Below are 57270 nucleotides of genomic sequence, written 5' to 3'. Positions count from 1 at the left end.
AAGCAGGTCCGTTCGATCCGGACGAAACGATCGAGAGCGAGACGGTCGATCTCGACCCGCCGCTCGAAGACGACGCGACGCTCGAGGTCGCTGTCGTGCCCGCCGTCGATCCCGAGGCGGACCCCCTCGCGACCGAGACGATCGAGTACACCGTCGCCGAGGAGTTCGCCGTCGAGTACCTCGACTGTTCGAACGCCGAGGTGACCGGGACGTTCGAGGAGGGCGACGAGATTATCGTCACAACTGGCTTCTACGAGTCGGGCGCGGACGGCAATTCGGTCGGCGAGTACGCGATTACCGTCGGCGAGGACGTGTCGGCCCCGTTCGACGGGACGCTCACCTACGAGACCGGCGAGGAGTTCGCCGTCGCCGAGACGGAAGACGGGGCGACCGTCGAGGTTCCGTCGGGCGACTTCGGTGCCGCGATCACCGGCTTCGCCTCGCCGGACGCGACCCCCGACGAGATCGATTACCCGAACCCGGACGCCGAGCAGTGCATCCTCGAGGTCCGGCCGGAACTGCCCGCGATCGCCGTCGTGGAGACGACGCCGACCGACGACGGGATCGACGTGACCTTCGGCTACGAGAACCCGAACGACGCGCCCCTGATCGTCGACAGCGAGTTCGTCGAGGGGACGACGGTCCAGGAACCGATCGAGGAACTCCAGCCCGGAGAGAACACGTTCACCGTCGAGTGGACGCCCGCGTCCGACGGCGAACGACTCGTCTGGGAGATCGACATGACCGGGTACGATTACGAGGACGTGCTCAGGGCCGAGAGCGCAACTGCAGGAGAGATAGCGCCGTCAGACGCCGGGACTGGAGAAACAGGGCCGGCCGACGAACCGGGAGAAGACGCACCGCCCGGACCGAACGATGAGTCTAATGGGGAGACCGGTCCCAGCGACGGGGCCGACGGACCGGGTGCGGGTGACGGGCCGCCCGACGAACCTCCCGGCGGAGGTCCGGACGAATCTCCGGATGAGGGACCGGATGATGATCCGTTCGGCGACCCCTTCGACGGAGTTTCCGGCGTCGGGGCGACGTAACCGTCCCATTCCGGCTACCGGTCTCGAATCGTCGATCGATCGAAAACGAGTGTTGCGCGTGGTTGCCGTTCGATCTCGTCTCGCCCGCTCAGTGCTGGTGGCCGGTCGCTTCGCCGAAGGTGACGCCGAACCGTTCCTCGAACAGATCCATCACGCGCTCCTCCTGGGCCTCGAGTTCCGGGTCTGTCTCCTCGCCGTGGTGGACGAGGTGGTGAGCGCGGCTGGCGAACGACAGCAGCGTCACGTCACCGATCGTCTCGGCGGTACTCTGGTCGCCCTCTGCGACGAGGTCGACGAGTCCACTCGGGACCGTCACGTCGTCGGTCGAGCCGTCGTCGGAACTGATCGAGATCGTCGTCGTGTCTACTTCGTTCGTCATACCACTACGGTAGTGAAGCGTGCCTAAAGGTGCTGTGGCTTGGGGCCGCCGTCGCCGGGACGGTCCCGCCGGGTGGTCGACCCGCGGGACGATCCCCGGTGTGTTTTTGCGCCTTGGCGTCGAACGACCGCACATGCCTTCCGTCGAACTCGAGGAAGAGACGATCGAACGGTTGGACGCACTGCGCGTCGATGACGAGTCCTACGACGAACTCGTGACCGAACTCATCAACATCTACGAGGCCAGCGAGTACACGATGTTCCACGCCGGCGATTGAGCCGGGATCGGCCGTCGACGGTTTTCGGAGCGCTACTGTTTTCCGCCGTCGGTTGCGGTGCGTCGGACCGATTCCCACCGCCCGTTGGCCTCGAGGTGTGACTGCAGTTCGTCGGCGTACTCCTGGGTGAGTTGTTCGGCGGCCCGACGCTGGTCCTCGTGTGACCCACCGTCGTCACCGCCACCGAGTCCGAGCGCCCCTTTGATCGAGTCGAGGACCCCACCGGACGAGCGCGAGCGCGATCCGGCACCGCCGGGCTGGCCGCCCATCACGCCCATTCCCGACTGGATGTTGTCGAGTTCGGGGATGACCTGTTCGACCTTCTCCGTGTTGGCGACGATCCGTGCCCGATCGGGATCGTCCGGGTGTTCGATCTCGAACTCGGTCGCGGTCATGATCAGGCTCCACTGCTGGCTCGAAAACTGTGAGCCCTGGATCCGCGAGGTGAACTCCTGATCGACGGTCATCCGTGCACCGACGATCCGGTCGGTCCACTGCGTGTCGCTCATGGCCGTCGATTGGTGCGGTGCAGGTATCAGCGTTTCCCTCGTCGACGGGGCTGGCGGGCCACTGTTGGCCGATCGAGCGTCAGTCCAGTCGCTCCGACGTCTCTTCGTGCCGGGTCGACAGCGCCACGTATCGCTCGGCCGTCGTCTCGAGCCGCGGATCGTCGACCTCGGCCTTCGGTTCGGCCGGCGTGCCTGCGACGAGCGTCGACGGGTGGATCTCGGTCCCCTCCGTGACGACGCTCCCGGCGGCGACGACCGCTTTCTCGCCCACGTGAGCGCCGTCGAGCACGACGGCGTTCATCCCGACCAGCGCACGCTCGGCGACGGTCGCGTCGTGGACGATCGCGCTGTGCCCGACCGTGGCGTAGGGCTCCAGTTCGGCCCCCTCGTGCATCACGGCGTTGTCCTGTACGTTCGCCCCTTCGCCGACGACGATCGTCCCGTGATCGCCCCGGAGCGTGGTGTTCGGCCAGACGCTGGCGTCGGCTTCGATCACGACGTCGCCGATGACGACCGCGGCCTCGTCGACGTACGCGGAATCGGCGACCTGCGGTTCCATCCCGTCGAAGGATCGTAACATAAGTGGTGCTGTCTCGGGTATCGTCTTGAACCCACTGGGTTCCGCCGTTACGGGGCCGTGAGCGCTGCAATCGGTGCCACTCGAATCGACGAGAGCGAGGGCACTCGAGTCGACGTGGATCGACTGGCTCGCCGGTACTGACGGTCCGGACTACCAATGTGTGTTGGCGTCATCGATAATCCCGGCAGTGTGAAATCGTCGACGTGCAGCGGGGTCGGCGCCACTGCGCGATCGGGACGACCCCGTTGCCGTGTCATCGCAGGTACCCCACCCACTGGAGGTCGGCTTCCCTTCCGCTCCACTTTATCGTCCCGCTGTCCGCCGGTGGCCAGCCGTCTGACTGGCGTTCATTCGGGATTGACCGACGGGTCGGTCAGGAGTCGTCGTCGGACGGGCGTTCGGAGAGCCGATCGAACCGTTCCCGGATTCGCTCCCGGCGGTCGCGTTCCTCGTCGGGACGGTAGGCCACGTCTCGGAGCGAACCGTCCACGAGTTCGACGTCGAAGACGGCACCGTCGTGCCGTCCGTCCGGCGGGAGTCGCTCGACGTCGACGGCGCGTTCGTCGACGACCGTGCCCTCGTCCTCGAACAGGAGCACGGCCGTGGTCTCGTCGACGATCCGGTCGAGGGTTGCAGTGTAGCGTTCGCTCATGGTACTGTCAGCGCAGTCGTGGGCCGATCGATCGACGGCCGGCGGGCCGTCGGCTGGTCGATCGATTCGGTCTCGGTCGACGAAGAGTCGTTCCCCTCGGGCCCGTTCCGGGGGGCGTGTTTCGTCTCGACGTAATCTTTCGGATCCGTCGACGCGTTTCGCTCGCTCGTCACCGAAACGGTCTCGCCGTCGGTTTCGAGCACGACGTCGCCGTGAACACCGGTCCAGTAGGTTCGGACGTCCCGATCGGCGAGTGACTCGAGCACCTCGTCGTGGGGGTGGCCGTACCGGGACTCGGCGGCGCTGGACACGATCGCGATCTCGGGCCCGACGGCATCGAGGAACGGCTCCGTCGACGCACTCGAGGAGCCGTGGTGCCCGACCTGGTAGGCGTCGGCTTCGACGTCGGCTCCCCGCTGTTCGGCGAGCCGTCGTTCCGCGCGCTGTCCCGCATCACCGGTCGTCAGGTAGGTGAATTCCCCGAATTCGATCGTGAGGACGAGACTGCTGTCGTCGAGGTCGTCCGCCCGGTCGGACGCGCCCGCCGGTGGATTCAACACCGACGCCTCGACGGTGTCGCTCTCGAGCGAGAGGTTGTAGCCTTCGCCGATTTCGAACAGGGTCACGTTGTACGCCGCGACCGCGTCGAGGTACTCGTCGTAGGTCTGGCTCGTGTGGACGACCCCGGAGTCGTAGACCGCCCCGACGCCATCGCCGTGCTCCTCGAAGTGTTCGATGACGGCTGCGTGACCGCCGATGTGATCGGCGTGGCCGTGGGTCGCGATCAGGTGGTCGATCCGATCGACGTCCTGCGCGTCGAGATAGTCGATGACGGGGTCGCCCGCGTCCCGCCAGTCGCCCGAATCGATCAGGATCGTCTCTCCGCGTGGCGTGACGACCAGCGTCGCGTCTCCCTGTCCGACGTCGATGTGGTGAATCTCGAGATTGCCGTCGGGTTCGCCCCTCTCGTCGGGGTGCTCGTCGCTCGCGCCGAACCCGATGGCGTAACCAGCGGAGGCGACCAGTGCGGCGACTAGCAGGACCACCAGTCCGCGGCGCATACCCTGTCGTGGGCGTCGATGAATATGGTGGTTGTGGCTAGTTCACATTGGTTGACATCTCAGACCGCTCCCGTACCCCCCGAATATCGGGGGTACCACTGCGATTGGTCGACACTGGGAGAACGAGCGGCGACTACATAACAGTCTATTGAACTTTGCACCCGAGTACGAGACCCTCGTCGCGAGGGCGCTAGAACGCGTCGCCTTCGATCGTCGTCTCCGCGTGCAGGCTCTCCTTCAGTGCGTCGTGGACCTTGCAGAGTTCGAAGGCCCGATCGAGGATCTTCTCGGCCGTCTCGTCGTCGACCTCGGCCTCGACCCTGATGTCGAACGAGATCGACTCGAGTTTGTCGTCGTCGTTGAGTTCGCCCGTCGACTCGATCGCTACGCGACCGAGGTCGCCGACGCCGCGCTGTTCGCCGCCCACTCGCAGCGCGGGCACGTAACAGGACGCGTAGGCGGCCAGCAGCGATTCGAGCGTGTCCGGTGCGTCCTCACCGGTCGCGTCGATCGTCGACTCGAAGTCACGGATTTCGTTCGTCATGCTGAACCCCTCTTCGGAGACGGTGGTGACCTGTTTCGCCATGGCAGTCGAGATGACTACAGCCGGCGCTGTAAACGTTGTTCTCGACGCCGGGACGGTTCGGACGAGTGACAGCGAAAACGCGTCGATCGACACGTCGCCCGGGCGTCGTGGCCGATCCGACCCCGGAACGGACACCGTCGCGATCGATTCGGCCGAACCGATTCAGCCGAGATCGAACGATTCGTCGCCCTCGAGTGCGACGACCTCGGCATCGCTGCCGGCCGCGGTGACCTCGCGATCGAAGTCCGCGGGATCCTGTTCGATCGGCGGGAACGTGTCGTAGTGCATCGGGAACGCGTAGTCGACGTCGAGCCAGTCGACGGCGATCGCGGCCTGCCAGGGCCCCATCGTGAAGTGGTCGCCGATCGGGACGGCCGCCGCGTCGGGTTCGAGGAACGGCGCGATGACGTCACGCATCTCGGGCATGAGGCTGGTGTCGCCGGCGTGGTAGAACGTCGTCGACTCCGCGTCGGCCGCCTGCGTGGGCTTCGTGTCCGAGACGACGAAGCCGGCAGGCATGCCGGCACTCGCGTCGTACTCGGTCATGATGCCGTTGGTGTGGTCGGCACGGTGCATAGTGACGAACGCGTCGCCACACTCGACGGTCCCGCCGAGGTTCATTCCCATCCCGCCGACGGCGTCCTCGAAGCCGAACTCCGCCTCGCAGTAGGAGGCGAGTTCGGGCGTCGCCACCAGCGTCGCGTCTGAGAACTCGCCGGCGTGGGCGATGTGATCGGCGTGGCCGTGTGTCAGCAACACGTAGTCCGGTGTCTCGACGTCCGACGGCTCCAGTCCGGTCTTCGGATTGTCGAAGAACGGATCGATCAGCAACTCGGTGTCGCCAACGGTGACGTGCCACGTCGAGTGGCCGTGCCAGGTGACTTGCATAGCATTCGAACCTTGGGTCGAAGCAAACTTAAAACTGGGCGAGCGCGAGGGCGTGCCGCAGACGGTGAATACGCCGCCCGTTGGCGCTGCTACCGCCGTCAGCCGCTGCGGAATCGATCGCCTGGCACCCCGCGTACGGTTGTGTACGATCACCAATATTTATACGATAGGTCTCGCAATGATAACAGGCCGCACGCGAACTGACACACCACGCATGCGGTCCGGTCGCGCACCGCGCGATCGTGCTAACGACGCGTCGAGCGTAGTGAGTCGGGCGAGTTCACCACCGGAAACGACCCTCCTCGATGCTCGACGAGTACGGCGACAGAGGGAGCCGGTCCCTCGCCGGTCGGCACTCCCGCCGACGATGCCGTACCGTTTTTTGTACGGCGTTCCTACGACGACCATGCTCGCACTGACCCTCGAGGAGTTCATGGTAGAGCTGAACGACGGATCGATCAAGAACGTCGGCCCGAAGAACAAGTCGGCGACGGTCAAACTGTTCGACGTCGAGTCCGCCGAGGCACGGGCGTTCGGCGACAAGCGCGTCAAACTCGTCTTCGAGGACGAGGACGGCAACGAAATTCAGGTATCGCTGTTCCCCGAGGACGTCCGCAAAATCGCCGACGACATCGAGACGCTCGAGGACGAATCCCCGGTATTCGAGTGACTATTCTGTCACGTGTTTCCGCGATCGATCGGTGTGTTCGTCCCGAACGCATTCCGACAACCGTTTTAGGGCGAAACTGCTTGGTCCGGGTAGATGGGTAACTGTATCATCTGCGGCACACCCGTCGACGGCGAGATCTGCGAGAGCCACGAAGAGGATGCCGTCTTCGAATTCCACGGCAATTCTCCCTCGCAGCTAACCCCCGGTCGCTACTACCGGGGCACTGTCGATGGTTACGCCGACTTCGGGGTCTTCGTCGACATCGGAGACCACGTCACTGGCCTGTTGCACAGAAGCGAACTAGACAAACGACTCGAGAGTCTCGACTGGGAGCCCGGGGACGACGTCTTCGTCCAGGTGCTCGAGGTCCGGGACAACGGTAACGTGGACCTCGGCTGGTCGATCCGGCAACGCGAACGCGAGTTCCGCGGGAAGCTGATCGACACGGGTACCGACGAGGTCCGTCCCGAAGCGTTCGAGACCGAGGACGACGACCACTCCCAGGAGACGGCGGACGGCGGCGATCGGTCCGAGGCAGCCGTCTCCGACGTCGACGCGGACGACGTCGAGGCCGGCGACCTCCAGGCGACCGCCGACGACGGCGGGCCGACCGATACGGAGAGTCCCGCCCCGGACGCGAGCGAAACCGTCGCCAGCGGTAGCGGGTCCGTCGCGACCGAAAGCGCCGCCGCGTCGACGCCGGCGACCGACGACGCGGCCGACGCCGAACCCGCGCTCAACCGGACGACGATCGACGCGATCGACTCGCAGGTCGGCAGCGTCGTTCGCCTCGAGGGCGAGATCACCGGCGTCCGCCAGACCAGCGGCCCGACCGTCTTCGAACTCCGCGACGAGACCGCGACCGTCGAGTGTGCGGCGTTCGAGGAGGCCGGCGTTCGCGCGTACCCCGACGTCGAGATCGACGACGTCGTCGCCCTCGAGGGCGAAGTCGAACGCCACCACGGAGAGTTGCAGATCGAGACCGAATCCCTGAATATTCTCCAGGACGAGGACCGCCAGGCCGTTCGCGACCGACTCGAGAACGCGATCGAGAGCGAGGCTCGGCCGGCCGACGTCGGCCTGCTGGCCGACAACGACGCCGTCACGGCCGTCGAGGACGGCATCGTCGACGCCGCGACGGCGATCCGACGGGCCGTCATGGAGGCCCGGCCGATCGTCGTCCGCCACGGCGCGACCGCCGACGGCTACGTCGCCGGGGCGGCCATCGAACGCGCCGTCCTGCCGCTGATCCGCGAGAAACACACCCGCGAGGACGCGGAGTACCACTACTTCGAGCGCCGGCCTCTCGACGGCCGCGTCTACGACATGGACGCCGCGACCGACGACGTCACGTCGATGCTCGAGGCCCGCGATCGCCACGGCGAGCAACTCCCGCTCGTCGTGCTCGTCGACGCCGGGTCGACCGTCGAGTCCGTCGACGGCTACGACCTCCTCTCGATGTACGACGCCGAGGCGCTGGTGGTCGACGACAGCCGTGCCGACGAGGAGATCGGCGACGCCGTCACCGTCGCCGTCGCTCCCTCGCTCGCTGGTGCCGACGTGTCGGACGTCACCTCGACGGCGCTCGCGGCCAACGTCGCCGCCCACGTCAACGACGGCGTGCGGGCTGACCTCCAGCACCTCCCCGCAGTCAGCTACTGGGAGAACGCACCCGCGGACTACGTCGACCTCGCGGCCGACGCCGGCTACGACGAGACGGCCATCTCGAACCGTCGTGAAGCCGTCGCGCTCGAGGCCTACTACCAGTCCTACAAGGACAAGCGGGAACTCGTCATCGACCTGCTGTTCGAGGACAGCGACGCCTCGTCGCCTCGAAACGATGGGCTCGCCGCCCACGTCTCCGAACAGTTCCGCGCGAAACTCGAGACCGAACTCGAGACGGCTCAGGAGAACGCGACGGATCGCGCCGTCGACGGCGTGACCGTCACGCTGCTGGACACGGACGCGTTCACGCACCGGTACGACTTCCCGACCACCGTCCTGCTGCTGGACGAACTGCACCGCCGCGAACGCGATCGGGCCGACACCCCGTTCGTGACGCTCGGCGTCGGGTCGGACGAACTCCACGTCCGCACGACCGCCTCGCTGAACGTCCGCGATCTCGGCGACGCGATCGCCGAGCGAGCACCCAACGCAGGCGTCAGCGTCGTGGGCGGTGCGGACGGTCACGTCGAGTTCCTGCCGGGCGAGCGCGATGCGGTCCGTGAGGCTGCGCTCGACGCACTCGCCGAGACGCTCGCGTAAGACGCGCCCTTCTCCGCTGTCAGCGACTCCCGAGCAGCGGCAGGCACGTTCGGTTCGTTCGGTCGTTCGGTTCGCGTCGCTCTCGCAGAACTGCCGATCTCCGGCCGCCGTCGCGACGTATCGAGAGCCGTCTCAGGAGGACACCGGTCGGGCGTCGGCGCGGATCGAATCGAACACGCTGGCCGCCCATTCGCGTGCGATCCTCGCGTCGGTGTCGACGAACACGCGCATCGTGCCGGTTTCCTCGTCGTAGCCGCCGACGCCGACCCGATCGTCGAACAACGCGAGGCCGTACGGAAGGGCGTCTCTCGTGCGGACGGTGACGTTTCCCTCGTCGATGGCCGTCGCGAGGGCGGTGTCCGACTCGTCTCGAAGCGTCTCGACGGTGTCGGGGACGTAGACGAGTTCGACGGTCCGATCTTCGAGCAGGTCGTCGGACGTCTCGAGCCCTGGCGGAATCATGTGCGTCGTATTGAACCCGCGGAACGTGTCGCTCTCGCGCAGGAGCGACAGGAAGCGCGCGATCGGTGCGTAGGGGTCCGACGGGGTGGCGACGGTGACCGTCGCGTCGGCGAAGGGTTCGATGACGAACTCCTCGTGGTCTTCGCAGATGTACTCGAACAGCGGGTCCAGTCGCCGCGCGGTCCGGAGGTAGCCCTCGAACTTGCAGACGCCGTCGGCGACGACCGTCCCGAGCCCCGTCAGTTGGTAGCGATTGTCGACGCGCTCGCCGTACCCGTGTTCCTCGAGCCAGCGAACGAACCGGTGGCTCGTCGCCCGTGAGACCTCGAGCGCCTCCTCGATCTCGCGCCGATCGAGGGGGTCGGCGAGCAACGCCTGCAGCAGGTCACCGTGTCGGATGACGTCGACCATCTCCTCGGTGTCCGGAAACGGTTCTCGTTCGCGTCGCTGCTGGTCCCGGTGGATGTCGCGGTCGTATCGGATGAGTTCGTCGAGAAGGCTGCGTGTCACGGCTGGGTCACTCCTTGGTATCCATTAACACGCAGTACTCCGCTCACCTGCTTAACCCTGTCTCACGTGATGCTCGCGGGCGCGATCGGTGCGACGGTCGTCGCCGGTGTTCGTCGCCGCGGGCGCGCGACCGATCGACGACGCCGGCGAGTCACCCGCACGCGGGGCGCGTAACCGCCTCACTCGTCTTCCGATCCCTTCTCGGCGCGTTCTCGCCGTTCTCTCGCGACTACCGTGGCATCCGGCCAGGTTACGCTCCCGAGGAATGGAATGCCGATCCGCTCGGCGGCGCGAGCGATCATGTGCGCACCCGTCGGCACGGTCAGGAAGAGGAAGGCGATCCCGATGATCGCGGTCAGCCCCTCCTCGCCGGGCCCGAAGTGGACGAAGCCGGCCATGAAGATCGCGGCGGTCCCGAGCGTCGTCGGCTTGCTCGTGGCGTGCATCCGGTTGTAGACGTTCGGCAACCGGAGCAGTCCGATCGTCCCGACCGTCAGGAAGAACGCGCCGACCGCGATCAGGACGATCACGACGCCGGTCCGGATCATTCGATCACCTCTCCCTGGGTGACGAACTTGGCGACGGCGACCGTCGCGATGAAACCGATGATCGCGAGCACGAGACTCACGGTGACGAACAGCCCGCGATCGGTCTGGATAGCGAAGAGGACGGCGATGGCGACGACGTTCGTCGCGATCGCGTCCAGCGCGACCACGCGGTCGGGGTTCGTCGGTCCCCGGATCACGCGGTAGCTACAGAGCACGCACAACCCGCTGACGAGTATCAACGCTGCACCCACTGCCGCATCGAGCACGGCTGGATCGATCACCTCACTCATCGTCGACACCTCGACGTTCGCGCCCGGACGTGCTGTCTCTTTCCCCGCCCGAGACGACGATCGCCGGCGGCCGGTCGTCCGGCGACGCCTCCTCGTCGAACATCTCGAGGGCGTAGTCCTCCCACTCCCGGATCGGCGCGGCGATCGCCTCCGGATCGCGGCCGTCGACCGCGTGGACGTACAGCGCGTTCGTCTCCTCGTCGTAGTCCAGAGTGACCGTTCCGGGCGTGATCGTGATGCTGTTGGCGATGGTCGTGATCGCGAGATCGGTCTCGACCCGGAGCGGAACCAGGATCACCTCGGGTTCGATCGGCATCCCGGGTGAGAGCACCCGGTAGGCGACGTCCAGGTTCGCGCGAACGACCTCCCACGAGAAGGTCGCGAGGTAGCGGGCGGCGGCCGGGAGCGCACGCGCTCCCCGGCCGAGGTCGATCCGCTTGACGTACAGCCGCCGGAAGACGAACGCGACCGGGAGCCCGACGACGAGTCCCAGGAGGAACTGTCCGATCACCGCCGAGGGAGTGAGTTCGACGCCGCGGACGAAGATCCACAGCAGGGCGAAGACGACGCCGGCGACGGGCCAGGTTCGGACTCTCATTCGTGACCCCCTCCGGCCTGATCGCCGGTCGGCGCGTACTCCCCGACGGCCTCTCTGTACCCCTCGCTGTCCAGCGCGGCCGACGCGGCGGCGTCGGCGAACTCGTAGACGGGTTCGAACCCGACCCCGACCGCGACGATGGCCGCTGCCAGCACGACGACGACGCCGACCTGGACCGCGTCGGCGGTGGCGCCCTCGACGGCGTCCGTCCGGGCACCCCAGAAGCTCAGGTTCCACGTCCGCGTCACGTACGCGATGGTCAGCAGCGAACCGACGAGCAGGAGGACGAGTACCGACGCCGCCTCCGCTCGAGCCGCGACGTCGAAGACGAGGAACTTGCCGAAGAAGCCCGACAGCGGCGGGATTCCGACGAGCGCGAGCGAACCGACGAAGAACGCGATCGCCAGCGGCGGCGAGCGACCCGCCAACCCGCCGAGGTCGGCCAGTCGGCTCGTCCCGGTGGCCGACCGGATCGCACCGACCGAGAGGAAGAGGAGCCCTTTCGCCAGCGTGTGATTGAGCGCGTACACCAGCGCGGCGACGATCCCGACGTGGCGCAGCGTCGGGTTCGCCGTCGTCGCGGCGATCGCGACGGGGACCGCGATGAACCCGACCTGGCCGATGCTCGAGTACGCGAGGACGCCCTCGAGGGAGTCCCGGCCGACGGCTCCGATCCCGCCGACGAGGATGCTGGCGGCGGCCATGACGGACAGGGCGGCCCCGACGAACGCGAGCGGGGAGTCTCCGGCGACGGCACCGACTCCCGGTACCTCGAGGCTCACCGCGATCTGCGCGTCGCCGAAGACGGTAAAGGAGAGGCGGATGATCGCGTAGATGCCGACCTTCTTCGTCGCTCCCGCGAGCAGTGCGGCGACCTGTGGCGGCGCGGACCGGTAGGCCGTCGGGATCCAGAACTGGAAGGGGACGAGTCCGGCCTTGATCGCGAACACCGACAGCAACATCGCGAGGAGGCCGACGATCGGCCCGGGATCGATCCCGTACGCGACCGGGTCGGCGATCCGCCGGGCGAGTTCGGCCATGTTGAGCGTGCCGGTCGTGGCGTAGATGCCGCCGACGCCCAGCAGGAAGATCGCGCTCGCGAGCAGGTTCAGGGCGACGTACCAGAACGCGGCGCGGGTGTGCTGGGGGCCGCCGTAGTAGGCCACGAAGATGTAACTTGCCATCAACATCACCTCGAACCAGACGAACAGGTTGAACAGGTCGCCGGTGAGGAAGGCGCCGGTGACCCCCAGCGCCAGGAAGTGAAACAGCGGGAAGTAGTAGCTTCGCCGATCGAGTTCGGGCAACACGCGGGTCGAAAAGACCAGCGACGCGATGCCGAGGATCGCAACCATGGTCAGCATGAACGCCGAGAGGCCGTCGACGACGAGCGTGATGCCGAACGGGGCCGGCCAGTCGCCGACCTGGTAGGTCGCGATCCCCGGCGCGTCCGGCGCGAGGACGATGTACCAGTCGATCGCCGCGACGGCGATCGCGAAAGCCGCACCGCCGGCGAGGCTCACGCCGATCCGGCCTCGCGGCCGCCGGCCGAGCAACAGGCTGCCGACGGCCGCGACGAGGACGATCAGCATCGGCGCGATCACGAGCTGGGACTCCGTTCCGATCGGCATCGCGGTCAGTGGCGCGGTCGTCATCGTCGAGGGGGCCGTCACCGTCGTCATTCGCGATCACCTGCGCGAGTCGCCGTCGTCAGTGTCGTCGTCATTCGCGATCACCCAGTTCGGAGACGTCTAACGTGTCGTGTTCCTCGTAGACCCGGTAGGAGAGGACGAGTGCGAACGCGGTCATGCCGAACCCGATGACGATCGCGGTCAGGACGAGCGCCTGCACCAGCGGGTCGGCCGTCTCCGGCACGTGCTCGCCGTGGCCGGCCAGCACGGGCACCGAATCGGCGGTTCCCGCCGCGATGCCGCCCATCGCAAGCAGGTAGACGTTCGCCGCCTGGCTGATGATCGCCAGCCCCCAGACGACCCGGATCAGGTCCCGCCGGAGGATCAGGAACGTGCCCAGCGCGAACAGCGCGCCGATCACGGCCGCGAGGACGATCGTGGTCATTCCGCCCCCACCACCGAGAGGATCGTGAGCAGGCCGCCGACGACCACGCAGTAGACCCCGAAGTCGAACGCGAGCGCGCTCGCGATCTCGACGTGGTGGTAGATCGGCACGCCCTCGAGTTCGACGAACGTCTGCGTCAGGAAGGGGCGGCCGAACAGCAGCGGGACCAGTCCGCTGCCGATGGCGATCGCCAGCCCGTACTCGAACACGCGCCGGTAGGCCACGACGACCCGATCGCGCGAGGGCTCCTTCCCGGGGTCGACGTCGCGGCCGAGGACCCCGCGCTCCAAGAAGTCCAGTCCGAACGCGAGGTAGATGATCGCGAAGGCCGTCGTCGTGAGCACGCCGCCGATGAATCCGCCGCCGGGGAGGTTGTGCCCCTCTACGAACAGCGAGACGGCGACGACCAGAATGATCGGGACGATCACCCGGGCGGTCGTCCGCATGATCACCGTCGTCGTCATCGGTGTGCACCTCCGGTGTCGTCGGTCCTCATTCGTCGTCACCTCGGGAGCGCATGACGATGAGCGTCAGGATCGAGATCGCGGCCAGCGTGACGACGACGAGTTCGCCGAGCGTGTCGAAGCCGCGGAAGTCGACGAGGATCACGTTGACGATGTTCGTCCCGCCACCCTCGGGAACGGCGCTCTCGGCGTAGTAGCGGGCGACGTCCGTACTGCCCTCGGGGCGGGCGTCGGTCGTGAGAAGGACGGTGACGAACGCGGTCGCGCCGACGGCCAGCGAGAGAACGGCGTCCCGGGCGACCCCGCCGAGGCCGACCTCGTAGTACTCGGGAATCTCCTCGATCACGAGCAGGAAGATCAAGAGGACGAGCGTCTCGACGACCAGTTGCGTCAGCGCGAGGTCGGGCGCGCTGGCGAGGATGTAGAAGATGGCGATCATGAACCCCAGGATCGAGAGCGTGAGGATGCCGGCGACGTGAGAGTCGGCGGTGACGACCGCGATCGCGGCCACGACCGCGACCGCCAGGACGAGTGCGATCGCCGGCGTGGCGTCGATACCGACGAGTTCGCCGGGGGCGACGGCCACCGTCGCGGCGAAGCCAGCGAGCGCGAAGGCGCAGGTGGCGGCCAACGTCCACGTCGCGTACGTCCGGAGCAGGCCGTTGTGGACCCGGGACCCGAGCCAGGACCCCGCACCCGTGAGGTTGCCGACGACGGCGTCGTACCACCAGTTCGCGCTCACCGGCGGGGCCGCAGCCGGGACCGATCGGATCCCGCGGTGAATCCGATCGTAGAACGGGTACGCGAGGAAGCCGACTCCGATCGCGATCGCGCTCATCCCCACCGGAGTCGAGTACGAGGTGGGGAGGCCGACGTGCATCGCCTCGGGGTCGGTGGCGGTCGCGTCGACGCCGGACTGGACGATGACCCGGACCGCGACCTCGGGATCGACGCTGACGACGGCGGCGAGCGCGGCCAGGACGGCCGGCGGGACGAGCATCGTGATCGAGGGCTCGTGAACGTCGCCGAGTCCGTCGGGCCGGGCGCCGAAGAACAGGCCCAGGAACCGGAGCGAGTAGAGGACGGTGAAGATACTCCCGAATACGGCCACGGCGGGGTAGAGCCAGCCGAGCGCGCCGATGTCGTGGTAGTGACTGGCCTCCACGGCCGCCTCGAACAGCAGTTCCTTCGAGTAGAAGCCGTTGAACGGGGGGATGCCGGCCATGCTGAGGGCGACGACGACCGTGATGGCCGCCGTGACCGGCAGGTCGTGACGGAGTCCCCCGAGGGCGTCGATCCGCCGGGTGCCGGCCTCGTGGGCGACGATCCCGGCGACGAGGAAGAGCGCGGCCTTGAACAGGGCGTGGTTGAGCAGGTGGAAGACGCCGGTTTCGGCCCCGTAAATCGACGTGAACCCGAAGCCGGCGATCATCAGTCCGAGGTGGCTCGCCGTCGAGTACGCCAACAGTTCCTTGATGTCCGTCGCGGCGACCGCCAGGATCGCGCAGACGGTCATCGTCGTCAACCCGAGCGTCGCGAACAGGAAGAGCCACTCCTCCCCGACGAGGATCGGCCGCATCCGTCCCACGAAGTAGACGCCGACTTTCACCATCGTCGCGGAGTGGAGAAAGGCCGAGACGGGCGTGGGGGCCGCCATCGCGTTCGGCAGCCAGAAGTGCAGCGGGACCTGGGCGGACTTCGTCCCCGCACCGATCGCGAGCAGTCCCAGCACTGGCAGGAACAGCCCGCGATCGCGGAGGGCGGACTGCATCGCGTCGGGGTTGTCGAGCATCGCGGACAGGTCGTAGACGCCGACCGCGGACGCGGACGCGGAGCCGACGACGTCGACCGCGACGATCGAAAGCAGGAGGAAGCCGACCAGCAGGAAGAGGCCGCCGCCGACGGTGACGACCATCGCCATCCGGGCGGCGTACTGCGAGGAGTCGTCGGCCGTGTAGTGGCCGATCAGGACGTACGACGCGAGGCTGGTGAGTTCCCAGAAGAGGAAGATCGCGATCAGGTCGGCCGCGAGCGCGACGCCGAGGATCGATCCCATGAACGCCAGCAACGCGGCGTAGTATCTGACGAGGTGGGACTCGCCGTGCATGTACGCGGGCGAGTACAGGAAGATGAGCGTGCCGATGCCGGAGGCGAGCAGGGCGAACAGCAGCCCCCAGCCGTCGACGTAGAACCGAAGGACGACGTCGAGCGACGGGATCCAGGGGAGCGGAGGGACGGTCCCGGAGCTCGTCGTCGCCTCGGTGTACTGCGAGGCGAGCAACGTGAACGACGTTATCGCGACGACGGCGCCCGCGTAGCCGGTTCGCTCGCCGAGCAGCCTGAAAAGCAGGGGAGTGAGCGCTGCAGCGACGAACGGCAACGCGACCGCGGCGACGACCACCGCCTGGTCGGGTGACATTCAGTACGCCGGGGATAGGGCGACCCCACGCTTAAACGATTACCTTTTGGCCAGCGGCTCCGGGACCAACCGACCGATCGGCACGGTGACCGACGAGCGGCGAGGCGGACCTGCGGTTTCGGAGTCCGATACCCTTATTCGCGAACGGCGATGACCGTTGTACAGTGAGTACCGAGACGCCCGATCCGACCGAAACCGACGCCTTCGAGCAGGTCTGTGAGACGCTCGTCGAGCGGATCCTCGCGGGCGAAATCGATCGCGACGAGGTCGAGAAAGCCAAACTCGAGGCGTGTTCGGAGCACTCGGCACCGAAAGTCCCCAAGAACTCCGAACTGGTGGACTACGCGCCCGACGAGCACCGCGATGAACTCCAGACGGTGCTCCAGCGTAAGCCGGTCCGGACGGCCTCCGGCGTCTCGCCGGTCGCGATCATGACCTCGCCCGAGCGGTGTCCACACGGCAAGTGTCTCTACTGTCCCGGCGGGCCGGACTCGGAGTTCTCCTCCTCCCAGAGCTACACGGGCGAGGAACCCGCCGCGGCCCGCGGCGTCCAGAACGACTACGATCCGTACGGGCAGGTCACGCTACGGCTCGAACAACTCCGGGAAATCGGTCACCCCGTCGACAAGGTCGAACTCATCCTGATGGGCGGGACGATGACCGCCCGGAGCCACGACTACCAAGAGTGGTTCGTCAAGCGCGCCCTCGAGGCGATGAACGACTACGACGTCGACAAGGAACCCGAACCCGCGGAGGGCGTCAGCTTCGCCGAAGACCCCGAGGAGTACGAGTGGCGGTACGTCGAGGACGTCATCGCGGAGAACGAGACCGCCGACGTCCGCAACATCGGGACGACCTTCGAGACCAAACCGGACTGGTGCGATCCCGAGCAGATCGATCGGATGCTCGATCTGGGCGGCACGAAGGTCGAGGTCGGCGTTCAGACCACTTACGAGCGGATCAACCGCGAGATGCACCGCGGCCACGGCGTGCAGGAATCGATCGACGCCAACCGACGACTGCGGGATTCGGCGTTCAAGGTGGGCTTCCACATGATGCCCGGTCAGCCCGGAATGTCGAAGGAGATGTGTCTCGAGGACTTCCGGCGACTCTTCGAACAGGAGCAGTGGAAACCGGATTACCTGAAGATCTACCCGACGCTCGTCGTCCGCGGGACGGCCACTTACGACTGGTGGTACGAAGACGAGTACGAACCGCTGGGAAACGAGGAGGCCGCCGAACTCGTCGCCGAGATCAAGTCGATGATTCCCCGGTACACGCGACTGCAGCGCGTCCAGCGCGACATTCCCGCGGACTTCATCGACGCGGGGGTCTGGAAGTCGAACCTCCGGCAACTCGCACGAAAGCGCATGGACGAGCACGGCTGGAAGTGTGAGTGCATCCGCTGTCGCGAGGTCGGGATGAACGACGAGGACCCCGGGGACGTCGACCTCGACGTCACGACCTACGAGGCCTGCGGCGGTACGGAACACTTCATCTCCGTCGAGGACTTCGAGCGGGACCTCCTGATCGGCTTCTGCCGACTGCGGTTCCCGGGAGACCCGGTCCGATCGGAACTCGAGAACGCGGCGCTCGTCCGCGAACTCCACGTGTACGGCAGCGAGGTTGCGATGGGAGACGAGGGCGAGACCGATCAACACCAGCACCAGGGGTACGGACAGCAACTGATGGCCCGCGCCGAGGAGATCGCCGCCGACGCCGGCTACGACAAACTGAGCGTTATCTCGGGGATCGGTGCCCGGGAGTACTACCGGAACAAACTCGGCTACCACCAGGACGGCCCCTACGTGAGCAAGCGTATCTAACCGGACGTCGCTGGCACGGCGTCGCGTCCGCGATCGCTCCGATCGATCCGGGCCCTCACGTTCCGAACGCGCGACGAATTCGAATTCGATCGCCGCTCGCCCATTCCAGGGGCCGATCGGAAAGACGCTCACCAGGTTCGTCGTTCCGGGAAATCAGTCGGTTGTATCACCCATATATATTTCCTCCCAGCGCGTCAGTGTGACGTGATGGCGTTCAGCGATACGCTTCTCGAGGCCGGAATAGACATCTGGGAGGCACAGAAGAACCATCCGTTCGTCCGCGAACTCGCCGCCGGGACGCTCGACGAGGCGGCGTTCGAGCACTGGCTGAAACAGGACTACCGGTATCTGCTGGATTACGCGCGACTGTTCGCGATCGCCGGGGTGAAAGCGCACGATGAGGAGTCGATGACCCACCTGCTCGGGGTCGCCCACCAGGTGCTCGATCACGAGATGGACCTCCACCGCGAGTTCGCCGCCGAGTACGGCATCACGCCCGAGGAACTGGAAGCCGTCGAGAAAGCCCCGACGTGCGTGGCGTACACGAACTTCCTCCTCAGGACCGCCTACGAGGGCTCGATCGCGGAGATCGCGGCTGCGCTGTACCCGTGTATGCAGGGCTACCTCGACGTCGCCGAGCACATGGCCGACCTCGCCGACGGGGATCACCGGTACACCCCGTTCATCGAGATGTACACGAGCGAGGAGTTCCGCGAGGCGACCGACTGGTGTCGCGCGTTCGTCGATCGCTGTGGCGAGCGCTACCCCGGCGAGCACGACGCGATGCGGGAGGCGTTTCTCACGAGCGCCAGGCTGGAGTATCGGTTCTGGGAGATGGCCTACACGCTGGAGGGCTGGGACGTCTGATAGAGCGCCACGGGCCGTCGATCGTCGGAGTGGACTCGAGGGATCAGTCGATCGTAACCTCGAGTTCGAGCACGCCGAGGTAGGAGGGCGCGTTTCCGCCGGTCGTCCGGAACTCGGTGACCGTCGAGTCGACGATGTCGTAGAATTCCCCCTGCGACTCCGGAAAGACCGGCTGTCCGTCCTCCTGCAGGAGGAACGCGGGCGCGTTCGTCGCCTGCAGTCGTTCGACCCGCTGGCTCCACGCCGCCTCGTCGTAGAGGAAGACGCCGAACGAGAACCGTCCGGCGGCGACCGCCTCCTGTTTGGACTGGAAGCGATCCGCGTCCTCGACTTTGTACTCCTCGTCGCTGAGCCACGCGATCGCCGCCAGATCGTCCGTTCGGACGAGGTAGACGTCCCACGACAGGGTGTCGTCGAACTTTTCCCAGGTGTTTCGCGGGCCGATCGTATCGACCTCGACGCTGAACGCCGGTCGGCCTCGCGAACCGGTTGGCTCGTGGACGAACGTCGCGTCGTAGCCCGGTGCCCGGATTCCCCGGTCGTGGTAGACGACGCCTGCAGCGTCGACGTCGACCTGCCCGCTCGCGTTCAGTTCGTCGATCAGATCCACGACGGAGATGCCGCCCTCGTCCGCGAGGCGATCGAAGAACGAGGGAAGCTGGAAGACGTCCTCCCAGCGGCGATCGGGTGCCTGGCTCATGGGTATCGACCACCGCCGTGGTGCGGTCCGGTCCGCGCACACCGCGTCGATCGGACCCGATCGAGCGGTCGAGCGGCACTGCCGTCGTTCATACGCGTTCAAAGTGGGTGGCTTCGGATTATACTGTCGGATAGGACTGGGGATACTCGCCGACTGTCCGACGAAGGTCGCTCACGGATAGTCGAGGCGCTGCTGTGCCTGTTGAGCCCCGGTACGCAGTTTCAATCGTCCCGTCTCTCGGCGACGAGTGCCGATCGGTTCGAGGCCGTATCGAATCCAACTGGCAATGACGGTCCGTCCGCGCCGCCCTACTGCGCCCGATACTGCTCGGTCACGTCCTCTAGCGCGACCTCGCCCTCCGGAACGCGATACGCGGCCACGACGGATCGATCGGCATCCGGCGTGTTCGTCGTCTTGTCGACGGCGTACCCGATATACGTGCACGCATCTCGCGCGAATTCGACCACCGAATACCCCCAGTGATGGCTGTCGAAGAACTCGATATGCGGATTCATCGCCGGCACCAGCCACGACAACAGCGGTTCGGTGAGCGTCCGCCGCCAGCCCCGAGTCAGATGCAAGGCCTCCGCGACGTTGAGCGAGGTCACGGCGGGCGTCATGAACTCGACGCCGATCCGGTCGCCTTGCGCGACGCCCTCCCCGCCCGTAACTCGCCCGGGATACGACGACTGCGAGTAGGCGGCGATATAGCAGTGCATGTCTCCGGTCAGGGTCACGAAGTTGTCGACGTCGGCCTCCGCGATCGTCTCGGTGATTTGCATCCGTTCTCTCGTATAGCCGTCCCATCCGCCCTGGACGGGGTAGAGCGAGAGCGGGCCGGAGCCGACGCGGAGCGGGACGGTCAGGACCTCGTCGGCCCACACCGTCCACGTCGCGTCCGATCCGGTGATCGTGTCGATGAGCCACTCGCGTTGGTCCTCGCCGAGCATCGTCCGTCCGGGCGGTTCGCGGTGCGGGCCGACGTTGTCGGGCGTCGGGATCGCCTGCCGAGGCGGATCGCGGAACAGGCGTTCGTCGGTCATCGCGAGCGTCACGAGGTCCCCGAACTCGAACTCGCGCCAGAGCTGGAACCGGTCCTGGAGGTTGTCGCCACGCGGATTATAGTGGACGCGAGCAGGCATGTACTCCCACCACGCGTGCATCGCGTCGGCGACGAGGTCGGTCATGAACGCGGGGTCGTCGCCCCGGGGATGGTCACCCGCGGGTGCATCCGTTCGTTTGTCCCAGTACAGATCGTTGACCAGTTCGTGATCGTCCCACCCCGCGATCAGCGTGTGCGCTTCTAACGCTTCCTGAAGGAATCGATCGCTTCGATACGTGCGATACAGGTACCGGTAATCGTCGAGGCCCCACACGCGACTGTTCCCGCTGGGCAAGTCCTTCTCGCGCCCGGGGTAGTCGTACGATCCGAGGCCCTTGAAGTGGCCGTCGTCGGACTCGTAGATGAAGTCGCCGACGTGGACGACGAAGTCGACGTCCTCGCGGGCGACGTGGTGATACGCGGGATAGTACCCGTTGAGATAGTTCTGACAGGCGAGCACCGCGAACCGCACGGATTCGGGGGACGCGTCGGGCGCGGGGAGCGTCCGGCACCGCCCGATCCGCGAGGCCGTATCACGGTAATAGAACCGGTAGCGGTACTCGCGGTCCGGGTCGAGATGCCCGTCGAGATCGACTTTGACCGTGTAGTCGTGGGCCCGGATTTGCTCGGCGTCGGTGACCACGCCCTCGTAGACGACGTCGTCGAAGTCAGGGTCGCGGGCTACGCGCACGGCCAACGGGTCGGTTGCATCGAATACGGCGGGGGCGATCCGCGTCCAGAGGATTACCCCGGTCGGGGTCGGCCCGCCGCTGGCCACCGACTGGGGAAACACCGCGTCCGGATCCGCGTCGGGGTCGTACTCGAACCGGCCAGTGTCGGTGTCTGGATCGGGATCGGTTGCGACCGCGAGGTCGTGCGAGTCGAGTTCGGACAGGAGTTCGGCGTGATCGTCTTCACCCCGTAACGGCTCGTCGCGCCCGCCGAGGTCGATTTCGTCCGCCATATAGCCCCTGTTGGTGAGGTGCGAGGTTGTATATCTGTGGATACGGAGGTACGAGCGACTGTCCCGCCGGCCGCGGAATGCGAGGCGTTCTCGGACAGTAGGGATCCGTATCCTTTCGGCGAACTGCCGCGTTCGCCTGCGATCGACGATCGACGCCTGTGCCGGAGCGACACGTCTTTTTGACCGCGCCGGGGAGTGTGCGGTATGGATCCCAAGCGGGAACTCACGAGCGTCGACCTCGCCGCCCTCGTCCAGGAACTGGGCACCTACGAGGGCGCGAAGGTCGACAAGGCCTATCTCTACGGCGATGACCTCGTCCGGCTCAAGATGCGGGACTTCGATCGGGGCCGGGTGGAACTGGTACTCGAGGTGGGCGAGGTCAAGCGCGCCCACACCGTCGCGCCCGAGCGCGTGCCGGACGCCCCCGGCCGGCCACCCCAGTTTGCGATGATGCTCCGGAATCGCCTCTCGGGGGCGGACTTCGCGGGGGTCGAACAGTACGAGTTCGATCGCATCCTCGAGTTCGTCTTCGAGCGCGAGGACGGGACGACCCGCATCATCGTCGAACTGTTCGGCCAGGGCAATGTCGCGGTCACCGACGGCGAGTACGAGGTGATCGACTGCCTCGAGACCGTTCGTCTCAAGTCCCGGACCGTCGTCCCCGGTTCTCGCTACGAGTTCCCCGACACGCGGACGAACCCGCTGACGGTCTCCCGGGAGGCGTTCGATCGCGAGATGGACGACTCCGACACGGACGTCGTCCGGACGCTCGCGACCCAGTTGAACTTCGGCGGCCTCTACGCCGAGGAACTCTGTACCCGCGCCGGCGTCGAGAAGGCCCTCGACATCGACGACGCGACCGAGGACGACTACCGGCGGGTGTACGAGGCGATCGAACGCCTCGCGCTCGACATCCGCAACGGGAACTTCGACCCCCGGATTTACCGCGAGGAGGGCGAGGACGACGAGGGGGACGGAGAGAGCGACGCGGCCGACGGCCCCGTCGTCGACGTCACGCCGTTCCCGCTCGAGGAACACGCCGAACTCGCGGCCGATCCGGCCGACAGTTTCCTCGCGGCGCTTGACGACTACTTCTTCGAACTCACGCTCGAGGACGAGGAGGAACCGGACCCGACCGACCAGAAGCCCGACTTCGAGGCCGAGATCGCCAAACACCGGCGGATCATCGACCAGCAGGAGGGCGCGATCGAGGGGTTCGAACAGCAGGCCGAGGCCCAGCGGGAGAACGCCGAGTTGCTCTACGCAAACTACGGCCTCGTCGACGACATCCTCTCGACGATCCAGGAGGCCCGCAACCAGGACCGATCGTGGGCCGAGATCGAGGAGCGGTTCGCGGAGGGGGCCGAGCGCGGCATCGAGGCCGCCGAGGCGGTCGTCGACGTCGACGGCAGCGAGGGGATGGTGACGGTCGAGATCGACGGCGAGCGGATCGATCTCGTCGCCCACGACGGCGTCGAGCAGAACGCCGATCGGCTCTACACCGAAGCGAAGCGCATCGAGGAGAAGAAGGAGGGCGCACTGGCGGCGATCGAGGACACCCGCGAGGACCTGGAGGCGGTCAAGCGAAGGAAGGAACGGTGGGAAGCCGAGGACGGCGCGCCCGGCGACGGCGAGGACGACGAGGAGGACGAGGACCGGGACTGGCTCTCCCTCTCGTCCGTCCCGATCCGGGAGAACGAGCCGTGGTACGATCGGTTCCGGTGGTTCCACACGAGCGACGACTTCCTCGTCATCGGCGGGCGCAACGCCGACCAGAACGAGGAACTGGTGAAGAAGTATCTCGAGCGCGGGGACAAGGTCCTCCACACGCAGGCCCACGGCGGTCCCGTCACCGTGCTCAAGGCGACGGACCCGAGCGAGGCCTCCTCGGGCGACATCGAGATTCCGGAGACGAGCATCGAGGAGGCCGCCCAGTTCGCCGTCTCCTACTCGTCGGTCTGGAAGGACGGCCGCTACGCGGGCGACGTGTACGCCGTCGATTCGGATCAGGTCTCGAAGACGCCCGAGAGCGGGGAGTACCTCGAGAAAGGCGGATTCGCGGTGCGCGGCGATCGGACCTACTACGACGACACGCCGGTCGGCGTCGCCGTCGGCATCCAGTGTGAGCCGTGGACGCGCGTGATCGGCGGTCCACCGTCGGCGATCGAGGGCCAGGCCGAGACGACGATCGAGATCGAACCGGGCCGGTACGCCCAGGGGGACGCTGCCAAGCGGCTCTACCGGCGCTTCCGCGAGCGGTTCGAAGACAAGTCGTTCGTCCGCAAGATCGCCAGCCCGGACCGAATCCAGCACTTCATGCCGCCGGGCGGGAGCCGGATCTCCGAGGAGTGAGCCCGCAGGAGTCCGTATTCACGACCCTCGCGCGTTCTCAGTCGACCGGATCAGCGTCCACGTCGGCGTCCACGTTCTCCTCCTGTCTGTCGACCCACCGCTGCTGGCTCTCGTCGTAGGACGCGCCGAGCGCGATCAGGAACCCGACGATGGCGGTCACGACCGCGATGGCTCCGACGGCGACGACGGCGATCGACAGGACGGTTCCCGCCAGGACCTGTGCCGAGGTCAACAGCGACACTGCCGTCACGGCCGCGATCAGCGCGAGCAGGCGACCGAAGCGGCCGGTGTCGAGCCCCTCGTCTCCGTCCTCGGTCTCGGTATCGAACAGTTCGTTCAGGACGCCGGCGTAATCGTCGTCGCCGGTGACGCCGTTCCCGAGGGAGTGGACCGAGTGTGCGACCCACAGTCCTGCGGTGAAGTTGAGCAGGGCGACGAACGAGACGAGTCCCAGTTGACCCGCGACGAACAGTCCCGCCAGGATCGCGTTAGCGAAGGCGAGGACCATGATGCCGTGAACTGCGAGCGATCGGTTTCCGAAGTCTTCGAGGAGCGTCACGTGTGCGAGCTTCATACAGGAGGTAGGTTCGCCACGGGGATACCACTGGACCCTTACTATGGTGGATATTCCCACCCATGTTAGCAGGCAGGACGGTGCGAGCCGATCGCCGGCGGTACGGTGGACCCCGGAACGGAGTCGCCGGACCGCCCGGACCGATCGCGAGGGGATCGCAGCCCACTTACCCGCACCCCGAGAACCCACGCGCATGCAGATCAAAGACCGGGAACAGGTCGAGGGCGGGCGCGAACGGGTCACCGTCGTCCCCGAGAGCGTCGACGACCTCTGGCACCTCCAGTACGTCCTCGAACCCGGCGATCGCGTCGCGGGCGACACCACCCGGCGGATCCAGCGCAACGACGACCAGATGCGCGACACCGGCGGGGAGCGCGAACACATGTGGGTCGCGATCGCGGTCGAGGACGTCGAGTTCCACAAGTTCGCCAACCGGCTGCGCGTCGGCGGCGAGATCGTCGCCTGTTCCCGCGAGGACCAGCTCGGGTTTCACCACACGCTGAACGTCGAGGGGCGCGACGAGATATCGATCGAGAAGTACTTCAAGCCGGACCAGGAGGCCCGTCTCGAGGAGGCCGAGGAGGCGACCGAGAACCCGGACGTCGCCATCGCGACCGTCGAGGAGGGACAGGCCCACGTCCACACGGTCGCCCAGTACGGAACCGAGGAGCGGGCGACCATCACCGGCCCCACCGGGAAAGGCGAGTACGCCCGCGATCGATCGGAACTGTTCTCGGAACTCGGCGACGTCCTGAAACGACAGGACGCGGACGCGATCATCCTCGCCGGGCCCGGCTTCACGAAACGGGACGCCTACAAGTACCTCGAAGACAACGAGCCCGGAGTCGCGGAAGACGTCACGATGGTCGACACGGCGGCCGTCGGCGACCGGGGCGTCCACGAGGTCCTCAAACGCGGCGCGGTCGCGGACGTCCAGCAGGAGACCCGCATCGAGCGCGAGGCCGAGTACATCGACGAACTCACCGCGCGCATCGCCCAGGGCGCGAAGGCGGCCTACGGGCCCGAAGAGGTCGAGCAGGCCGCCGAGTTCGGCGCGATCGAGCGGCTGCTGATCCTCGACGATCGGCTACGCAAGGAACGGGGGCCCGACGGCGAGTGGGACGTCGACGTCGACGACATCGTCCGCACGACAGAACAGAAAGGCGGCGAGGTGACGGTCTTCTCGAGCGAGTTCCCGCCGGGTCAGCAGCTCTCGAACCTCGGGGGAATCGCGGCGCTGTTGCGATACCGGCTCGACTGAGAGACGGGGTTTCGGATCGGTCGACTCGATCGGCAAGCGCCGATCCCGGTCAACGCGACTCCAGCAGCGTCTGCTCGTCCACCTGGATCAGCTGGACCAACACGGACGCGAACAGCGATCCGGAGCTCCAGATCGCGGTCTCGCTTCCGTCGTCGTCGATGACCGAGAGCAGGACGGCGTCGTCATCGACGATGACGATCCGCCCCGATCGGTCGTCGCCCTGGCGGTGGGCGGGCGGCGTGAAGACGTCGACGCCCTCCAGTCGGGAGAGCCGTTCGCGGACCGCCTCGGTTGCGCTGACGCCGACGACGTCGACGCCCGCGGCGGCGCGCTCGTCGAGCGCCGCCTCGATGTCGTCGGTGAGCAGTTCCGGCAGACGCGTCCCGAAGACGATTCGTCGGTCGGCATCGGAGAGGAGGTCGACGACGCGATCGTCGACTCGATCGCTCCCCCGGACCGTCCAGATGTCCTCCTGTTCCTCTTGGCCGTTTGGCTCCGTGCGGACGTCCTCGACGTACTCGAAGGCTCGCTCCTGTTCGGTCTCGAACCGATCGCGCAGGATCTCGCGGGCCTCGTCGACGCTCACCGGCCGGTAGCGAATGGGGTTCGATTGCTGGACCTCGAGCAGTCCCCGTTCCTCGAGGGTTTCGGCGACGCCGTACACCTGCGACCGCGGGACGTCGACGGCCCGGGCGACGTCCCGGGCAGTCCCGGAGCCGATGCGGTGCAGACCGATGAAGACCTTCGCCTCGTAGCTCGTGAGGCCGAGCCGTTCGAAGGCCTCCAGGGCACCGGTCTCGTCGCCGCTCACTGGTCGTCACCTCCATCTTCGGGGCGGCCGCCGTCGCTCGCGGCGCGAGCGCTCGCGGGCGAGGGCGCCTCGAACGAGACGTCGGGGCCGAAGTACCGCGTCCAGAGGACGAGCAGGGTCGGCAGGACGAGCACGCTCGCGAAGAACGCGTAGACGATCGTCAGCGCGGTGATGATCCCGAACTGTTCGAGCACGGGGAGGATGGCGAACGCGAGGACGCCGAACCCGCCGACAGTGGTCGCCGCGCTGCCGAGCAGGGCGCCGCCGGTTCCCGTCACCGTCGTGTGCATCGCGTCCCAGACCGAGCCCTGGCGCTCGAGTTCGAGCGTGTACCGGGCGCTGACGTGGATGCTGTAGGCGACGCCGAGCCCGATCGTCAGGCTGGTGATCATCCCCGTCAGGACGTTGAAGGGCATCCCGATCAGGTACATCGTCCCGAGGATCCAGCTGACCGCGAGCGCGACCGGGAGCAGGGTCACGGCGCCGAGCGTCGCGCTGTTGCCCGTCAGCCAGTAGGCGACCGTGAGGAAGACGAACACGGCCACGAGCGTGATCAGCAGGCTCTGGAGAACCGTGTCCAGCAGGTCCTGCTCGACGACGTAGTTGACGATCGGATCGCCGGTCGCCACCACGGACCACCGGTCGCCGTCGTCGAAGTCCGCGGCGATGGCGCGCATCCCATCGGTCGTCTCGCCGGACGAGGCGTCCCCCTGGATCGAGACGACCATCCGGGCGGACTCGTACTCGCCGTCGGTGCGGTAGAGTACGTCGCTTGCGGCCTCGGAGTCGATCTCGTAGAGGTCGTCGTACAGCGCCTCGACGTCCTCGTCGGGGACGCCGTCGCCGTCGGTGTCCGCCGCCTGGAACGACTCGTTGAACGACTCGTTCTCGGCTGCGACGTTCTCCATCACCGACAGCGGGCTGCGGACGTCGGCCTCGCCGCTCGCCAGCACGTACGCCACGTCGCTGTCGGCGGCGTCGTCCTGGGCGTCCGCCACGCGTTCGAGCGTCTCGTCGTCGGTCACCTCACCCCTGATGAGCAGTTGCGCCTGCGAGTCCTGTCGCTGGAAGTTCTCGTTGACGTACTCGAGGTCGGACTTCGCGCTGTACTCGCCGGGCTGGAACGGTTCCGGCAGGTCCTCGGTCCAGGCGGGCGGACTGTCGGCGAGGAAGTCCTCCTGATCGAAGCTGGTGTCCACCTGGGTCGCGCCGTAGACGCCGCCCGCGGTCACCACCAGGGTGACGAGAAGGACCGCCAGCGGAGCTTTCCTGGCGATGACCGCGCCCACCGAGAGCGCGTCGGCGAGTCGACCGCCGCCGGTGCCGAACGCCCGTCTGTGCCGATCGATTCCACGAGCCTCGAGTCGGGCGTCGATCTCGACTTTCGCCGCGGGGATCATCGCGCCGAAGACGATCATGGCGGCGAGGATGCCGAACGCGCTCACGACGCCGAACTCGCGGATCGGACCGATCGGGCTGACGAGGTTCGAGAGGAACCCGATGACCGTCGTCGCCGTCACCCAGACGAGTGCGACGCCGACGCCCGCGAGTGCGACGGACATCGACCCCCGAACGTCCGTCGGCTCTCCGTCGTCCTGTGAGGGACTCTCCCCGTCGCGTTGCTCACGGGCCGCTTCGCTTCCCGTTCCCGTATCCGAGATGCGTGGCGTCTCGCGTTGCTCCCGATGGCGCATGAAGACGTGGATCGCGTAGTCGATCGAGAGCCCGATCAGGAGTACGGGAATGGCGACGAACATCTGGTTGAACGCGATGTCCGCCCAGCCCATGAAGCCGAACGTCCAGATCAGCACCGCCACGATGCCCGCGATCCCGAGGACGATGTCGAGCGGATCGCGGTAGGCGATCAACAGCGCGACGACGACGAACAGCAGCGCGAGCGGCGAGACGATCGCCAGACTGTCGCTCATCGATCGGTCGATCTCGTCGGTGATAATGCCGGACCCGAAGACGAGCATCTCCTGGTCGCGGTCGTCCGCGAGCTCGCGAAGCTCGAGTTGGCTCTCGGTGGTCCGATCGTCGACCGATCCCGGCCCCTGGAACTCACCGCTCTCGGTCGACTGCGTCACGAACAGCATTCGTGCGTCCGCGTCCGTCGAACCCGGTTCGTAGGACGTCGGCATCAGGCGCAGCGCCAGGTCGCCGCCCTGGTCGCCATCGTCCGAGAGGACGCTCGTGAGCGTCTCCTCGTACTCCGACTCGTTCATCGATTCGAGCTTCTCGATCTGGTCGTCGAGGGGCGGCTGGCCGGCTTCCTCGAGTTCCTCGCGGTCTTCCTCGAGTTCCTCGAAGTCTTCCTGGAGCTGTTCGCTGTCTTCTTCCAGTTCCTCGAAATCCGCCTCGAGCTGATCGCTGTCTTCCTCGAGCTGGGCGTACTCGTCCTCGAGTACGCCTCGCGTGCCCTGAACGTAGACGTCCTCGAGTTGCCCCTCGAGTTCAGTCGAGCGTTCCTCGTACTCCTCGTCGGAGAGTTCGCCGGCCTCGTTCGCCCGCTCGAGTTCGACGAGGGACGACTGAATCTCTCGCGCGTTCGACATGGCCGTGGCGAACTGCGCCGACTGCTCCTCGTCGAGGTCGGCCGTCGCGTCCTCGTAGACGTCGTCGAGCCGGCCCTCGAGTTCGGCCGATCGCTGCTCGTACTCCTCGTCGGAGATGTCGCCGGCCTCGTAGGAGGCGTTCAGTTCCGCGTACTCCGTCTCGATCGCGACGGTCTCGTTCAGCGCCGCCTCGAGGTCGTCGGCAGTCTCGTTGAGTTCGGCCGAGCGCTGCTCGAGTTCCTCGGCCGTCCCGTTGAGTTCCGCGCTCCGATTCTCGAGTTTCGCACTGCGAGCCTCGAGTTCCGCGCCGCTTTCGGAGAGGTTTTCGGCCTGGTCCTCGCGGATCGCGGTCGTCGCCACGAGGTTCTCGACGCCGACGATCGCTTCGTCTTCGACCAGCGTCGAATTGATCGACTCGTCGCCCCGGAGTTCCTGCTGGAATTCGAGCGACGAGAGCAGTGATTCCTTCGTGAGGACGTCGTCGCCCCTGACGATCACCTGTACCGTCGTCGTGTTCTCCTGATCGTCGGTCGAGAAGTTCTCCTCCGCGTACTCGAGGGCCTCACCTTCGGGTGAGTCGCTCTCGTACTGGTCCAGCGACGACTCGTCGTCGACCATCGGCGCTCCCGCGCCGACCAGCGCCGTCGTCAGCAGAAGTGCGGCGAGGACGATCGCCGAGTGCGTCGTGACCAGATTCGCGATGCGATCGGGAAGGCTCACCGTCGATCACCGTAGTGACCCCTCGGTGCGATCGTCGAATTCATTCCTTGGTAGCCCCTTCCGAAACGGACGGGGATATATCTGTTGTTACCCGACTACTAACAGGCCTGGGTGGATCGTTCGACGCGCAGACGTCGTTACTCCCGCCGACCGGAGCCTGACGCAGTTACTCGATCGAGACCGTCTTGAGATCCTCCGCGAACCGGACGTCGCCGTCGTAGTGAGCCCCGATCGAGGCCAGCATCTCCTCGTGTCGATCGTCGGTGTGGGGATAGAGGTGGGTCAGGTAGACCCGGCCGATCTCCCGCCCGGAGAGTGCCCGGCCGAGCGTCTCGGGCGTGGGATGGTTCGAGACGTCGACGTCGTCGGGGAACGAACAGTCGTGGGCGAGGATCGCGGATCCCTCGGCGAAGTTGGCCAGACCGGCGAACGCCTCGCTGTCGCCGCTGAACGTGAACAGGTCGCCGAAACGGTACGCGAGACAGGGGAGCGAGTGGCGCGTCTCGTAGGCCGAGACGTCGAATCCGGCCACCGAAAACTCGCCGGGGACGACCTCGCGCACCTGCAGGTCGAGTTTGCCCTGCATGTACTCGTGGACCGAGAGGAGGTCGTCGAGCAGGGTCTTGGTCCCCTGCGGACCGACGACCTCGAGGTGTTCCTCGCCGGCCAGCCAGCGGGCTTTCATCAACGGGAGCAGGTCGGCGACGTGATCGAGGTGGTGGTGGGTCAAGAGGACCGTCGAGACGTTCTCGTAGCCGACGCCGGACTGCTGGAGGCGGTGTAACGCGCCCGACCCGCAGTCGATCAGGAGCGATCGGCCGTCCGCCTGGACGAGGATGCCGGTCTGGAACCGTTCGCCGGTGGGCATCGCACTGCCAGTTCCGAGAAAGGTGACGCGCATACGGACCTCTCGGACGGCCTGTCCGATAAGATTGGCTGCTCGGCCCCGCGGCCTCGTGTGCGGAATTCGCGGTCGGACCCGTTAACTCGGCGGCGATCGATAGCAACGCTATGCGCGCTGCAACTCTCGAGGCGTACGGGGAACCGCTCGCGATCGAGGACGTCGATCCACCCGATCCCGCTCCCCACGGGGTCGTCGTCGACGTCGAGGCCTGTGGCATCTGCCGGAGCGACTGGCACGCTTGGCAGGGCCACGGCGAGTGGGCCGACGATCAGGTGCCGATCGGGCAGATCCTCGGACACGAACCCGCGGGCCGAGTGGCTCGCGTCGGTGCCCAGGTGGATCGACTCGCGGCGGGCGATCGGGTGGTGATCCCGTTCAACCTCGGCGAGGGTGGCTGTCCCCAGTGTCGGACTGGCCACGGGAACGTCTGTAAGGACGGCTACGCGCTCGGGTTCGAATCCAGCGTCCCCGGCGCGTTCGCCGAACAGGTCCACGTCCCCCACGCGGCGTTCAACCTGACTCGACTCCCGGACGTCGTCTCGCCGACGGAGGCCGCCGGACTCGGCTGTCGGTACGTGACCGCGTTTCACGCGCTCGCTCACCGGGTCGACCTCGCTGGCGGCGACTGGGTCGCCGTCCACGGCTGTGGCGGACTCGGATTGGCCGCGGTCCAGATCGCGACGGCCCTCGGCGGGACCGTCGTCGCGGTCGACGTGCGCGAGGAGCCGCTCGCGATGGCGACCGATCTGGGTGCCGAGGCGACGATCGACGCGTCCGAACGCGAGGACGTCCCCGCCGAAATCGAAGCGATCACGGACGGCGGGGCCCACGTCTCCGTCGACGCGCTCGGTCGCGCCGAGACGTGCCGGAACAGCCTCGACTGTCTCGGGATCCGGGGGACACACGTCCAGCTCGGCCTGACGACCGACGCCGAGCGCGGTGAGGTCCCGCTCCCGATCGACGAGATCACCCGGTGGGACGTCACGGTCGTCGGCTCGCGAGGGATGCCACCCTCCCGGTACGACGAACTCCTGCGCATGATCGAGGCGGGCCGACTCGAACCCGATCGGCTCGTCACGCGCGAAGTCGCGCTCGAGGACGTATCCGATCGGCTCGCGGCGATGACCGAGTACGAGACGCGTGGCGTGGAAGTCGTCACCGAGTTCTAAAATTCACTTTCGCTCCGGTAGCCAAACCCTCTTACATACCGCTCCCGCAGACGACGATGATGGCTGAGTCCGAGTCCCTCGAGTTACCGATCGCCGACGACGCCCTCCCGTTCGATCCCGCGGCGGTCACGATCGAGGACCGGGACGTCTTCGACCTGCTCGAGCCCGCAGTTCAGCGGTGGTGGCTCGAGGAATTCGGCGAGTTCGTCCCCGAGAACGACGGGTTCTTCACGCCGCCGCAGCAGGGGGCGATCCCGAAGATTCACGACGGGACGAACACGCTGATCTGTGCGCCGACCGGTTCGGGAAAGACGCTATCGTCGTTCTGTGCGATCATTAACGAACTCTACAGACGCGACCGCGAGTCGGAAGACGGCCTCGAGAACTCCGTCTACTGCCTCTACGTCTCGCCGCTCAAATCGCTCGCGAACGACATCCACCGGAACCTCGAGGTGCCGCTCGAGGGGATCGAATCGATCGTCGCCGACCGCGACGGCGACGAGGAGATGGGCGAGATCCGCCACGCCATCCGCCACGGCGACACGGACTCGAGCGATCGCCAGAAGATGCTCGAGGAGACGCCCCACGTCCTCAACACGACGCCCGAAACCCTCGCGATATTGCTCAACTCGCCGAAGTTCCGCGAGAAGCTTCGTACCGTGGAGTACGTCATCGTCGACGAGATCCACTCGCTGGCGGACGGCAAACGAGGGACCCACCTGTCGGTGAGTCTCGAACGACTGGAGGCGATGGCCGAGGGCGAGATCACGCGGATCGGCTGTTCGGCGACGATCGAGCCGCTGTCGCAGGTTGCCGAATTTCTGGTCGGCTGTGAGGAACCCGGCGGGGAGCCGAGCGAGGGGCTACGCGCCGCGGACGGTGCGAGCGGGGCGGAGGCCCGCGAGCCGCGACCGTACGAGATCGTCGACGCCCGCTTCGCCCGCGAGTTCGACATCGAACTCGAGTGTCCGACCGACGATCTGATCAACACGTCCCGCGAGGTCGTTCAGGAGCGGTTCTACCGGATGCTCCACGAACACGTGCAGGACCATACCAACACGCTCGTGTTCACCAACACCCGATCGGGTGCGGAGCGCGTCCTGCACAACCTCCGCGAACGGTTCGACGTCTACGACGAGGACAACTCCGGCTGTCACCACGGCAGCCTCTCGAAGGACGTCCGTCAGGACGTCGAGGGGAGGCTGAAGGACGGCGACCTCGACGTCGTGACGTCCTCGACCTCGCTCGAACTGGGGATCGACATGCCCCACGTCGATCTCGTCGTGCAGGTCGGCTCTCCGAAGTCCGTTGCGGCCCTGCTCCAGCGGATCGGGCGGGCGGGCCACCGTGTCGGCCAGACCGTCACCGGCCGGGTGATCGCGCTCGACCGGGACGAACTGCTCGAGTGTGCGGTCATGCTGAAGAAGGCCGCCGAGGGGTTCGTCGACTCGGTCTCGATCCCGGAGAACGCCCAGGACGTCGCCGCACAGCACGTCTACGGGATGGCGATCGCCGAAATCAGGCCCGAGTCCGAGGTGAAAGCGATCCTCCGCCGGGCCTACCCCTACCGGAACTTTTCGGACGAGGAGTACGAGCAGTTGATGCGGTACCTGACCGCGGAGTACGCCGGTCTCGAAGATCGAAACGTCTACGCGAAGATCTGGCGCGACGAGAACGACCCGCCCGACGGCCAGCACCACCACGAGGAGTACCCCGTCGGCGAACCGCTGATCGGCAAGCGCGGTCGGCTGGCGCGGGTGATCTACATGACCAACATCGGGACGATCCCCGACTCCTTTACCTGCGACGTCCACACCCGCGCGAGCGACGAGTGGGTCGGCCAGCTCGACGAGAACTACCTCGACACCCTGGAGAAGGGCGACGTCTTCGTCCTCGGCGGCGATCACTTCGAGTACCGCTACCGGCGCGGATCGAAGGTGTACGTCGATCGGACCAGCGCCCGTCCCACGGTTCCGTCGTGGTACTCCGAGCGGCTCCCACTGTCCTACGATCTGGGCCGCGAGATCCTCGCCTTCCAGGCGGACCTGCTGGATCACTACGACGCGGGCGGTCCGCCGCGGGTCCGCGCGTGGCTGCGGGAGTTCCCGCTCGACGACGACAGCGTGCGCGCGATCGCCCGGCTGTTCGACCACCAGGTGCGCTTCGCGGGGGCCGACAGCGTGAGCACGCCCGATCGGCTCGCGATCGAGGTCGAGCGCGATCGCGACGAGTACGAACGCCACTACTACGTCCACTCGGCGTACGGTCGCAAGTTCAACGACGGCCTCTCCCGCCTCCTCGCGTATCGCTGTGCCCAGGAGGCGACCGCGAACGTCCGGGTCGCCGTCGCGGACAACGGCTTCGTCCTCTCGATGCCGCTGAACCGGAAGGTCGACATCGAGGGCATCGTCGACGATCTCGACCCCGAGCAGGTGCGTTCGGACCTCCGTGCGGCCATCGCCGACACCGACCTGCTCCAGCGGTACTTCCGGATCAACGCGACCCGATCGCTGATGATCCTCAAGCGGTACAAGGGCTACGAGAAGTCCGCCAGCGAACAGCAGGTCTCGAGCGAGATGCTGCTCGGGTTCGCCGAGGACTTAGCGGAGTTCGCCGTGATCGAGGAGACCTACCGCGAGATCCTGGAGGATAAACTCAACGTCGACGAGATCGAAGCGATCGTCGCGGCGATCGATTCGGGCGAGATCACCGTCCAGCGGCAGTTGCTCGACTCGCCGACGCCGCGGGCGTTCGGGCTGGCGACGCTCTCGGCTAGCGACGTCGTGCTCGCCGAGGACGAGAGCGCAGCCCTGCAGGCGTTTCACGAACACGTCCTCGAGGAGATCGGCGAGGAGTCGCTAGCGGGGCTCGCGTCTGACGAGTGACGAGTAGGTAGTCTGATACTGTTGCCGAAACCAATACTGGACAACTCGTCGAAAGCCACCCGTGAAGTGGCTATGCAAGATCGGTCGGGCTCGTATCTAGTACCCTCCCGAGCGTCGACTACAGGACCGAACCGGCGACCCCCGTTCGGTTCGACCCTGCAGTTCCGGCGTGGGACGCCACTAGTCCTCGGTCGACCTGCGGTCGGCTGTCAATTGCTCGAGCGTTCCGGCGACCCGCTCGAACGTCTCATCGTCGGGAATCGACAGCGTCGTCGGCGGTGACGGCGTAATCCGTGTCACGAACCGGCTGACGACCCCCGAAGAGTCGGACTGCCACGAGAGCGAGAGCCGCCGGTTCTGCGGGTCGACGTCGACGCCTGCGAGCCGCGAGAGACCGAAACAACGGTCGTCGACGCACAGGGAAGGAGGCTCCAGCGAGTAGTAGTGGTCGCCGTCGTTCCACTGGGCGGCCGCGTCCGTCGAGACGAGTGCGGCAGGTCGCCCCTCGAAGACCTCGCGAACGTCGTCGAGGGCTTCCGCCGCGAGGTTCGCGTCGAGTTCGAACGTCCGATGATCGGGGACGTACCACAGGAAAACCTCCCCATCCCGTCGGACGGCGACGGACTCGAGCGCGACGAAGCGATGCCAGGTCCCGACCGTGAGAAGACCCTCGAGCGCGTCCGTACACTGGGGGAGAGAACCGCGGTAGATCCCCTCGTCGACCCGCTCGAATTCCGTGTCCACGTCGGCGACCCGGGCAGGGTAGTCCTCGGCGAATTGCTCGGCGTCGAGTGCGATCTCGACGGTCGTCCCGTGCTGGAGCGCCGCCCTGAGGGCCGCGTTCACGCACTCGAGTTCGTCTCGAGTTGAGTCCTCGAGGTCACCGAGGACCAGGGCGTGCGTGGGATCGATATCGGTCGCCGCCTCGTTCATAGTCCTCATTCGGTTCAAATCGTCTTAGATTCCAAGCTCCCCGACGGGTGATGCGAGCGTTGTGACAGCTAGGTAGTAAGCGAGTGCAGCGACGACAACCGCCGGAATGGCAGCTCCCGCCGCGTCAGCGGCCTTGTTAATGGCGTTCCCTATGACCGTATTCTACTCGGGTGGAATTTCGGAGTCGAAGAGAGAGTAGCCATCGACGGGATTCTCGACAGTGTATAGCTGCCACTCAAAGTCACTTGTTACTACAGGAGAGCGATCGAACGATACAGTCCATCGCGATGACTGTGTAGTGGATTACTACTAACGCCTCTTCCAGAAATACCAACTGATTGTGTAAAGGCTAACAGTGGTAGAAATTCCCCAAAATTACTTCATCTTGGAAATTGCAGTGGGAGTATGTCGTTTCAGTTATCGGAAGAACAGCGGGCGATCCGCCGAACCGTCAGGGAGTTCGGCGAGAACGAGATCGAGCCGGTCGCGCGCGAGCACGACGAGAACCGCGAGTATCCCCACGATCTCGTCCAGCAGGCGGCCGAGATGGACCTGGTCGCGACCGGCATCCCCGTCGAGTACGGCGGCGCGGGGATGGACCTCCTGTCGAGCGTCGTCGTCACGGAGGAACTGTGGCGCGCCGATCCCGGGATCGGGAGCGCGATCAGCAGCCGCGGCTTCGGCTCGACGATGATCGAGCGGTTCGGCGACGAGTGGATGAAAGAAGAGTGGCTCCCGAAGATCGCCGACGGTGAGGCGGCGTGTGCGAGCGCGATCAGCGAACCCGCTCACGGATCGAACGTCGCCGGGATGGAAACCCGCGCAGAGCAGGATGGTGACGAGTACGTCCTCAACGGGAACAAGATGTGGATCACGAACGGAACGATCGCCGACGTCGCCGTCGTGATGGCCAAGACGGACCCGGGCGCGGGCCACGAGGGGATCACCGCCTTCCTCGTGCCGACGGATCTCGACGGCTTCAGCGCCGAGAAGATCGACAACAAACTCGGCATCCGGGCGTCGGACCTCGCGGAACTGATCCTCGACGACGTCCGCGTCCCTGCGGAGAACGTCATCGGTACCGAGAACGCGGGCTTCTACCAGCTGATGGACTTCTTCGCCGCCGGCCGCGTCAGCGTGGCCGCACAGGCGATCGGCACCGCACAGGCGGCCCTCGACGAGGCGCTCGCGTACGCCGAGGAGCGCGAGCAGTTCGACCAGCCGATCGCGGAGTTCCAGGCGATCCAGCACAAACTGGCCGAGATGGCGACCAACGTCGAGGCCGCCCGATCGCTGACCTATCGCGCTGCGACCGTCGCGATGGAGGGCGACGACCAGCTGGCCGCGAAGTTCGCCAGTATGGCGAAGCTGTTCGCCAGCGAGCACGCGGTCGACGTCGCCGACGAGGCGATCCAGGTCCACGGCGGTGCGGGGTACGTCTCCGACCACCCCGTCGAGCGCTACTACCGCGACGCCCGCATCACGAAAATCTACGAGGGCACGAGCGAAATTCAGAAGAACATCATCGCGGATCAGCTCCTATGACGGACCACGAAACCTGGAGCGAACGGCAGAAGACGGCGGGCGTGACGGTCGACGGACACGATCTGGAGATCGCCTACCACGAGGACGGGCCGGACGCGGACGCCGGGAACGAATCGGACGGTGGAACCGAGGCGGACGCTGGCGGCGACGAACCGCCCGTCGTCTTCCTCCACGGTATCCCGACGTGGTCGTTCCTCTGGCGGGACGTCGTGCCGACGATCGCGGAGAACCGCCGGACGATCGCACCCGACCTGATCGGCTACGGCAACTCGTCGATGCACGACGGCTTCGATCGATCGATCCGCGCCCAGGAGGTGATGCTCGAGGATCTCCTCGCGACGCTCGACGTCGAGACGGTGTCGCTGGTCGCACACGACATCGGCGGCGGGGTCGCGCTCCGTTTCGCGGCGCACCACCCCGACAGGGTCGAGCACCTGGTCCTCTCGAACGCCGTCTGTTACGACTCTTGGCCCGTCGAGTTCGTCTCGAATCTGGGGCTGCCCGACACAGTCGAACTGGACCGATCGGAACTCGAATCGCGACTCGACTCGGCGTTCGTCGAGGGTGCCTACGGCGAGGCCGACCCCGACTTCGTCGAGGGAATGAAAGCCCCGTGGCTGTCCGACGAGGGGCACCGCTCGCTCGTCCGGAACGCCGTCGCGACGAACACGAATCACACGACCGAGATCGACTACGGATCGATCGCGGCCGAGACGCTGTTGCTATGGGGTGAAGACGACGTGATGCAACCGATCGCGTACGCCGAGCGGCTGGCCGACGATATCCGGGAGAGCCGGATCGAACCGCTGTCGGAGGCCTACCACTGGGTGCCCGAGGATCGATCGGCCGCGTACGCCGATCGGCTCCGGTCGCTCCTGTCCGAACCGAACACGTAAATTATGGAAACGACGATACTCACGATACGATGAGCGACGACGAGCCCCCCAACTGGGACTTCAAGGAACGCGACATCGCGATCCTCTGTGAACTCGCGGAGGATCCACAGCTGTCGTCCCGGGAACTGACGAGCGTTCTGAAGTCCGAGTACGACATCGACGTCTCGCACGTCACGGTCAGCGAATCGATCCGCCGAATGCGCGACGAGGGCGTCTTCCGGGAGGCGATCATCCCCAACGAGGAGTACTACATCTTCGCGCTGTTCGAGTTCAAATTCAATACGGAGCACTTCGCCGAGAGCTGGTACGATGCCATGGAACACATCCGCGAGGACAAGCATACCCTCTTTTTCTTCCTCTCGGACGGCGAGTACCAGTGGAAGACGGTGATGATGTTCCGGGACCGCCAGCAGGTCTCGAAGTGGATCCACAACTGCTACAAGGAGTACGGCGACGTCATCGCGAACATCCGGAACTCGGCCGTCCACAACGTGCTCAAGTTCCGGACCGATCCCCGGATCTACGAGGATCTGGCCGAAGACGGACGCGAACAGTAGGCCGTCGGCGGTTCCGTGCCCGGTGATTTCGGCGGCTCCGCGCCCGGTGAATCGCCGGAACGCGGATCGCCCTTCTAGCGGACCAGCGTCAACAGCTCACAGGAGAGCGCGACCTCGCCGTCGTCGGTCACGAGGCGCGTCTCGTACCGGGCGACGCCGTTCGCCACGGGATGGTCGCGCGGCTCCTTGTCGATCAACTCGGACTCCGCATGCACCGTCGTTCCCATCGTGACGGGGTTCGTGAACCGCAGGTTATCCACGCCGTAGAACGCGATCGTATCCGGCCGCTCGTGGCGATGCTGCCACAGCAGGCCGCTGGTGATCCCGAACAGCAGGGCCCCGTGTGCGACCGGTTCGCCGAACGGCGTCTGTTCGGCGGTGAACCGCTCGCTCAGGTGCAGGGGATTGAAGTCGCCGCTAACGCCCGCGTAGTTGCGCACGTCGGCCTCCGTGATCGTACGCGAATGGGTGACGACCTCGCGACCGATCTCGAGGTCGTCGAACGACAGCGTCTCGTCGCCCATCTCAGTTCCCCTCGAACTCCGGTTCGCGATCCTCGGCGAACGCGGCGGTCCCCTCCATCACGTCGTCGGTGCCGATCAGGAGGCCGAAGCCCTGGCTCTCCAGCGCCAGCGCCGCCTCGAGGCTGGCGTCCTCGCCCTCGTTCATCACCTTCTTCGCGACCTCGAGCCCGATCGGCGGGCCGTTGCGCAGGTCGTCCACGAACTCGTCGACGACTTCGTCGAAGTCGTCGCGATCGACCGCCCGGTTGATCAGCCCCCAGTTCTCGGCTCGATCGGCGTCGATGTGGTTGCCGCGGAAGACCAGTTCTTTGGCGCGGGTCTCCCCGAGCACGCGCATCAGGCGCTGGGTGCCGCCGCCGCCGGGGATCAGCCCGAGGCCGATCTCGGGGGATCCGAACGAGGAGCGTTCGGTCGCGAGCCGCAGATCACAGGATAGCGCAAGTTCGAGGCCGGCACCGAGGCAGTAGCCGTCGATCTTCGCCACGACCGGCCGCGGGAAGTCGTGGACCGTCTCGAACGCGGGCGTGACGCGCATCGCGTCCGTCGGGTCCAGCGAACCGAAGCCGGTGATGTCCGCGCCGGCGCTGAACGCGCGATCGCCGGCCCCCTCGATCGTCGCACAGCGGATCTCGTCGGTGTCGACCGACGAGAACAGGTCGTCGATCTCCGAGAGCAGGTCGGCCGAAAGCGCGTTCATCCGGGAAGGCCGATCGAGTTCGACCCGGAGCACGCGGTCCTCGATCGCGGCGTTCAGGTGGTGGTAGCCGTCGAGGCCGCCGTCGCCGTCGTCGTACTCGTAGAACCCCTCGCCGGCGTCCTCGCCGGTCTCGCCCTCCGCAACGAGTTCCTCGAGGTAGGGATGGGGTTCGAACCGATCGTGGCCGGTCTCTTCGTGGAGGGATTCGAGTTTCTCGAGGACGGTGTCGAGGCCGATCTTGTCCCCGCGACGGCAGATTCCTTCGGGAAATCCGAGGCCCAACTGGACGCCGGTGTCGACGGCGTCGGGGGTGGCGACGCCCTCGCCGACCAGATACGCGGCGCGGTTGACCATCCGCGCCTCGACCTGGAGCGTGTCGAAGCCCTCTCCGTCGCCGGGTTCGTAGTCGGGACCGTCACCATCCTCGTACACGTAGTACCCCGTCCCGGTCTTCCGACCCAGTTCCTCGTTCTCGACTTTCTCCTCGACGATCGGCGGGACGTCGTCGCCGGCCTCCTTGCGGACGTGGTAGCCGATGTCGATCCCGGTCATATCGGCGAGTTCGAACGGTCCCATCGGGTAGCCACGCTGGTGGACCATCGCGGCGTCGGCCTGTCGGATCGTGGCCTCGCCCTCCGAGACCATCCAGGCGGGTTCGCCGCCGAACGGGCCGACGATCGTGTTCACGACGAAGCCGCGGACGTCCTTGCGGACGTAGATCGGCGTCTTGTCGATCGACTCGACCCAGTCGTAGCCGGCTTCTGCGACCTCGTCCGCGGTCTCCTCGCCGTAGATGACCTCGACGAGGTCCATCTTCACCGGCGGGTTGAAGAAGTGCAGGCCGAGTACGCGCTCGGGGGTGTCGACGGCCTCCGCGATGTCCGTGATCGGCAGGCTCGAGGTGTTGGTCGCGAGGAGCGTGTCTTCGTCCGTGAACTTCTCGAGGTCCGAGAAGATGTCGTGTTTCAGGTCCAGGTTCTCGGGCGCGGCCTCGACGACGAGGTCCGCGCCTTCGACGGCCGTCTCCAGGTCGGTCGTCGTGTCGATCCGATCGAGGATCTCCTCGGCCGGTTCGTCGAGTCGGTCCTTCTCCTCGAGTTTCTCGAGGCTCCAGGCGATCCCCTCGTAGCCCTCTTCGATCAACTCGTCCTCGATGTCCCGCATCGTGACGTCGTAGCCGGCCATCGCGGCCACTTCGGTGATGCCGTGCCCCATGTTCCCCGCGCCCAGCACCGCGACGCGATCGATGGTTTCGTATGACATGGTCGACACGTCGTCCGGTATCGTCTTAATACCACCGGACGATCATTACCATTGTTAAGCTCTCTAGCGAAGTTAGCGTATGCCGTAGCTCGAAATGAGTGTGCAGTGAACGTCGGTAACTCGGGTGTCGACCGTCCGGGGATTCCCGATCGGTGCGACGCTACAGCGGTTCGTCGCCCTCGACGATCCGTCGCGCTCGTTCCGCGAGCGCGGGGACCCGATCCTCCATCTTCGGATACATCGGATCGTCGCTGTTGCCCTCGAGGTAGCGCCGGAAGAACATCTCCCCGAGCGCCGCGAGCTTGTAGACCGCGAGCGCCCGGTAGAACCGCTCGTGTTCGAACTCGTAGCCCGTCCCAGCCTCCCAGCGATCGACCAGTTCGCGGCGGGTCGGGTATCCCTCCCGCTCCATGAACGTCGCGGTGAGTTCCGGCACCGACGGCTCGGGGTCTTTCGCATCGCGCCAGTAGGACAGCATCCAGCCGAGGTCGGCGCGGGGATCCCCGAGGGTGGCCATCTCCCAGTCGAAGACGCCGATCAATTCCGGCGACTCGCGGGCGTCGCCCGATCGATCGTCCCGGGAGCCGTCGGATCCCGTGGCGTACATCACGTTGTCCAGCTTGTAATCGCCGTGGACGAGCGTGTGCGGGTGTTCCTCGGGACAGTTCTCCTGGAGCCACGAGCCGACCTCGTAGAGGTCCGGTACCTCGCGCTCCTCGACGGTCACGTCGAAGGCCCACATGAGCTGTTGTCCCCAGCGTTCGACCTGTCGTTCGGTGTACCCCTCGGGATACCCGAACTCGCCGAGACCGACGGCCTCGTAGTCGAGGTCGTGGATCGACGCCAGCGTGTCGACGAGTTCGTCGCCGATCCGTTCGCGGGACGCTGGCTCCGCGAACCGATCGGGTTCTTCCAGCCGGAGGACGTCGCCTTCGAGCCGTTCCATCACGTAGAAGTCGCTGCCGATGATATCGTGGTTCTCGCAGGCCAGTAACGGCTCGGGGACGGGAACGTCGGTGTCGACGAGCGCGTTCGTCACCCGGTACTCCCGGAGGACGTCGTGGGCGGTGTCGGCGGTCTCGCCCGGCGGCGGTCGCCGGATGACCAGGTCCCGATCGCCCCACGTGACGTACAGCGTCTCGTTCGAGTGACCTGCCTCGTGGCGTTCGACCTCGTAGTGGTCGACGTCGCCGAGGTGCGCTTCGAGGTAGGCTGCCAGTGCGTCCTCGTCGACGAGTCGCTCGTAGTAGTCCTCGCTCATGGTGCGCGCGTACGTATTTTGCCGGAATAGTCGGTCAGTACGGCCGTATCCGTCGGGTTACGGTTCGCGATCGACATGGTGGTGTACGGTACTATCCCCTCCCTGATTAACGAAAATAGTTACGCCGGAATCTTTATTTTACAATGTTTATCTAGAGGGCGGTATGGAGTACCACGACAGCGATCGAGCCCGCGAGCTAGCCGACGACGTCCGCGAGTTCGTCGACGACGAGGTGATCCCGGTCGAACGGGAGTGGCTCGGTGACGGCCCCGTCCCGGACGACGTGATCGAGGACCTGCGCGAGAAGGCACGCGAGCGGGACCTCTACGCGCCCCAGATCCCGGCGGAACACGGGGGACTCGGCCTCGAGTTCCGCGACGTCCTGCCGGCGTTCGAGGAGGCCGGCCGGAGTCTGCTCGGCCCGCTGGCCTTGCGCGTCGACGCGCCCGACGAGGGGAACATGCACACCCTCGAGATGGCCGGCACCGAGGAGCAGAAAGAACGGTGGCTCGATCCGCTGGTCGAGGCGGAGATCCATTCGGGGTTCTCGATGACCGAGCCGATGCAGGGCGGTGGTTCGGACCCGAAGATGATCGAGACCACCGCCGAGAAGGACGGCGACGAGTGGGTCATCGACGGCCACAAGTGGTGGACGACGCAGGGCAGCGAGGCGGACGTGTTGCTCGTGATGGCCCGCACGGACCGTGACGCCCACCCGTACCAGGGGTGTTCGATCTTCCTCGTCCCGAGCGACGCCGACGGCGTCGAATTCGAGCGCGACATTCCCCACGTCGGCGGGGCGTTCCGTGGCGCGAGTCACGCCGAGATCATCTACGACGACGTCCGCGTCCCCGAGGAGAACCTGCTCGGCGCCGAGAACGCCGGCTTCGCGATCGCACAGAAGCGCCTCGGTCCCGCACGGCTCACCCACTGTATGCGTTTCTCCGGGATGGCGAAGCGATCGCTCGAGGTCGCGAAGGCCTACATGAACGAGCGGGAAGGCTTCGGAAGCGCGCTCTCCGAGAAGCAGAGCCTGCGCTACGACGTCGCGGAGGCGGAGACCCAGTTGCACGCCGCCCGGACGATGGTTCGCCACGCGGCCCGCGAGATCACGGGGGGGAACGAGGCGCGCGTCCCGGTCTCGATGGCGAAGGTGTTCACCGCGAACGTCGTCCAGGACGCGATCGATCGTTCGATCCAGTGCTGTGGCGGCAACGGGATCGGCAAAGACCTGCCGCTGGCCGACTTCTACGAGAACGTCCGCGCGTTCCGGATCGTCGACGGGGCCGACGAGGTCCACAAGCGCGTGATCGCCCGCAACGCCTTCGAGGACGTCGACGAGAGCGAACTCGACCCCGTGACGCGGTTCCGCGGCTAGCTCTCGTCTCTCCGTCGCGATCGACACCGGGAACGCGGGGTGACGTCTCGACCGCCGGAAACGCGGAGTGACGTCTCGACCGCCGACTCTAGACAGGGGCAGTGGAACGAATCGACTGTATGGGGCACAGCAAATCTACAAATAAGCATAAAATTGGATGTATACTAGTCATATGTCTAGAAATTAATCTAGCAGGACACATGTGGTCACAAAACATTTACCGGAGAAGCGTTCGCTTTCGACTGACGTTCACGAATGAAAATCAGTACCGTGTTGCCGGACTCGATCAGGCAATATCTCGCGGATACCAGCCGATCGGCCGTTCACTACGAGTGTCGACGTTGCGGCAAAACCCTGTCGGACGATCACGCCTCCTGTCCGGCCTGCGGATCGGGGGACGTCGCGACGATTTCGCTGTAGTCGTCGCGAACCCGTGACGGGCGCAGTGTCGGTCGTCCCCGAAAGCTATCCGCGACCCGGCGGAAACCGCGGTCGCGGTTACTCCGCTCGATCGCGCTCCCCGTCGACGATCGCGAGTACTTCCTCTGGAGACTCGATCCGGTAGGAGACGGCGGGACCGTCCTCGGCCCCGAACGCGACGCCGTGCATGCCCATCTCGGCCGCCCCTCGCACGTCGTGGTCGTACCGGTCGCCAATCATCAGGGATCGCTCGGGCGCGACGCCGGCCGTCTCGAGGGCGGTCTCGAACATCGCGGGGTGGGGTTTGGTGCGGCCGACCGCCTCGGAGGTGGTGATCGAGTCGAAGTGCTGACGGACGCCGAAGTGGCCGAGCATCTCCGTGCCCTCCGCCTCGTCGACGTCGCTGATGACCCCGACGTGGAGGTCCCGGTCCGCGAGGCGCTCGATCGTCTCCGGTGCGCCGGGAACGGGATCGATCGACGCCAGAACGGCCTCCCGGAAGCGCGGTTTCCACTCGTCCATCGGCACTTCCTCGCCGACGATGGCCTCGATTCCCCGGTGGTAGCCCTCGCGGGCGGGCCGGAACTCGGTCCCGTCGCGCTCGCGGAAGTACTCGCCGACGGTCGTGCGCCACGTCTCGATCGCGTCCTCGACGGTCCGGCCGACGTCGTGGCGTTCGAGCAGGTCGGCGACGAAGTCGACGTGTGCGGCCTGGACGGATTCGAGTTCGAGGATGACGCCGCCGATGTCCCAGAAGACGGCCTCCCAGTCGTCGGGACGCTCCGGCGGGTCCGGCGGCCGAACCCGGCTATCGACCCCGCCGTCGGCCATCAGTCCCCCCTCCGGATCGTCGATCGATCGACCTCGTCGACGCTCGCACGGCCCGCGAGGCCGACGGTGAGGTCGAGATCGGCGAGCAGGTTCTCGAGGACCGCCCGGACGCCGTCTTCGCCGCCGATGCCGAGTCCGTACGCGTACGGCCGGCCGAGCAACACGGCATCCGCACCGAGCGCGACCGCGCGGAAGACGTCGCTCCCGCGGCGGATGCCGCTGTCGAACAGCACGGTGGCGTCGTCGCCGATCTCGTCGACGACCTCCGGCAGCGCTTCGAGCGCCGGGATCGCGCCGTCGACCTGCCGCCCGCCGTGGTTCGAGACGACGACGCCGTCCATCCCGTGCTCGACCGCCTTCCGGGCGTCTTCGGGGTGGAGCACGCCCTTGAGGACGATCGACAGGTCCGTGTGCTCGCGGAGGAATTCGAGGTCGTCCCAGGTGAGCGAGGCGTCGCCGAAGCAGTCGATGAACGACTCCAGCGAGGCCTCGGGGTCGGCCCACGGATCGTCGGTCTCGAGCCGATCGCGGAAGGCCTCGTCCTCGAAGTAGTTCCTGATGCCTTCGCCCGCGAGGAAGGGGAGGTAAGCGAGTTCGATGTCGCGCTCGCGCCACCCCATCTTCGGCGTGTCGAGGGTGACGACGATCGCGTCGTAGCCGGCCTCCTCCGCGCGTTCGAGGAAGCTCGCGGCGACGTCCCGATCGGCGCTCCAGTAGAGCTGGAACCAGTCGGGCCCGTCGCCGAGTTCGTCCGCGACCTCCTCCAACGTGTAGGACGAGACGGAGCTACAGATCATCGGTACGTCGAGGTCGCTGGCAGCGCGCGCGACGGCCAGTTCCGCCTCGTCGTGGAGGATCGACTGGACGCCGATCGGGGCGAGCAGGACTGGCGCTGGGACTTCCTGACCGAAGAGTTCGATCCCCAGGTCGCGCTCGGAGACGTCCCGCAGTATCCGGGGGACGATCTGCCACTCGTCGAAGGCCCTGTCGTTGGCCTCGACGGTCGACTCTGAGCCCGCACCGCCCGCGACGTACGCGAACGCTTCCTCGTCGAGTTCCTCGCGGGCGCGCTCCTCGAGATCCTCGTAGGAGACGGGGAACTCGGGGGACTCGCCCTCGAGCATGCCGCGACGATACACCTCCGCCTGTCTGTCCGGTCCGTACTCGGGATTGTCTGCTGTCATGGGTTTGCTCGTAGTCGGCCGTTCGGTTGCGGTCCTCGTGGACGACCCGTTCGGCCGCCGCCTACGTGTGCGTATCGCTGACCCTGGTCAGCTACGCACTTAACAATACGGCATCCATACCCATCTTTATTAACAGTGTCTGCATATTGTCCGTTGGAGCTAACAATGGTAACAGCATCTGCCGCAGTTTCGGGTGATCGCGCGTGAGTACGGCCCAGTTCGGCGTCGACGGCGACGTCGCCATCGTGACCGGCGCATCGAGCGGCATCGGAGAAGGGATCGCCGAGGGATTCGCCGCGGACGGCGTCGACGTCGTCATCTGCTCGCGCGAACAGGAGAACGTCGATCCCGTCGCCGATCGGATCACCGAGAGCGACCGTCCCGGGGAGGCGCTCGCGATCGAGTGCGACGTGACCGATCGCGAGGCGGTCGACGCGCTCGTCGAGGCGACCGTCGAGGAGTTCGGCGGCCTCGACGTGCTGGTGAACAACGCCGGCGCCTCGTTCATGGCCAACTTCGACGACATCTCGGAGAACGGCTGGAAGACGATCGTCGACATCAACCTCCACGGCACGTACAACTGTACCCAGGCCGCCGCGGACCACCTCAAAGCGGACGGCGGCATCGTGATCAACTTCGCGAGCGTCGCCGGCACGCAGGGCTCGCCGTACATGAGCCACTACGGGGCGGCCAAGGCGGCCATCGTCAACCTCACGACGACGCTCTCCTACGAGTGGGCCTCGGATGGCGTCCGCGTCAACTGCATCGCGCCCGGGTTCGTCGCCACCGAGGGCGTCGAGAGCCAGATGGGCATCTCGGCCGACGAGGTCGAGCGGGCCGAGGTCGAGCGCCGGATGGGCACCGTCGAGGAGATCGCCGACCTGGCGCAGTTCCTCGCGAGTCCGGCCTCCTCGTACATCGTCGGCGAGACGATCACTGCACAGGGCGTGCCCCGGATCGAGGAGTCCCCGGAGGTATGACCGATCGAGACGTCCACCTCCCGGTCGCGGCCCAGCCGACGGTCGACTCGCTCGTCGACTACGCCCGGCGCGCCGAAGCGGGCGGCTACGACTGCGCGTGGCTCCCCGAGACGTGGGGTCGGGACGCCGTCACCGTCCTGACGGCGATGGCCGAACGGACCGACTCGATCGAGATCGGGTCCAGCATCCTCAACACGTACTCCCGGTCGCCGGCGCTGCTCGGCCAGACGGCCGCGACGTTACAGGAGGCCTCGGACGGGCGATTCCGCCTCGGTCTCGGCCCGAGCGGTCCGGTCGTCGTCGAGAACTGGCACGGGATGGCGTACGGCAACCCGCTCAGGCGAACCCGCGAGACCGTCGAGATCGTCCGGCAGGTGCTCTCGGGTAGCCGCGTCGAGTACGACGGCGACGACTTCGACCTCTCCGGGTTCCGCCTCCGCTGTGACCCGCCCGACCCCGCGCCGCCGATCGAGGTCACGGGGATGGGTCCCAAGGCCGTCGAACTCGCCGGTCGATTCGCCGACGGCTGGCACGGGATCATGCTCACCCCCGACGGCGTCGCGGAGCGACTCGACGACGTCGAACGCGGCGCCGAACTCGCCGATCGCGATCCCGACGACGTGACCGTCACCGCCGGCGTCACCTGCTGTGCGCTCGACGACGCCGATCGGGCTCGGGACCTCGCGCGCCAGCACGTCGCCTTCTACGTCGGCGGGATGGGAACGTTCTACCGCGACGCACTCGTCCGGCAGGGATACGACGTCGCCGAAGAGATCCACGACGCCTGGCAGGAGGGCGAGCGCGAGCGCGCACTCGCGTTGCTCGGCGACGACCTGCTCGACGACCTCTGTGCCGCGGGCGACCCCGAGACCGCTCGCGAGGGACTCGAACGGTACGCGGCCGTCGACGGAATCGACGCGATCGCCGTCAGTTTCCCGCGCGGTGCCGACGAAGACGAGATCGACGCGACGATGAACGCGCTGGCTCCGGACGCGTCCTGACGCCGGTTTCCCGACGACCACTCTTCTACGGACGCCTCCGACAGCTACAAACCGCAGATCGTCCCAGTTCGTCGTATGCCTGGGAAGGTCGGCCCGGACGACTTGCTCGCGCACGTGTTCGATCGGACGGGGAGCGCCGCGGACGACGAGACGGTTCGACTGGGGCCAGCGTACGGGGAAGACGCCGCCGCGATCGACTGGCCCGGCGACGGGTCGAACACGCTCGTCGTCAGTTCCGACCCGATCTCGCTCGCGGCGGAGGGGGTCGGCACGCTCGGCGTCGCCGTCGCCTGCAACGACGTCGCCGCGTCGGGTGCCGATCCCCGCTGGCTCACGGTCGTCATCCTGCTCCCGGACGCGGACGCGCCACTCGAGACGATCACCGACGATCTGGACGCGGCCGCCAGCGACGTCGGAGCCTCGATCGTCGGCGGGCACACGGAGTACGTCGATCAACTCGATCGGCCGCTGCTCTCGCTGACCGCGATGGGTGCGACCGACGCGTTCGTGCCGACCGGCGGCGCCGAACCCGGCGATCGGGTCCTCCTGACTACGGCCGCCGGTATCGAGGGGACTGCGATCCTCGCGGCCGACTTCGGCGACGACCTCGACGTGGACGCGGCGACCCGCGAACGGGCCGAAGCGTTCCTCGAGGAGATCAGCGTCGTCCCGGACGCTCGCGTCGTCCGCGAGTACGCGACGGCCATGCACGATCCCACGGAGGGCGGCGTCGCGGCCGGCCTGCTGGAACTCGCGCGCGCCTCGGAGGTTCGCCTCGAGGTGGACCGGGAAGCCGTGCCGATCAGGGCGGAAACGGAACGGCTCTGCGAGGCTGCCGAGGTCGACCCGCTCCGTATCTTCGGCTCCGGCGGGTTGCTCGCGGCCGTTCCGCACGACTCGATCGCGGAGGCGATCGACGCACTCGCGGACGCCGGAATCGAGGCCGCCGAGATCGGCACCGTCCGGGCGGGAGATCCGGAACTCGTCCTCGACGGGGAATCGATCGTCGGCCCGGTCGAAGACGACCTCTATCCGCTGTGGGCGGCGGCGGACGCGGCCGACTGACGAGTGGACGTCCCGAGTGCCGCCTCGATCGTCGCACTCGCGAGGACCTGTTCCGGCGCGATGGCGACGTCTGCCCCGGCGCGCTCGATCGCGTCGGTCGTCCCGCGATCCGCGAACGCGACGATCCGGGCGTCCGTGACGTCCCGCGCGGTCAGCACGGCGTAGCTGTTGCTGGCCGCGTCGCTCGTCGCGGCGAGGACGACGTCGGCGTCGTCGATTCCCGCGCGATCGAGCGTGGCCCCGTCGGTCGGATCGCCGACGATCACGTCGACGGCCTGTTCCTCGAGCGTCGCGACCGATTCGCCGTCGGTCGTCACGACCCGGATCGACGCGGCCCCGGTCGCGAGTTCGTCGACGATGGGGGCCGTCCGCTCGTCGTAGCCGAGGACGACTATTCTGAGCCGATCCGGATCGGCGGCGGTCTCCACCCGTCTCCCGGTCCGCGAGAGGCGGCGATCGAGCATCGGCCCGAACAGGCTACCGGCTGCGACCGCGACCGTCGCCGGTCCGAGCAGGACCAGCGAGGTGGCGAACAGGCGAGCCCCCTCGCTCGCCGCGTGAACGTCGCCGTAGCCGACCGTGGTTGCGGTCACGAGGGTGAAGTAGACGGCGTCGGCGACGGTGTGGAGACCGTCGAACTCGCCGCGCAGCACGTACGCGCCGACCGTGCCGTAACAGAAGACGCCGACGATCGAGACCAAACTCCCGAGTTGCGTCGGCGTCAGCGAACTCGATCGGGTGAACCGATCGCTCGTGACCAGGAGAACGACGAGACCGGCGATCGCAGTGACGACGAGCGGGATCGACAGCGGCCGGAACTGGGCGACGCCGTGTGCGGCCGCGAGCGCGACGAGTATCGTCGCTGCGACGTAGGCGAGTCGGAAGCCGCGGCGCATTCCCCAGGCGGCGACCAACAGCGTGAACCCGAGGACGGTCCCGCTGAACTCGGCGGCGGCCTGAATCGTTCCGAGCGCGCCGGTCGCAGCGACGGCCGGTTCGGTCGGGATCGAGAGGATGCCGGTCGCGATCGAGACGAGTGCGATGGCGACGACGATCCAGACGGCGACGGGGCCCCCGTGTCGTCGAACGCGGTCGAGCATACAGATCCCACCACGCCGGCGGCGGTAAATCCCCGCCGGGCCGATGCCGTGAGCTACCCGTCGTCCCCTCCCCGCCGATCGACAGGATCGGCGGGGTCGTCACTCCGTTTGCCCTGCCGATCGGCGGGGTCGTCGATCCCCTCGCCGTGTCGTCCCTCGCCGGCGGCGAACCGATCGGCACCCTCGAACGCCGTTTCCAGCGCGCGGCGGCCGTGCCAGGCTTCGATCTGTAACCCCTTCTCGATCGGTTCACCGAGTCCCTCGTACAGCGCCGCCCGGTCCGTTCGCACGGTCGTCTGGGGGAACTCCGCGATCGTCTTCCCCAGTTCGATCGCCGTCTCGAGGGCCGCGCCGTCGTCGACGACCCGGTTGACCAGGCCCCACTCCCGCGCCTCGCCCGCGTCGACGGGCCGGCCGGTGAGGATCATCTCGAGGGCCCGTCCCTGGCCGACGATCCGCGGCAGTCGCTGCGTCCCGCCGTCGACCAGCGGGACGCCGAACCGCCGCTCGAAACAGCCGAACGTCGCCCCCTCGCCGGCGACCCGGAGGTCACACCACAGCGCCATCTCGAGGCCGCCGGCGACGCAGTGGCCCTCGACGGCGGCGATCGTCGGTTTTCCGACTCGTAACCGGGTGAAGCCGAGCCAGCCGTCGTCCCCGTCCTCGAGGTCCATCTGCTTCAGGTCGGCCCCGGCCGAGAACGTCCCCTCGTCCCCGGTCAACACGCCGACGAGGGCGTCCTCGTCGTCGTCGAACCGCCGCCAGGCGTCGCCGAGTTCGACTGCCGTCTCGCGATCGATCGCGTGTTTCGCCCCGGGCCGATCGATGGAAATCACCGCGACTGGCCCGTCTCGATCGTAGGTGACCATACGCCCAGTCACCGTCGCCCGTCGGATATAGCCTCGGCCGCGATCGGGACGATCCACCGACGCCGGTCGCTCGTCTCCTCTCACGACGAAAACGGACTACGGTGCCCGAATGCGCGTGCCTGCCACTTATTGACGTGGGAGGATCGCTAGCGGTATGGCGACGATCGCATACGAGAGGCCGGACGGAACGGCCGAGAAGACGGTCGACGCCGAGAACATTACCGACTCCGGAAAGGTACAGGGACTCCGGATCAAACTCGAGGACGAGAGCTTCATCCACCTGCCGTACACCCGGGTCTACTGGGTGCGGATGAGCGAGGACGAGGGTAAGGTGGACTACTCCTCGGCGTAATGACGTCCGTCAGTTCGCGTCGACGAGCAGCGTGTTCAGCGCGTCCGGCACGACGAGCACCTCGCTGCCCGGTTCGATCGCGTCCGACACGTCGTCGGCGGCGTGCATGAGACACGCCTCGACGATCGCCGGTGCGTCGCTGTTGGTCACGTAGAGGTCGTGGTCGCGGAGCACGCGGGCCACGACGAACGCTCGTTGCGCGCCGGGTTCGTACCCCTCCCGCATCGTCTCGTACAGCGATTCGGCGTCGTCGGCCTCGCGCAGTCGCCGGGCGAACCGCCGCTCTCCCGTCCCGTCGCCGGCCCCTTCGGGAAGCGCGGCCGGAACGACCAGTCGCCCGCCGTCGCGGAGCGGGTTCCGATCGCCCAGCGCGACGTAGGTCGCGCCCCGCGTCGCCTGGTAGAGGTTCGCGTCCTTGGGCGCGCCGACGCCGCAGACGACGGCGTCGAACTCGCGATCGATCGGGACCGACAGCGCGTCGCGGGCGATCGACGCGAGTTCAGACACGACCCGTCGCCCGTCGCCGGCGCGGACGCCGAGCACGCCCGCGGGGCCGTGGGTGAGGTTGAGCGAGAGGTCGACGCCGGCGAGGTCGCCCGCCTCGTCGACCGTCTCCCGGAACGGGTTGCCCTCCACACGCCCGAGGCGAACGCCGTCGCGGGCCAGCATCTCGGGGCCGTGCGTGTACCGGATCAGCGATTCGCTGCCCGCGCCGATGACGACGGTCTTCGCGCCGCCGCTGAAGCCGGCGTACTGGTGGGGTTCGACGACCCCGGTCGAGAGCACCGAATCCGCGTTCGCGACCGATTCGCCGATCTCGACGGGGACGTCGGCGTCGCTCGCGGCTTCGCCGCTCGCCACTTCCGAGGCGCGTGGCGCCTCGCTGACGGTTCCAACCTCGACCACCGACTCGGGGTCGTGGTTTACCGCCAGATCGGCGTGGGGTCCGAGCATCGCCTCGATCTCCGCGTCGGTCATCGGCCGGTGGAGTCCCAGGCCGATCACGACCCTGACCTGCTCGCGGGCGACGCCGATCTCCGCCAGTCGATCGAGCAAGACGTCCAGTAACACGTCGTCCGGGGCTTTGCGCGTGACGTCGGTGACGACGATCGCGATCTCGTCGTCCGGATCGACGCGATCGGCGAGCGGCGGGCCGAGCGGGTCGTCAAGTGCCCGTTCGGCTGCCGCCCGGACGTCGACGGTCTCGCCGCCCGCCGGTCGGGCGATCGTCACGTCACAGCGATCCAGTCGGGGATCGATCGTCCCGTCCCCAAGGGGGAGTTCCATGGGCGAGATTCGCCGGCCACGAAAAAAAGCACCGCCCTCGGCGATCGACCGGCCGGGTCGAAGCGGATCGGGGACGCCACGCCGTACGCCGATCGGTCAGCGCGAGGAGGCGAGGGAGCCGATCGCGAGGCGGCCGACCGCGGCGGGCACCAGGAGGATGGCGACGAAGAGCACGGCGTTGACGGCCACGATCGCTGCGGGGGCGACCACGGTCGAGAAGAGCGTCCCGACGATCGACTCGATGGCGACGCCGACGCCGATTGCCGCGCCGCCGACGGTGACGAGGACGCCGCCTTCCAGGCGCGATCGAAGGGCGGGCAGGGACTCGAGGCGCGTCGACGCGACCACGCCGCCGAGACTCCCGCCGAGCGCGACCAGGGCGTCGGGGTCGCCGTTGGTGATGAGGACGGCCGGAATCCCGAGGAGCGCGCCGAGCGCGAACCCCCGGCGAGGATCACCGTCGACGAACCCGTGGACGGCGAGCAGAAAGCCGAGGCCGACCAGCGCACCGACGATCACGTCACCGAGGTAGTGAACGCCGAGGACGACCCGCGAGAGCGAGACGAGCGCGATCACGACGCCCGCGGCGGCGACCGCGACGGGGTCCCGGGACCGATCGAAGGCGAGCAGCAAGCCTCCGTAGACGAGGGCGGCGGCGAACGCGTGGCCGCTGGGAAAGCCGTACGGGTCGCCGTCGTAGGCGATCAGGTAGACGTCTTCGGGCGGTCGCGGGAGCCCGATGAGCGTCTTGAGGACGAGGATGAAGCCGACGCCGGCCACCGCGTAGCTGACGACGAGCGCCGTCTCGCGGCGGCGCGTGAGCCAGTACAGTACGGCGAGGACGATCATCAGGACCGCCGCGCCGCCGAACTCCGTGACGACGACGGCGAGGTCGACGTACGCCTCGGGAAACGCCTCCCGGATCGCGGCGCTCTCCTCCTCGAATCGCATTACGACCGGGAATGCCACGTCCGGAAGGAAAACGTATCGGTCGATCGCCGATTCCGGCCGATCGGCTTCGTCCTGCGCTCGCGTCGGAGACGCTCCCCGTCGATCGTTGCCTGCCCGACCCGATCGATCACCGCCCGGCCCACTCGAGCATCCGCTCGTAGACGGGATCGGACGCGAGCGCCCGCGAATCTCCGACGAGGACCAGCGCGCGCTTGGGGCGGGTTAGCGCGACGTTGATCCGACGGTAGTCCTCGAAGATCGGCCCCTCGAGCGATCCGGTCGCGGTAAAGGAGACGACGATCACCTCCTCGCTCGACCCCTGGAACCGATCGACGGTGTCGACCGCGACGTCCGCGGGCACCTGACTCGAGATTTCCGAGACCTGCGCCCGGAAGGGGGCGATGACGCCGATCGACGATCGATCGAGGCCGGCGGCCTCGTAGTTCTCGATCACCTCGGCGATGCGGGCGGCTTCCTCGCTGTCGGTGTACCGGCTACGATCACCCTCGACGTCGACGAACGCGACGGGGTCCCGCAGGCGCTCGGGGAGCGCGTCGCGGGAGACGCCTTCGAGGTCGTCGAGCGTGCGACCGGCCACTTCGGGTTCGGCCGGGCGGAGGTCCCCGTCGTAGAACTCCGTCGACGCGAACGCCTGGATGCGCTGGTTCATCCGGTACTGGCGATCGAGCATCACGCCGGCGTCGGGATGCAGGTCGACGAGGCGTTCGAACAGCGATTCGGTCAGATCGTTCTCGGCCCGCACGACGGGCGGTAACTGTTCGTGGTCGCCGACGAGTACGAACCGATCGGCGAGGTTGATCGCGGCGTACGTCCCGGGTTCGGTAAGTTGTCCGGCCTCGTCGACCAGCGCGACGTCGAAGGCCTGCTCTTTCATCACGCGCGATCCACAGGTCGCGGTCGTCGCCGCGACGACCTGGGCGTCCCGGAGTCTGGCCACTCGTTTCTCGGGATCGCCCGCCTGCTCGAGTCGGTAGGGCTCCATGTCGTCGCGAACGCCGCTCTCGGAGCCGACGCGGACGATCCGGTCCCGATCGATCACGTCTCCCGACTGCTCGAGCAGCGCCTCGAGCGCGTTGTCGACCGCGCGGTTCGTAAAGGCCGACAGCAGGACGCGCTCCCCGCGCTCGACCATCGCGCGGATGGCGCGAGCGATCGTGTACGTCTTCCCGGTGCCCGGCGGGCCGTGGATCAGCGCGCAGTCGCGCGCGCCCACCGCCTTCGTCACGGCCTCGTTCTGCGCGTCGTTGTTGTCGATGAACGTCTCGTTGACGTCGCCGGTTTCACCGGCTTCGTTTCGTTGCGTCTCCGACGCAACGCACGCCTCGAACTCGGGGTCGGCCCGCCCGAACAGGACGTCCTTGCGCCGTTCGTCGCCCTTCAGGAGGCAGTCGTGGAGCGCGACGAGCAACCGGTCCGTGGTCAGTTCGGAGGGGTAGACGTCGAGGCGCGTGACCTCGACGGCCTCGTCGGCACTCAGGACGACCTCCCCCTCGTCTAAACGTTCGATGCGCGCCAGTTCCGACTGGCCGCGCACCGGGTGGCCGTCGCTCGCCAGCACGAGGTCGCCCTCGCGGAGCTTCGAGGTCGCACCGCCCTCCCGGCGGGCCCGGAGTTCCCACCGCCCGCCCTCGAGTTCGCGTTTCTCGACGAACGCGAGGTCGATCAGCGCGCGATCGTCGTCGGCCCGCTCCTGGGCGTCCTGCTCCCACAGTTTGGCGTACTCGTGGTGGACCTCGCGGCGCTCCTCCTCGATCGCGCGATAGAACCGCTGGAAGTACTCGCGCTCCTCCGCGGGCAACGGCTGGCCGATCTGGCCGGCCTTCGACTCCTGGTCGAGCCGACCAGAGACGACCATGCAGGTGTCCTGTTCGAAACAGTACTCGCACTTCGCGTCGCCCTCGTAGCCGGTCGGAACGTCGCCTTTGACCTCCATCGCCGCGAGTTCGTTGCGCAGGCGAACGACGAACTTCAGGAGGCCGTCGCCCATCGAGAACTCCTTGGCCGGCGTGAGGTCGCCGGTCTCCTCGTTGCGATCGAGCGCCGAGTTCTTCGTGTAGAGCAGCGTCCCGGTGTCGACGTCGCCGCCGTTCTCCTCGAGCAAGAGCGCGTAGCAGGCCGCCTGCACCTTGTCCTTGAACCGGGGATCTTTCTTCAGATTCTTGCCCGTCTTGAGTTCGACCGGCGCACCCCGCCGGACGGCGTCGGCCCGGCCGCGGATGCCGAACGTTTCGCTGATGAGCAACTGTTCCGAGCGCCAGTCGTCCTCCTCCGTGAGCCGCCCCTGTTCGAGCCAGCCCTCGATCGCGGCGGCGTTCTCCCTGACCTCCTCGGCGACGGCCTCGGACGACTCGCCGAGCAGTCCGAGATCGAGTCCGTGTTCAGCGACCCGCGCGTCGATCGACTCCTCGAGATCGCGCCCCCGGAGCAGATCGCCGAACACCTCGTGGACGATCGTCCCTTTCACGACGGGGTAGTTCAGCGGAACTCCCGACAGCTTGTTCAGATAGTAGAGGCGGGGACACTCGACCCAGTTGCGGATCGCCGTGACGTTGACGAGGAAACTCGGCTCGACGACGACGTATGAGTCCCCCGTCGTCGCGTACTGGGTCTCGCCCCTGTACACCTCTTCTTTGGCGTCGGTCACCAGCAGTTCCATCCCCGGTTCGAGCAACTCGGCGGATTCGGTCCACTTGTTCCAGAGGGTGACCGTCGTGGCGTCGTGCCCGTCGTCGGGTGGGCCCCGCGTCGCCGCTCGATCGGTCGTCGTGGCGTCGTCCGCGTCGACGAGCAGCGGGACCTCGGCGAGTTCGCTCTCGCCGTACTGCGTCGACACCGATCGAACCTCGACTTCGCCGGCGACGGTTCCGCGTACGTACACGGCTATTCGTCACGGGCGAGCAGTCAAAAACGCTATCGGTCGTCGGTGGGACGCGGCTCCCGACGATCGATTCGGAGTAACCCATGATTACGGATCACGGTTCGGTATCCAGCGCTGCAACGGTCGATACGGCTTTTGAGAGCACGCGGCGTAGCGCCGGTGCATGAGTGACTCGAATCGCGACGATCGACGGACGGATTCGCCTCCCGACGTGACGGACGACCGGGAGAAGAAAACGGGGACCGACGTCGACTCGGGCACTGGCGTCGGCGATCGTGACGATCCGGGACGCGATCACCGTGAC

Annotated in this window: 51 protein-coding genes (2 of these 51 running past the window's edge); 19 read left to right on the top strand and 32 right to left on the bottom strand. The window is 66.9% G+C overall.

What is annotated here, in order from left to right; translation table 11 throughout:
* On the top strand, window positions 1-1049 hold the end of the coding sequence (locus tag MUG98_RS14645) for a DUF7282 domain-containing protein (protein ID WP_265108185.1). Its footprint begins 2791 nt before the window's first position; 1049 of the gene's 3840 nt are visible here — the last part of the coding sequence; its start codon lies beyond the left edge, outside the window; the stop codon is at window positions 1047-1049.
* Window positions 1050-1137: 88 nt separating this feature from the next.
* Here MUG98_RS14645 and MUG98_RS14640 read toward each other — a convergent pair whose 3' ends face one another.
* A complete protein-coding gene (locus MUG98_RS14640) occupies window positions 1138-1428 on the bottom strand; it encodes a DUF7545 family protein (RefSeq protein WP_265108184.1) in 291 nt (96 codons plus the stop codon).
* Between the two features lie 133 nt (window positions 1429-1561).
* Here MUG98_RS14640 and MUG98_RS14635 point away from each other — a divergent pair, with 133 nt between their 5' ends.
* Complete coding sequence (locus tag MUG98_RS14635; protein WP_265108183.1) at window positions 1562-1705, top strand: DUF7557 family protein; 144 nt, start codon at window positions 1562-1564, stop codon at window positions 1703-1705.
* A 32-nt stretch (window positions 1706-1737) separates the two neighbouring features.
* Here the strand turns inward: MUG98_RS14635 and MUG98_RS14630 are convergent, their stop codons facing one another.
* The 6 genes from MUG98_RS14630 to MUG98_RS14605 form a co-directional block, all read right to left on the bottom strand.
* Window positions 1738-2214 (bottom strand): DUF5799 family protein, encoded by a 477-nt coding sequence (locus MUG98_RS14630; protein ID WP_265108182.1) that lies wholly within the window; start codon window positions 2212-2214, stop codon window positions 1738-1740.
* A gap of 79 nt (window positions 2215-2293) precedes the next feature.
* On the bottom strand, window positions 2294-2794 hold the full coding sequence (locus tag MUG98_RS14625; RefSeq protein WP_265108181.1) for a gamma carbonic anhydrase family protein: 501 nt from the start codon (window positions 2792-2794) through the stop codon (window positions 2294-2296).
* A 373-nt stretch (window positions 2795-3167) separates the two neighbouring features.
* Entirely contained in the window at window positions 3168-3446 is a 279-nt protein-coding gene (locus MUG98_RS14620; protein WP_265108180.1) for a DUF3006 family protein, read from the bottom strand.
* On the bottom strand, window positions 3443-4507 hold the full coding sequence (locus tag MUG98_RS14615) for a ComEC/Rec2 family competence protein (protein ID WP_265108179.1): 1065 nt from the start codon (window positions 4505-4507) through the stop codon (window positions 3443-3445). Before MUG98_RS14615 ends, MUG98_RS14620 begins: the two co-directional genes overlap by 4 nt.
* A gap of 190 nt (window positions 4508-4697) precedes the next feature.
* On the bottom strand, window positions 4698-5093 hold the full coding sequence (locus MUG98_RS14610; protein ID WP_265108178.1) for an OsmC family protein: 396 nt from the start codon (window positions 5091-5093) through the stop codon (window positions 4698-4700).
* 162 nt (window positions 5094-5255) lie between these two features.
* Complete coding sequence (locus MUG98_RS14605) at window positions 5256-5981, bottom strand: metal-dependent hydrolase (RefSeq protein WP_265108177.1); 726 nt, start codon at window positions 5979-5981, stop codon at window positions 5256-5258.
* Window positions 5982-6387: 406 nt separating this feature from the next.
* On the opposite strand from MUG98_RS14605, the gene MUG98_RS14600 reads away from it, so the two are divergent.
* Both MUG98_RS14600 and MUG98_RS14595 read left to right on the top strand, forming a co-directional pair.
* A complete protein-coding gene (locus MUG98_RS14600; RefSeq protein ID WP_265108176.1) occupies window positions 6388-6651 on the top strand; it encodes a hypothetical protein in 264 nt (87 codons plus the stop codon).
* 93 nt (window positions 6652-6744) lie between these two features.
* The gene (locus MUG98_RS14595; RefSeq protein WP_265108175.1) at window positions 6745-8916 is read left to right on the top strand and encodes a DHH family phosphoesterase; all 2172 of its coding nucleotides are present in this window, start codon (window positions 6745-6747) and stop codon (window positions 8914-8916) included.
* A 132-nt stretch (window positions 8917-9048) separates the two neighbouring features.
* Here the strand turns inward: MUG98_RS14595 and MUG98_RS14590 are convergent, their stop codons facing one another.
* The 8 genes from MUG98_RS14590 to mbhE form a co-directional block, all read right to left on the bottom strand.
* Complete coding sequence (locus MUG98_RS14590; RefSeq protein WP_265108174.1) at window positions 9049-9888, bottom strand: helix-turn-helix transcriptional regulator; 840 nt, start codon at window positions 9886-9888, stop codon at window positions 9049-9051.
* A gap of 179 nt (window positions 9889-10067) precedes the next feature.
* Entirely contained in the window at window positions 10068-10436 is a 369-nt protein-coding gene (gene mnhG, locus MUG98_RS14585) for a monovalent cation/H(+) antiporter subunit G (RefSeq protein ID WP_265108173.1), read from the bottom strand.
* On the bottom strand, window positions 10433-10726 hold the full coding sequence (locus MUG98_RS14580; protein WP_265108172.1) for an MrpF/PhaF family protein: 294 nt from the start codon (window positions 10724-10726) through the stop codon (window positions 10433-10435). The genes mnhG and MUG98_RS14580 overlap by 4 nt, the downstream gene beginning before the upstream one ends.
* Window positions 10719-11324, bottom strand: a complete 606-nt coding sequence (locus MUG98_RS14575) for a Na+/H+ antiporter subunit E (protein ID WP_265108171.1) — start codon at window positions 11322-11324, stop codon at window positions 10719-10721. The genes MUG98_RS14580 and MUG98_RS14575 overlap by 8 nt, the downstream gene beginning before the upstream one ends.
* Window positions 11321-12979 carry a complex I subunit 5 family protein gene (locus tag MUG98_RS14570; protein WP_265112465.1) on the bottom strand — a complete coding sequence of 553 codons (1659 nt, stop codon included), beginning with the start codon at window positions 12977-12979 and terminating at the stop codon, window positions 11321-11323. Before MUG98_RS14570 ends, MUG98_RS14575 begins: the two co-directional genes overlap by 4 nt.
* Before the next feature lie 67 nt (window positions 12980-13046).
* On the bottom strand, window positions 13047-13400 hold the full coding sequence (locus MUG98_RS14565) for a sodium:proton antiporter (RefSeq protein WP_265108170.1): 354 nt from the start codon (window positions 13398-13400) through the stop codon (window positions 13047-13049).
* The gene (locus tag MUG98_RS14560) at window positions 13397-13864 is read right to left on the bottom strand and encodes an MnhB domain-containing protein (protein ID WP_265108169.1); all 468 of its coding nucleotides are present in this window, start codon (window positions 13862-13864) and stop codon (window positions 13397-13399) included. The genes MUG98_RS14565 and MUG98_RS14560 overlap by 4 nt, the downstream gene beginning before the upstream one ends.
* A gap of 28 nt (window positions 13865-13892) precedes the next feature.
* Window positions 13893-16283, bottom strand: a complete 2391-nt coding sequence (mbhE, locus tag MUG98_RS14555) for a hydrogen gas-evolving membrane-bound hydrogenase subunit E (RefSeq protein WP_265108168.1) — start codon at window positions 16281-16283, stop codon at window positions 13893-13895.
* 164 nt (window positions 16284-16447) lie between these two features.
* Between mbhE and MUG98_RS14550 the strand changes: the two genes are divergently transcribed.
* Together MUG98_RS14550 and tenA are read left to right on the top strand one after the other, a co-directional pair.
* On the top strand, window positions 16448-18109 hold the full coding sequence (locus MUG98_RS14550) for a tRNA uridine(34) 5-carboxymethylaminomethyl modification radical SAM/GNAT enzyme Elp3 (protein ID WP_265108167.1): 1662 nt from the start codon (window positions 16448-16450) through the stop codon (window positions 18107-18109).
* 207 nt (window positions 18110-18316) lie between these two features.
* Entirely contained in the window at window positions 18317-18976 is a 660-nt protein-coding gene (gene tenA, locus MUG98_RS14545) for a thiaminase II (protein WP_265108166.1), read from the top strand.
* A gap of 43 nt (window positions 18977-19019) precedes the next feature.
* Here tenA and MUG98_RS14540 read toward each other — a convergent pair whose 3' ends face one another.
* Both MUG98_RS14540 and MUG98_RS14535 read right to left on the bottom strand, forming a co-directional pair.
* A complete protein-coding gene (locus MUG98_RS14540) occupies window positions 19020-19676 on the bottom strand; it encodes a hypothetical protein (RefSeq protein ID WP_265108165.1) in 657 nt (218 codons plus the stop codon).
* 308 nt (window positions 19677-19984) lie between these two features.
* Window positions 19985-21742: an alkaline phosphatase D family protein gene (locus tag MUG98_RS14535; RefSeq protein WP_265108164.1), complete on the bottom strand. Its 1758-nt coding sequence runs from the start codon at window positions 21740-21742 to the stop codon at window positions 19985-19987.
* A gap of 204 nt (window positions 21743-21946) precedes the next feature.
* Between MUG98_RS14535 and rqcH the strand changes: the two genes are divergently transcribed.
* Window positions 21947-24094: a ribosome rescue protein RqcH gene (gene rqcH, locus MUG98_RS14530; protein WP_265108163.1), complete on the top strand. Its 2148-nt coding sequence runs from the start codon at window positions 21947-21949 to the stop codon at window positions 24092-24094.
* A gap of 37 nt (window positions 24095-24131) precedes the next feature.
* Here rqcH and MUG98_RS14525 read toward each other — a convergent pair whose 3' ends face one another.
* Window positions 24132-24668 carry a hypothetical protein gene (locus MUG98_RS14525; RefSeq protein WP_265108162.1) on the bottom strand — a complete coding sequence of 179 codons (537 nt, stop codon included), beginning with the start codon at window positions 24666-24668 and terminating at the stop codon, window positions 24132-24134.
* 193 nt (window positions 24669-24861) lie between these two features.
* Here MUG98_RS14525 and MUG98_RS14520 point away from each other — a divergent pair, with 193 nt between their 5' ends.
* A complete protein-coding gene (locus MUG98_RS14520; RefSeq protein WP_265108161.1) occupies window positions 24862-25929 on the top strand; it encodes an mRNA surveillance protein pelota in 1068 nt (355 codons plus the stop codon).
* Window positions 25930-25978: 49 nt separating this feature from the next.
* Here the strand turns inward: MUG98_RS14520 and MUG98_RS14515 are convergent, their stop codons facing one another.
* The 3 genes from MUG98_RS14515 to MUG98_RS14505 form a co-directional block, all read right to left on the bottom strand.
* Window positions 25979-26740: a TrmB family transcriptional regulator gene (locus tag MUG98_RS14515; RefSeq protein WP_265108160.1), complete on the bottom strand. Its 762-nt coding sequence runs from the start codon at window positions 26738-26740 to the stop codon at window positions 25979-25981.
* The gene (locus MUG98_RS14510) at window positions 26737-30015 is read right to left on the bottom strand and encodes an MMPL family transporter (protein WP_265108159.1); all 3279 of its coding nucleotides are present in this window, start codon (window positions 30013-30015) and stop codon (window positions 26737-26739) included. Before MUG98_RS14510 ends, MUG98_RS14515 begins: the two co-directional genes overlap by 4 nt.
* 166 nt (window positions 30016-30181) lie before the next feature.
* Entirely contained in the window at window positions 30182-30916 is a 735-nt protein-coding gene (locus MUG98_RS14505; protein ID WP_265108158.1) for an MBL fold metallo-hydrolase, read from the bottom strand.
* 110 nt (window positions 30917-31026) lie between these two features.
* On the opposite strand from MUG98_RS14505, the gene MUG98_RS14500 reads away from it, so the two are divergent.
* Both MUG98_RS14500 and MUG98_RS14495 read left to right on the top strand, forming a co-directional pair.
* The gene (locus tag MUG98_RS14500) at window positions 31027-32088 is read left to right on the top strand and encodes a zinc-dependent alcohol dehydrogenase family protein (protein WP_265108157.1); all 1062 of its coding nucleotides are present in this window, start codon (window positions 31027-31029) and stop codon (window positions 32086-32088) included.
* Window positions 32089-32147: 59 nt separating this feature from the next.
* The gene (locus MUG98_RS14495) at window positions 32148-34973 is read left to right on the top strand and encodes an ATP-dependent helicase (RefSeq protein ID WP_265108156.1); all 2826 of its coding nucleotides are present in this window, start codon (window positions 32148-32150) and stop codon (window positions 34971-34973) included.
* A gap of 180 nt (window positions 34974-35153) precedes the next feature.
* Here MUG98_RS14495 and MUG98_RS14490 read toward each other — a convergent pair whose 3' ends face one another.
* Window positions 35154-35915, bottom strand: coding sequence for a hypothetical protein (locus MUG98_RS14490; RefSeq protein WP_265108155.1), 762 nt, complete (start codon window positions 35913-35915; stop codon window positions 35154-35156).
* 396 nt (window positions 35916-36311) lie between these two features.
* Here MUG98_RS14490 and MUG98_RS14485 point away from each other — a divergent pair, with 396 nt between their 5' ends.
* From MUG98_RS14485 to MUG98_RS14475, 3 genes are read left to right on the top strand one after another with little or no spacing between them, the layout of a single operon-like run.
* Window positions 36312-37451: an acyl-CoA dehydrogenase family protein gene (locus MUG98_RS14485; RefSeq protein WP_265108154.1), complete on the top strand. Its 1140-nt coding sequence runs from the start codon at window positions 36312-36314 to the stop codon at window positions 37449-37451.
* Window positions 37448-38347: an alpha/beta fold hydrolase gene (locus MUG98_RS14480; RefSeq protein ID WP_265108153.1), complete on the top strand. Its 900-nt coding sequence runs from the start codon at window positions 37448-37450 to the stop codon at window positions 38345-38347. The genes MUG98_RS14485 and MUG98_RS14480 overlap by 4 nt, the downstream gene beginning before the upstream one ends.
* Window positions 38348-38376: 29 nt before the next feature.
* A complete protein-coding gene (locus MUG98_RS14475) occupies window positions 38377-38904 on the top strand; it encodes an Lrp/AsnC family transcriptional regulator (protein WP_265108152.1) in 528 nt (175 codons plus the stop codon).
* A 74-nt stretch (window positions 38905-38978) separates the two neighbouring features.
* Here the strand turns inward: MUG98_RS14475 and MUG98_RS14470 are convergent, their stop codons facing one another.
* The 3 genes from MUG98_RS14470 to MUG98_RS14460 all read right to left on the bottom strand — a co-directional run bounded on the left by MUG98_RS14470 (window position 38979) and on the right by MUG98_RS14460 (window position 42649).
* Complete coding sequence (locus MUG98_RS14470) at window positions 38979-39428, bottom strand: MaoC/PaaZ C-terminal domain-containing protein (protein ID WP_265108151.1); 450 nt, start codon at window positions 39426-39428, stop codon at window positions 38979-38981.
* 1 nt (window position 39429) lies between these two features.
* Complete coding sequence (locus tag MUG98_RS14465) at window positions 39430-41388, bottom strand: 3-hydroxyacyl-CoA dehydrogenase/enoyl-CoA hydratase family protein (RefSeq protein ID WP_265108150.1); 1959 nt, start codon at window positions 41386-41388, stop codon at window positions 39430-39432.
* 160 nt (window positions 41389-41548) lie between these two features.
* Window positions 41549-42649 carry a phosphotransferase family protein gene (locus tag MUG98_RS14460; RefSeq protein WP_265108149.1) on the bottom strand — a complete coding sequence of 367 codons (1101 nt, stop codon included), beginning with the start codon at window positions 42647-42649 and terminating at the stop codon, window positions 41549-41551.
* Window positions 42650-42812: 163 nt separating this feature from the next.
* Between MUG98_RS14460 and MUG98_RS14455 the strand changes: the two genes are divergently transcribed.
* The gene (locus tag MUG98_RS14455; protein WP_265108148.1) at window positions 42813-44027 is read left to right on the top strand and encodes an acyl-CoA dehydrogenase family protein; all 1215 of its coding nucleotides are present in this window, start codon (window positions 42813-42815) and stop codon (window positions 44025-44027) included.
* Between the two features lie 498 nt (window positions 44028-44525).
* Here the strand turns inward: MUG98_RS14455 and MUG98_RS14445 are convergent, their stop codons facing one another.
* A complete protein-coding gene (locus tag MUG98_RS14445) occupies window positions 44526-45278 on the bottom strand; it encodes an HAD family hydrolase (RefSeq protein ID WP_265108147.1) in 753 nt (250 codons plus the stop codon).
* The gene (locus MUG98_RS14440) at window positions 45278-46462 is read right to left on the bottom strand and encodes a lactate 2-monooxygenase (protein WP_265108146.1); all 1185 of its coding nucleotides are present in this window, start codon (window positions 46460-46462) and stop codon (window positions 45278-45280) included. Before MUG98_RS14440 ends, MUG98_RS14445 begins: the two co-directional genes overlap by 1 nt.
* Window positions 46463-46665: 203 nt before the next feature.
* On the opposite strand from MUG98_RS14440, the gene MUG98_RS14435 reads away from it, so the two are divergent.
* From MUG98_RS14435 to MUG98_RS14425, 3 genes are all read left to right on the top strand, one after another.
* Window positions 46666-47442, top strand: coding sequence for an SDR family NAD(P)-dependent oxidoreductase (locus MUG98_RS14435; RefSeq protein WP_265108145.1), 777 nt, complete (start codon window positions 46666-46668; stop codon window positions 47440-47442).
* Window positions 47439-48443 (top strand): TIGR04024 family LLM class F420-dependent oxidoreductase, encoded by a 1005-nt coding sequence (locus MUG98_RS14430; RefSeq protein ID WP_265108144.1) that lies wholly within the window; start codon window positions 47439-47441, stop codon window positions 48441-48443. Before MUG98_RS14435 ends, MUG98_RS14430 begins: the two co-directional genes overlap by 4 nt.
* Before the next feature lie 75 nt (window positions 48444-48518).
* On the top strand, window positions 48519-49508 hold the full coding sequence (locus MUG98_RS14425) for an AIR synthase family protein (RefSeq protein ID WP_265108143.1): 990 nt from the start codon (window positions 48519-48521) through the stop codon (window positions 49506-49508).
* Here the strand turns inward: MUG98_RS14425 and MUG98_RS14420 are convergent.
* Window positions 49472-50608 (bottom strand): NAD-binding protein, encoded by a 1137-nt coding sequence (locus MUG98_RS14420; protein WP_265108142.1) that lies wholly within the window; start codon window positions 50606-50608, stop codon window positions 49472-49474. The two genes, MUG98_RS14425 and MUG98_RS14420, sit on opposite strands and share 37 nt — an antisense overlap.
* 53 nt (window positions 50609-50661) lie before the next feature.
* Complete coding sequence (locus MUG98_RS14415; protein ID WP_265108141.1) at window positions 50662-51477, bottom strand: crotonase/enoyl-CoA hydratase family protein; 816 nt, start codon at window positions 51475-51477, stop codon at window positions 50662-50664.
* A 154-nt stretch (window positions 51478-51631) separates the two neighbouring features.
* Here MUG98_RS14415 and MUG98_RS14410 point away from each other — a divergent pair, with 154 nt between their 5' ends.
* A complete protein-coding gene (locus tag MUG98_RS14410; protein ID WP_265108140.1) occupies window positions 51632-51829 on the top strand; it encodes a hypothetical protein in 198 nt (65 codons plus the stop codon).
* 9 nt (window positions 51830-51838) lie between these two features.
* Here MUG98_RS14410 and MUG98_RS14405 read toward each other — a convergent pair whose 3' ends face one another.
* The 3 genes from MUG98_RS14405 to MUG98_RS14395 form a co-directional block, all read right to left on the bottom strand.
* A complete protein-coding gene (locus MUG98_RS14405) occupies window positions 51839-53116 on the bottom strand; it encodes a lactate racemase domain-containing protein (RefSeq protein WP_265108139.1) in 1278 nt (425 codons plus the stop codon).
* Window positions 53117-53212: 96 nt separating this feature from the next.
* Window positions 53213-54067 carry a phosphatase PAP2 family protein gene (locus MUG98_RS14400; protein WP_265108138.1) on the bottom strand — a complete coding sequence of 285 codons (855 nt, stop codon included), beginning with the start codon at window positions 54065-54067 and terminating at the stop codon, window positions 53213-53215.
* 127 nt (window positions 54068-54194) lie between these two features.
* Window positions 54195-56966 carry an AAA domain-containing protein gene (locus MUG98_RS14395; protein ID WP_265108137.1) on the bottom strand — a complete coding sequence of 924 codons (2772 nt, stop codon included), beginning with the start codon at window positions 56964-56966 and terminating at the stop codon, window positions 54195-54197.
* 163 nt (window positions 56967-57129) lie between these two features.
* On the opposite strand from MUG98_RS14395, the gene MUG98_RS14390 reads away from it, so the two are divergent.
* A protein-coding gene (locus MUG98_RS14390; RefSeq protein WP_265108136.1) for an SPW repeat domain-containing protein crosses the window boundary here: on the top strand, window positions 57130-57270 show its start. Its footprint extends 405 nt past the window's final position; only the first 141 of its 546 coding nucleotides appear in the window; its start codon is at window positions 57130-57132; the stop codon falls past the right edge of the window.

This window comes from Halosolutus halophilus, from assembly GCF_022869805.1.
In the GTDB taxonomy this organism is placed as follows: Archaea; Halobacteriota; Halobacteria; order Halobacteriales; family Natrialbaceae; genus Halosolutus; species Halosolutus halophilus.
Note: the sequence above shows the minus strand (reverse complement) of the source record. Positions and strands in the feature narration are given on the sequence as shown.

Bases quoted from the DNA above. Each gene is read 5' to 3' on its own strand.
- MUG98_RS14640 (WP_265108184.1), bottom strand. From the start codon at position 1,428: ATGACGAACGAAGTAGACACGACGACGATCTCGATCAGTTCCGACGAC.
- MUG98_RS14635 (WP_265108183.1), top strand. From the start codon at position 1,562: ATGCCTTCCGTCGAACTCGAGGAAGAGACGATCGAACGGTTGGACGCA.
- MUG98_RS14630 (WP_265108182.1), bottom strand. From the start codon at position 2,214: ATGAGCGACACGCAGTGGACCGACCGGATCGTCGGTGCACGGATGACC.
- MUG98_RS14625 (WP_265108181.1), bottom strand. From the start codon at position 2,794: ATGTTACGATCCTTCGACGGGATGGAACCGCAGGTCGCCGATTCCGCG.
- MUG98_RS14620 (WP_265108180.1), bottom strand. From the start codon at position 3,446: ATGAGCGAACGCTACACTGCAACCCTCGACCGGATCGTCGACGAGACC.
- MUG98_RS14615 (WP_265108179.1), bottom strand. From the start codon at position 4,507: ATGCGCCGCGGACTGGTGGTCCTGCTAGTCGCCGCACTGGTCGCCTCC.
- MUG98_RS14610 (WP_265108178.1), bottom strand. From the start codon at position 5,093: ATGGCGAAACAGGTCACCACCGTCTCCGAAGAGGGGTTCAGCATGACG.
- MUG98_RS14605 (WP_265108177.1), bottom strand. From the start codon at position 5,981: ATGCAAGTCACCTGGCACGGCCACTCGACGTGGCACGTCACCGTTGGC.
- MUG98_RS14600 (WP_265108176.1), top strand. From the start codon at position 6,388: ATGCTCGCACTGACCCTCGAGGAGTTCATGGTAGAGCTGAACGACGGA.
- MUG98_RS14595 (WP_265108175.1), top strand. From the start codon at position 6,745: ATGGGTAACTGTATCATCTGCGGCACACCCGTCGACGGCGAGATCTGC.
- mnhG (WP_265108173.1), bottom strand. From the start codon at position 10,436: ATGATCCGGACCGGCGTCGTGATCGTCCTGATCGCGGTCGGCGCGTTC.
- MUG98_RS14580 (WP_265108172.1), bottom strand. From the start codon at position 10,726: ATGAGTGAGGTGATCGATCCAGCCGTGCTCGATGCGGCAGTGGGTGCA.
- MUG98_RS14575 (WP_265108171.1), bottom strand. From the start codon at position 11,324: ATGAGAGTCCGAACCTGGCCCGTCGCCGGCGTCGTCTTCGCCCTGCTG.
- MUG98_RS14570 (WP_265112465.1), bottom strand. From the start codon at position 12,979: ATGACGACCGCGCCACTGACCGCGATGCCGATCGGAACGGAGTCCCAG.
- MUG98_RS14565 (WP_265108170.1), bottom strand. From the start codon at position 13,400: ATGACCACGATCGTCCTCGCGGCCGTGATCGGCGCGCTGTTCGCGCTG.
- MUG98_RS14560 (WP_265108169.1), bottom strand. From the start codon at position 13,864: ATGACGACGACGGTGATCATGCGGACGACCGCCCGGGTGATCGTCCCG.
- mbhE (WP_265108168.1), bottom strand. From the start codon at position 16,283: ATGTCACCCGACCAGGCGGTGGTCGTCGCCGCGGTCGCGTTGCCGTTC.
- tenA (WP_265108166.1), top strand. From the start codon at position 18,317: ATGGCGTTCAGCGATACGCTTCTCGAGGCCGGAATAGACATCTGGGAG.
- MUG98_RS14540 (WP_265108165.1), bottom strand. From the start codon at position 19,676: ATGAGCCAGGCACCCGATCGCCGCTGGGAGGACGTCTTCCAGCTTCCC.
- MUG98_RS14535 (WP_265108164.1), bottom strand. From the start codon at position 21,742: ATGGCGGACGAAATCGACCTCGGCGGGCGCGACGAGCCGTTACGGGGT.
- rqcH (WP_265108163.1), top strand. From the start codon at position 21,947: ATGGATCCCAAGCGGGAACTCACGAGCGTCGACCTCGCCGCCCTCGTC.
- MUG98_RS14525 (WP_265108162.1), bottom strand. From the start codon at position 24,668: ATGAAGCTCGCACACGTGACGCTCCTCGAAGACTTCGGAAACCGATCG.
- MUG98_RS14520 (WP_265108161.1), top strand. From the start codon at position 24,862: ATGCAGATCAAAGACCGGGAACAGGTCGAGGGCGGGCGCGAACGGGTC.
- MUG98_RS14505 (WP_265108158.1), bottom strand. From the start codon at position 30,916: ATGCGCGTCACCTTTCTCGGAACTGGCAGTGCGATGCCCACCGGCGAA.
- MUG98_RS14500 (WP_265108157.1), top strand. From the start codon at position 31,027: ATGCGCGCTGCAACTCTCGAGGCGTACGGGGAACCGCTCGCGATCGAG.
- MUG98_RS14495 (WP_265108156.1), top strand. From the start codon at position 32,148: ATGGCTGAGTCCGAGTCCCTCGAGTTACCGATCGCCGACGACGCCCTC.
- MUG98_RS14490 (WP_265108155.1), bottom strand. From the start codon at position 35,915: ATGAGGACTATGAACGAGGCGGCGACCGATATCGATCCCACGCACGCC.
- MUG98_RS14485 (WP_265108154.1), top strand. From the start codon at position 36,312: ATGTCGTTTCAGTTATCGGAAGAACAGCGGGCGATCCGCCGAACCGTC.
- MUG98_RS14480 (WP_265108153.1), top strand. From the start codon at position 37,448: ATGACGGACCACGAAACCTGGAGCGAACGGCAGAAGACGGCGGGCGTG.
- MUG98_RS14475 (WP_265108152.1), top strand. From the start codon at position 38,377: ATGAGCGACGACGAGCCCCCCAACTGGGACTTCAAGGAACGCGACATC.
- MUG98_RS14470 (WP_265108151.1), bottom strand. From the start codon at position 39,428: ATGGGCGACGAGACGCTGTCGTTCGACGACCTCGAGATCGGTCGCGAG.
- MUG98_RS14465 (WP_265108150.1), bottom strand. From the start codon at position 41,388: ATGTCATACGAAACCATCGATCGCGTCGCGGTGCTGGGCGCGGGGAAC.
- MUG98_RS14460 (WP_265108149.1), bottom strand. From the start codon at position 42,649: ATGAGCGAGGACTACTACGAGCGACTCGTCGACGAGGACGCACTGGCA.
- MUG98_RS14455 (WP_265108148.1), top strand. From the start codon at position 42,813: ATGGAGTACCACGACAGCGATCGAGCCCGCGAGCTAGCCGACGACGTC.
- MUG98_RS14445 (WP_265108147.1), bottom strand. From the start codon at position 45,278: ATGGCCGACGGCGGGGTCGATAGCCGGGTTCGGCCGCCGGACCCGCCG.
- MUG98_RS14440 (WP_265108146.1), bottom strand. From the start codon at position 46,462: ATGACAGCAGACAATCCCGAGTACGGACCGGACAGACAGGCGGAGGTG.
- MUG98_RS14430 (WP_265108144.1), top strand. From the start codon at position 47,439: ATGACCGATCGAGACGTCCACCTCCCGGTCGCGGCCCAGCCGACGGTC.
- MUG98_RS14425 (WP_265108143.1), top strand. From the start codon at position 48,519: ATGCCTGGGAAGGTCGGCCCGGACGACTTGCTCGCGCACGTGTTCGAT.
- MUG98_RS14420 (WP_265108142.1), bottom strand. From the start codon at position 50,608: ATGCTCGACCGCGTTCGACGACACGGGGGCCCCGTCGCCGTCTGGATC.
- MUG98_RS14415 (WP_265108141.1), bottom strand. From the start codon at position 51,477: ATGGTCACCTACGATCGAGACGGGCCAGTCGCGGTGATTTCCATCGAT.
- MUG98_RS14410 (WP_265108140.1), top strand. From the start codon at position 51,632: ATGGCGACGATCGCATACGAGAGGCCGGACGGAACGGCCGAGAAGACG.
- MUG98_RS14405 (WP_265108139.1), bottom strand. From the start codon at position 53,116: ATGGAACTCCCCCTTGGGGACGGGACGATCGATCCCCGACTGGATCGC.
- MUG98_RS14400 (WP_265108138.1), bottom strand. From the start codon at position 54,067: ATGCGATTCGAGGAGGAGAGCGCCGCGATCCGGGAGGCGTTTCCCGAG.